The 57,671-nt window shown below is 41.4% G+C and carries 55 protein-coding genes and 1 pseudogene (1 of these 56 running past the window's edge); 18 read left to right on the forward strand and 38 right to left on the reverse strand.

Annotation, left to right across the window (positions count from 1 at the left end):
* The 7 genes from IRQ78_RS00005 to IRQ78_RS00035 form a co-directional block, all read right to left on the reverse strand.
* Positions 1–388, reverse strand: a 388-nt coding sequence (locus IRQ78_RS00005; RefSeq protein WP_194441019.1) for a transposase, incomplete at its 3' end; no start/stop codon positions are given.
* A gap of 242 nt (positions 389–630) precedes the next feature.
* Complete coding sequence (locus IRQ78_RS00010; protein WP_054552001.1) at positions 631–1,638, reverse strand: isocitrate dehydrogenase; 1,008 nt, start codon at positions 1,636–1,638, stop codon at positions 631–633.
* Between the two features lie 215 nt (positions 1,639–1,853).
* Positions 1,854–3,551, reverse strand: coding sequence for a hypothetical protein (locus IRQ78_RS00015; RefSeq protein ID WP_187490061.1), 1,698 nt, complete (start codon positions 3,549–3,551; stop codon positions 1,854–1,856).
* 6 nt (positions 3,552–3,557) lie between these two features.
* The gene (locus IRQ78_RS00020; protein WP_054552003.1) at positions 3,558–3,941 is read right to left on the reverse strand and encodes a DUF3192 domain-containing protein; all 384 of its coding nucleotides are present in this window, start codon (positions 3,939–3,941) and stop codon (positions 3,558–3,560) included.
* Positions 3,942–4,012: 71 nt separating this feature from the next.
* Positions 4,013–4,786 (reverse strand): flap endonuclease Xni, encoded by a 774-nt coding sequence (gene xni, locus IRQ78_RS00025; RefSeq protein ID WP_194441020.1) that lies wholly within the window; start codon positions 4,784–4,786, stop codon positions 4,013–4,015.
* A gap of 11 nt (positions 4,787–4,797) precedes the next feature.
* Positions 4,798–6,141, reverse strand: coding sequence for a nucleotide 5'-monophosphate nucleosidase PpnN (ppnN, locus tag IRQ78_RS00030; RefSeq protein WP_194441021.1), 1,344 nt, complete (start codon positions 6,139–6,141; stop codon positions 4,798–4,800).
* Between the two features lie 71 nt (positions 6,142–6,212).
* Positions 6,213–7,748: a diguanylate cyclase gene (locus IRQ78_RS00035; RefSeq protein ID WP_194441022.1), complete on the reverse strand. Its 1,536-nt coding sequence runs from the start codon at positions 7,746–7,748 to the stop codon at positions 6,213–6,215.
* 201 nt (positions 7,749–7,949) lie between these two features.
* Here IRQ78_RS00035 and IRQ78_RS00040 point away from each other — a divergent pair, with 201 nt between their 5' ends.
* The gene (locus tag IRQ78_RS00040; RefSeq protein ID WP_194441023.1) at positions 7,950–9,731 is read left to right on the forward strand and encodes a M61 family metallopeptidase; all 1,782 of its coding nucleotides are present in this window, start codon (positions 7,950–7,952) and stop codon (positions 9,729–9,731) included.
* A 20-nt stretch (positions 9,732–9,751) separates the two neighbouring features.
* Here the strand turns inward: IRQ78_RS00040 and IRQ78_RS00045 are convergent, their stop codons facing one another.
* The 13 genes from IRQ78_RS00045 to hisG all read right to left on the reverse strand — a co-directional run bounded on the left by IRQ78_RS00045 (position 9,752) and on the right by hisG (position 20,481).
* Entirely contained in the window at positions 9,752–10,546 is a 795-nt protein-coding gene (locus IRQ78_RS00045) for a glycosyltransferase family 25 protein (RefSeq protein ID WP_194441024.1), read from the reverse strand.
* Positions 10,547–10,610: 64 nt separating this feature from the next.
* Complete coding sequence (locus IRQ78_RS00050) at positions 10,611–10,796, reverse strand: DUF1289 domain-containing protein (protein WP_194441025.1); 186 nt, start codon at positions 10,794–10,796, stop codon at positions 10,611–10,613.
* Positions 10,797–10,832: 36 nt separating this feature from the next.
* The gene (locus IRQ78_RS00055; protein ID WP_055021702.1) at positions 10,833–11,345 is read right to left on the reverse strand and encodes a hypothetical protein; all 513 of its coding nucleotides are present in this window, start codon (positions 11,343–11,345) and stop codon (positions 10,833–10,835) included.
* A 151-nt stretch (positions 11,346–11,496) separates the two neighbouring features.
* Entirely contained in the window at positions 11,497–12,234 is a 738-nt protein-coding gene (locus IRQ78_RS00060) for a DUF4097 family beta strand repeat-containing protein (protein WP_194441026.1), read from the reverse strand.
* 280 nt (positions 12,235–12,514) lie between these two features.
* Positions 12,515–13,102, reverse strand: a complete 588-nt coding sequence (locus IRQ78_RS00065) for a hypothetical protein (RefSeq protein WP_194441027.1) — start codon at positions 13,100–13,102, stop codon at positions 12,515–12,517.
* Positions 13,103–13,413: 311 nt separating this feature from the next.
* The gene (gene hisIE / locus IRQ78_RS00070; RefSeq protein WP_054552013.1) at positions 13,414–14,028 is read right to left on the reverse strand and encodes a bifunctional phosphoribosyl-AMP cyclohydrolase/phosphoribosyl-ATP diphosphatase HisIE; all 615 of its coding nucleotides are present in this window, start codon (positions 14,026–14,028) and stop codon (positions 13,414–13,416) included.
* On the reverse strand, positions 14,019–14,798 hold the full coding sequence (hisF, locus tag IRQ78_RS00075; RefSeq protein ID WP_054563887.1) for an imidazole glycerol phosphate synthase subunit HisF: 780 nt from the start codon (positions 14,796–14,798) through the stop codon (positions 14,019–14,021). Before hisF ends, hisIE begins: the two co-directional genes overlap by 10 nt.
* Positions 14,780–15,514 carry a 1-(5-phosphoribosyl)-5-[(5-phosphoribosylamino)methylideneamino] imidazole-4-carboxamide isomerase gene (locus IRQ78_RS00080; RefSeq protein WP_166340835.1) on the reverse strand — a complete coding sequence of 245 codons (735 nt, stop codon included), beginning with the start codon at positions 15,512–15,514 and terminating at the stop codon, positions 14,780–14,782. The genes hisF and IRQ78_RS00080 overlap by 19 nt, the downstream gene beginning before the upstream one ends.
* A gap of 27 nt (positions 15,515–15,541) precedes the next feature.
* On the reverse strand, positions 15,542–16,132 hold the full coding sequence (gene hisH, locus IRQ78_RS00085) for an imidazole glycerol phosphate synthase subunit HisH (protein WP_063707478.1): 591 nt from the start codon (positions 16,130–16,132) through the stop codon (positions 15,542–15,544).
* Positions 16,129–17,190 (reverse strand): bifunctional histidinol-phosphatase/imidazoleglycerol-phosphate dehydratase HisB, encoded by a 1,062-nt coding sequence (gene hisB, locus IRQ78_RS00090; protein WP_138616622.1) that lies wholly within the window; start codon positions 17,188–17,190, stop codon positions 16,129–16,131. The genes hisH and hisB overlap by 4 nt, the downstream gene beginning before the upstream one ends.
* A complete protein-coding gene (gene hisC, locus IRQ78_RS00095; RefSeq protein ID WP_187490069.1) occupies positions 17,187–18,284 on the reverse strand; it encodes a histidinol-phosphate transaminase in 1,098 nt (365 codons plus the stop codon). Before hisC ends, hisB begins: the two co-directional genes overlap by 4 nt.
* On the reverse strand, positions 18,274–19,575 hold the full coding sequence (gene hisD / locus IRQ78_RS00100) for a histidinol dehydrogenase (RefSeq protein WP_194441028.1): 1,302 nt from the start codon (positions 19,573–19,575) through the stop codon (positions 18,274–18,276). Before hisD ends, hisC begins: the two co-directional genes overlap by 11 nt.
* 6 nt (positions 19,576–19,581) lie before the next feature.
* Complete coding sequence (gene hisG, locus IRQ78_RS00105) at positions 19,582–20,481, reverse strand: ATP phosphoribosyltransferase (RefSeq protein WP_138616628.1); 900 nt, start codon at positions 20,479–20,481, stop codon at positions 19,582–19,584.
* A 344-nt stretch (positions 20,482–20,825) separates the two neighbouring features.
* Between hisG and IRQ78_RS00110 the strand changes: the two genes are divergently transcribed.
* Positions 20,826–21,059: a hypothetical protein gene (locus IRQ78_RS00110; protein ID WP_054552021.1), complete on the forward strand. Its 234-nt coding sequence runs from the start codon at positions 20,826–20,828 to the stop codon at positions 21,057–21,059.
* Positions 21,060–21,149: 90 nt separating this feature from the next.
* Positions 21,150–22,115: a sensor domain-containing diguanylate cyclase gene (locus tag IRQ78_RS00115; RefSeq protein WP_194441029.1), complete on the forward strand. Its 966-nt coding sequence runs from the start codon at positions 21,150–21,152 to the stop codon at positions 22,113–22,115.
* A 27-nt stretch (positions 22,116–22,142) separates the two neighbouring features.
* Here the strand turns inward: IRQ78_RS00115 and IRQ78_RS00120 are convergent, their stop codons facing one another.
* Positions 22,143–23,426: a cation:proton antiporter gene (locus IRQ78_RS00120; RefSeq protein WP_054552023.1), complete on the reverse strand. Its 1,284-nt coding sequence runs from the start codon at positions 23,424–23,426 to the stop codon at positions 22,143–22,145.
* A 225-nt stretch (positions 23,427–23,651) separates the two neighbouring features.
* A complete protein-coding gene (locus tag IRQ78_RS00125; protein WP_194441030.1) occupies positions 23,652–24,731 on the reverse strand; it encodes a mechanosensitive ion channel family protein in 1,080 nt (359 codons plus the stop codon).
* A 386-nt stretch (positions 24,732–25,117) separates the two neighbouring features.
* Between IRQ78_RS00125 and IRQ78_RS00130 the strand changes: the two genes are divergently transcribed.
* The 5 genes from IRQ78_RS00130 to IRQ78_RS00150 all read left to right on the forward strand — a co-directional run bounded on the left by IRQ78_RS00130 (position 25,118) and on the right by IRQ78_RS00150 (position 32,369).
* Entirely contained in the window at positions 25,118–27,313 is a 2,196-nt protein-coding gene (locus IRQ78_RS00130; RefSeq protein ID WP_194441031.1) for a M4 family metallopeptidase, read from the forward strand.
* A gap of 69 nt (positions 27,314–27,382) precedes the next feature.
* Positions 27,383–29,245: a M28 family metallopeptidase gene (locus IRQ78_RS00135; RefSeq protein ID WP_194441032.1), complete on the forward strand. Its 1,863-nt coding sequence runs from the start codon at positions 27,383–27,385 to the stop codon at positions 29,243–29,245.
* 104 nt (positions 29,246–29,349) lie between these two features.
* On the forward strand, positions 29,350–31,266 hold the full coding sequence (locus tag IRQ78_RS00140) for an ATP-dependent DNA helicase (RefSeq protein WP_054552025.1): 1,917 nt from the start codon (positions 29,350–29,352) through the stop codon (positions 31,264–31,266).
* Between the two features lie 10 nt (positions 31,267–31,276).
* Positions 31,277–31,969: a tRNA (adenosine(37)-N6)-threonylcarbamoyltransferase complex dimerization subunit type 1 TsaB gene (tsaB, locus tag IRQ78_RS00145; protein ID WP_194441033.1), complete on the forward strand. Its 693-nt coding sequence runs from the start codon at positions 31,277–31,279 to the stop codon at positions 31,967–31,969.
* Positions 31,970–32,045: 76 nt separating this feature from the next.
* Entirely contained in the window at positions 32,046–32,369 is a 324-nt protein-coding gene (locus IRQ78_RS00150; RefSeq protein WP_054552027.1) for a hypothetical protein, read from the forward strand.
* A gap of 102 nt (positions 32,370–32,471) precedes the next feature.
* Here IRQ78_RS00150 and IRQ78_RS00155 read toward each other — a convergent pair whose 3' ends face one another.
* Complete coding sequence (locus IRQ78_RS00155; protein ID WP_194441034.1) at positions 32,472–33,761, reverse strand: alkaline phosphatase; 1,290 nt, start codon at positions 33,759–33,761, stop codon at positions 32,472–32,474.
* Between the two features lie 110 nt (positions 33,762–33,871).
* On the opposite strand from IRQ78_RS00155, the gene IRQ78_RS00160 reads away from it, so the two are divergent.
* The 3 genes from IRQ78_RS00160 (at position 33,872) to rnd (ending at position 37,681) form a co-directional block, all read left to right on the forward strand.
* Positions 33,872–34,723: an alpha/beta fold hydrolase gene (locus IRQ78_RS00160; protein WP_194441035.1), complete on the forward strand. Its 852-nt coding sequence runs from the start codon at positions 33,872–33,874 to the stop codon at positions 34,721–34,723.
* A gap of 117 nt (positions 34,724–34,840) precedes the next feature.
* Positions 34,841–36,502: a long-chain-fatty-acid--CoA ligase FadD gene (gene fadD / locus IRQ78_RS00165; protein WP_138616640.1), complete on the forward strand. Its 1,662-nt coding sequence runs from the start codon at positions 34,841–34,843 to the stop codon at positions 36,500–36,502.
* 48 nt (positions 36,503–36,550) lie between these two features.
* Positions 36,551–37,681, forward strand: a complete 1,131-nt coding sequence (gene rnd, locus IRQ78_RS00170; protein WP_187491026.1) for a ribonuclease D — start codon at positions 36,551–36,553, stop codon at positions 37,679–37,681.
* A 29-nt stretch (positions 37,682–37,710) separates the two neighbouring features.
* On the opposite strand, the gene IRQ78_RS00175 is transcribed toward rnd, so the two are convergent.
* On the reverse strand, positions 37,711–38,157 hold the full coding sequence (locus IRQ78_RS00175) for a hypothetical protein (protein ID WP_054552032.1): 447 nt from the start codon (positions 38,155–38,157) through the stop codon (positions 37,711–37,713).
* A gap of 412 nt (positions 38,158–38,569) precedes the next feature.
* Between IRQ78_RS00175 and IRQ78_RS00180 the strand changes: the two genes are divergently transcribed.
* Positions 38,570–38,887: a hypothetical protein gene (locus IRQ78_RS00180; protein ID WP_194441036.1), complete on the forward strand. Its 318-nt coding sequence runs from the start codon at positions 38,570–38,572 to the stop codon at positions 38,885–38,887.
* A 132-nt stretch (positions 38,888–39,019) separates the two neighbouring features.
* Here IRQ78_RS00180 and IRQ78_RS00185 read toward each other — a convergent pair whose 3' ends face one another.
* From IRQ78_RS00185 to IRQ78_RS00215, 7 genes are all read right to left on the reverse strand, one after another.
* The gene (locus tag IRQ78_RS00185) at positions 39,020–39,850 is read right to left on the reverse strand and encodes a sugar phosphate isomerase/epimerase family protein (protein WP_194441037.1); all 831 of its coding nucleotides are present in this window, start codon (positions 39,848–39,850) and stop codon (positions 39,020–39,022) included.
* A gap of 68 nt (positions 39,851–39,918) precedes the next feature.
* A complete protein-coding gene (locus IRQ78_RS00190) occupies positions 39,919–40,674 on the reverse strand; it encodes a gluconate 2-dehydrogenase subunit 3 family protein (protein WP_194441038.1) in 756 nt (251 codons plus the stop codon).
* 2 nt (positions 40,675–40,676) lie between these two features.
* Positions 40,677–42,356 carry a GMC family oxidoreductase gene (locus IRQ78_RS00195; RefSeq protein ID WP_194441039.1) on the reverse strand — a complete coding sequence of 560 codons (1,680 nt, stop codon included), beginning with the start codon at positions 42,354–42,356 and terminating at the stop codon, positions 40,677–40,679.
* A 1-nt stretch (position 42,357) separates the two neighbouring features.
* Positions 42,358–43,050 carry a 3-keto-disaccharide hydrolase gene (locus tag IRQ78_RS00200; protein ID WP_054552038.1) on the reverse strand — a complete coding sequence of 231 codons (693 nt, stop codon included), beginning with the start codon at positions 43,048–43,050 and terminating at the stop codon, positions 42,358–42,360.
* 26 nt (positions 43,051–43,076) lie between these two features.
* Complete coding sequence (locus tag IRQ78_RS00205; protein WP_054552039.1) at positions 43,077–44,297, reverse strand: MFS transporter; 1,221 nt, start codon at positions 44,295–44,297, stop codon at positions 43,077–43,079.
* Positions 44,298–44,330: 33 nt separating this feature from the next.
* Positions 44,331–45,383, reverse strand: a complete 1,053-nt coding sequence (locus IRQ78_RS00210; protein WP_194441040.1) for a sugar phosphate isomerase/epimerase family protein — start codon at positions 45,381–45,383, stop codon at positions 44,331–44,333.
* A gap of 6 nt (positions 45,384–45,389) precedes the next feature.
* Positions 45,390–46,550 (reverse strand): Gfo/Idh/MocA family protein, encoded by a 1,161-nt coding sequence (locus IRQ78_RS00215; protein ID WP_194441041.1) that lies wholly within the window; start codon positions 46,548–46,550, stop codon positions 45,390–45,392.
* 163 nt (positions 46,551–46,713) lie between these two features.
* Here IRQ78_RS00215 and IRQ78_RS00220 point away from each other — a divergent pair, with 163 nt between their 5' ends.
* Positions 46,714–47,439: an AraC family transcriptional regulator gene (locus IRQ78_RS00220; RefSeq protein WP_054552042.1), complete on the forward strand. Its 726-nt coding sequence runs from the start codon at positions 46,714–46,716 to the stop codon at positions 47,437–47,439.
* Here IRQ78_RS00220 and IRQ78_RS00225 read toward each other — a convergent pair.
* Together IRQ78_RS00225 and IRQ78_RS00230 are read right to left on the reverse strand one after the other, a co-directional pair.
* Positions 47,436–48,296 carry a BadF/BadG/BcrA/BcrD ATPase family protein gene (locus tag IRQ78_RS00225; RefSeq protein ID WP_138616657.1) on the reverse strand — a complete coding sequence of 287 codons (861 nt, stop codon included), beginning with the start codon at positions 48,294–48,296 and terminating at the stop codon, positions 47,436–47,438. The two genes, IRQ78_RS00220 and IRQ78_RS00225, sit on opposite strands and share 4 nt — an antisense overlap.
* A gap of 2 nt (positions 48,297–48,298) precedes the next feature.
* The gene (locus tag IRQ78_RS00230; RefSeq protein ID WP_171043814.1) at positions 48,299–49,027 is read right to left on the reverse strand and encodes a copper homeostasis protein CutC; all 729 of its coding nucleotides are present in this window, start codon (positions 49,025–49,027) and stop codon (positions 48,299–48,301) included.
* Between the two features lie 390 nt (positions 49,028–49,417).
* On the opposite strand from IRQ78_RS00230, the gene IRQ78_RS00235 reads away from it, so the two are divergent.
* Together IRQ78_RS00235 and IRQ78_RS00240 are read left to right on the forward strand one after the other, a co-directional pair.
* Positions 49,418–52,207 (forward strand): TonB-dependent receptor, encoded by a 2,790-nt coding sequence (locus IRQ78_RS00235; RefSeq protein WP_194441042.1) that lies wholly within the window; start codon positions 49,418–49,420, stop codon positions 52,205–52,207.
* A gap of 146 nt (positions 52,208–52,353) precedes the next feature.
* Positions 52,354–52,593 (forward strand): annotated as a pseudogene (locus IRQ78_RS00240) (GNAT family N-acetyltransferase); the annotation flags it as partial.
* Between the two features lie 38 nt (positions 52,594–52,631).
* Here the strand turns inward: IRQ78_RS00240 and minE are convergent.
* Genes minE through minC form a run of 3 tightly spaced genes read right to left on the reverse strand, consistent with a single transcriptional unit; the run spans position 52,632 to position 54,416 of the window.
* A complete protein-coding gene (gene minE / locus IRQ78_RS00245) occupies positions 52,632–52,895 on the reverse strand; it encodes a cell division topological specificity factor MinE (RefSeq protein ID WP_054552047.1) in 264 nt (87 codons plus the stop codon).
* 1 nt (position 52,896) lies between these two features.
* Positions 52,897–53,706 carry a septum site-determining protein MinD gene (gene minD, locus IRQ78_RS00250; RefSeq protein WP_054552048.1) on the reverse strand — a complete coding sequence of 270 codons (810 nt, stop codon included), beginning with the start codon at positions 53,704–53,706 and terminating at the stop codon, positions 52,897–52,899.
* 5 nt (positions 53,707–53,711) lie between these two features.
* Positions 53,712–54,416, reverse strand: a complete 705-nt coding sequence (gene minC / locus IRQ78_RS00255; protein ID WP_054552049.1) for a septum site-determining protein MinC — start codon at positions 54,414–54,416, stop codon at positions 53,712–53,714.
* A 156-nt stretch (positions 54,417–54,572) separates the two neighbouring features.
* On the opposite strand from minC, the gene IRQ78_RS00260 reads away from it, so the two are divergent.
* Together IRQ78_RS00260 and IRQ78_RS00265 are read left to right on the forward strand one after the other, a co-directional pair.
* On the forward strand, positions 54,573–54,854 hold the full coding sequence (locus IRQ78_RS00260) for a YcgL domain-containing protein (RefSeq protein ID WP_054552050.1): 282 nt from the start codon (positions 54,573–54,575) through the stop codon (positions 54,852–54,854).
* Positions 54,847–55,872 carry a lytic murein transglycosylase gene (locus tag IRQ78_RS00265; protein WP_194441043.1) on the forward strand — a complete coding sequence of 342 codons (1,026 nt, stop codon included), beginning with the start codon at positions 54,847–54,849 and terminating at the stop codon, positions 55,870–55,872. The genes IRQ78_RS00260 and IRQ78_RS00265 overlap by 8 nt, the downstream gene beginning before the upstream one ends.
* A gap of 250 nt (positions 55,873–56,122) precedes the next feature.
* Here IRQ78_RS00265 and IRQ78_RS00270 read toward each other — a convergent pair whose 3' ends face one another.
* The gene (locus IRQ78_RS00270; RefSeq protein ID WP_194441044.1) at positions 56,123–56,536 is read right to left on the reverse strand and encodes a hypothetical protein; all 414 of its coding nucleotides are present in this window, start codon (positions 56,534–56,536) and stop codon (positions 56,123–56,125) included.
* 224 nt (positions 56,537–56,760) lie between these two features.
* Positions 56,761–57,318, reverse strand: a complete 558-nt coding sequence (locus IRQ78_RS00275; RefSeq protein ID WP_138616669.1) for a GbsR/MarR family transcriptional regulator — start codon at positions 57,316–57,318, stop codon at positions 56,761–56,763.
* 250 nt (positions 57,319–57,568) lie between these two features.
* On the opposite strand from IRQ78_RS00275, the gene adhP reads away from it, so the two are divergent.
* Positions 57,569–57,671: the 5' portion of an alcohol dehydrogenase AdhP gene (adhP, locus tag IRQ78_RS00280; protein WP_054563854.1), read on the forward strand. 908 nt of this gene lie beyond the right edge of the window; the window shows 103 of its 1,011 coding nt (coding positions 1–103); it begins with the start codon at positions 57,569–57,571; its stop codon lies off the right edge, out of view.

Raw genomic sequence — 57,671 nt, forward strand, 5'->3', positions numbered from 1 at the left:
GATATAAATTTACTCTGGTATTAACCGCAGAAAGCTCTGCTTTTGTTAGCAATTCGCCATTTAAGAATTGTTGGCAAAGGAATGTACTTTTAAATAACTTGTGCCATCTAATCAGAATCGCTTTATTATTCAAACGCTTTGCTTTTGCTATATCAATATGAAGTACTAGATGAGTATGGTTACTCATAACTGCGTAAGCACAAACATCAATACAAAATATACGACCAAGTTGAAGTAATTTCTTTTCAACCCAATCGCGTCTGTGTTCATATGAACGACCAGTTAGTGGGTCTTGCCCGCATAAATAAGCGCGACGAACGCAGCGTGAAATGCAGTGATAATAAGGCGTGTTTGAAACGCTAATTAAGTTTCTACGAGGGGTTGCCATGCTCTTCTCCTCCATGAGTTGAACAGTGTAAGTTTAGTCATAATTTTGAGAAGTGAGAAATATTAAATTGGATGTCTGGTTAGTATATTGAAAGAATAAATGTGGGTGTCTAGTTTTATGTGTTTAAATCTTGTTAGATAAAGTGGGTGTCTGGTTAAGTGGGGTAATAAAAAAGCCAGTCGTAGACTGGCTTTTACTAGGTGGTTAATGGCTAAGTTTATTAGCCCCAAACAAGTGTTCTATTATAGACGCTCAATTACAGCTTGAGTGAAGTCTGTAGTACCGTGGCTGCCGCCTAGGTCGCGAGTTGTACGGTCGCCTGACTTGATAACATCAGCAACTGCGCTGCGGATGCGCTCTGCAGTGTCGCCCATACCTAAGTGCTCTAACATTTGGATAGATGCTAAGATCACCGACGTTGGGTTTGCAAGGTTTTTACCTGCGATGTCTGGTGCGCTACCGTGTACAGCTTCGAAGATAGCAGCATCTTCACTGATGTTTGCGCCAGGAGCCATACCTAAACCACCAACAAGACCAGCACATAGGTCAGATAGGATGTCACCGAATAAGTTTGTAGTAACGATTACATCAAACTCATCAGGAGTCATAACTAGTTTCATACAAGTTGCATCAACAATCATTTCGGTTGATTCGATTTGTGGGTAACGCTCAGCTACTTCACGTGCCACTTTTAAGAATAAACCAGATGTAGATTTAAGGATATTCGCTTTGTGTACAGCAGTTACTTTTTTACGGCCTTCACGTACCGCTAGTTCGTATGCAAAAGTAACGATTTTTTCTGCACCTTCACGGGTGATTTTTGACATTGCTTCAGCTTCGTTACCATCTTCAGAAACAACTTGGCCAAGACCTGAGTACATACCTTGCGTGTTTTCACGAATAGTGATGATGTCGATGTCATCGTAACGAGCTTTTGTACCTGCAAATGACTTAACAGGACGAACGTTAGCGTAAAGGCCAAACTTTTTACGTAAAGTTACGTTGATCGAAGTGAAACCTTCACCAACTGGTGTTGTTAATGGACCTTTTAAAGTGATCTTGTTACGCGCGATTGTGTCAATTGTTTCTTGCGGAAGTAACTCACCAGTTTTTTCTAGGGCAGCAAGGCCAGCATCAACGAATTCATAATCAAAATCGCAACCTGCAGCTTTAAGGATCTCAAGTGCTGAATCAATAATGCTAGGACCAATGCCGTCGCCTTTGATCACTGTGATGGTTTGTTTAGCCATTTACTTTTCCTATTTATGAGTAGATAAACACGTAAACTTATCGCGAAATAGCATGCGATTTACTTGTTAGAGGGTTTACGTGGATGTGTTTGAAAATTTAAGCGGCTTTTATAGCAATTTATTCAGCTTTTTGCCAGTTTATCCTGTGAATACTGACTATAAATAGACTAAAGTTCATATTTATTTAACGTTTTCGCACTTTTTAACAACACAATCTAAAAATTGTCTGCAAATTCACAGTTTTTGAGATATGCATAAAAATCTGCTTTTGATTGCCATCCAGCGGCCGATAAACTATCGAAAATAATTTGTTCCTGCCAACTACTAAAAAGTGCTTTTGGCTGAAAAACATAATAAGTAAATAGCTTAATCGCGACCCAATGCTTTTCATTGATATCAAGTGTTTGTTTATCATGTTGCTCACTACCAAGTAAATGTTGTGTCCAACTGTTATCGCCAATCAGTTGATTTAAATACGCCGTTAGTGGTTCTTGGTTTAATTGACTAACCCCAAACAAACAGCCAAGAGGAGGGCTAATCACTTGTTTTTCAGCTTGCTCAAATACCGTTTTACGGGAAATACTGGTTGCTTGATGTTCACAAAGATAAAGAACATAGGCATACAATGGCAAAGCAACCTGCTCAAATTGAATTGAATCGGTGTGTTTAAATAACGCTTGGATAATACGTACCATGTTTTCAAGCCGCTTAGATATATGCTGAAAAAGTGGGTGAGAGGTGGTTGCGACTAAGCGTTGAAACAATACTTTTTGAATAATCGCAGGGGCGTTATCGTATCCGACCATAGATAAACAATGGCGCAAGTCTTTAGCTCTTTGCTGCTCTTTATTATAGGGTTTAGCGGCAACAGTGAGCTGTGTTATTAATTCAGGGTAGGGGCTTAAAAGCTTATTTAAACCTTGATAGCTATATTCTTTTGATACTTTTAATGCACTAATTAACGTTAAATATTGTTGCCTACGTTGCTCATTTATTGGTTGTGGCTCAGCAAAACTTATGTTCTCACTAAACCATACTGTGTAGAGCAAGCGAGTATCTTTACAAGGCCTTTGCTTAGCGCAAGTCGTTAAGCTTGCCTTGATGCGATGCCAACGAATTTTTTCAGGACGACTCACATCGACTAAAATATGACGACCATGTTCATCTGTCGCTAAATAGATAAGTACTTGTTCGGCATATTTTACTTCACTGGCCGGAATGTAAGGGCCAATATGCGCAATCAGAGCTTTTATGGCATTTTGTGCAAATTCGTTCGGTGTACGCAAATATATATCAGCTAAGGCTTTGTACACGCTTATATGCCCACCTGACTCGCGATAAGTCGTATTCATCGCAATAATATTAGCCAAAGCAACTAAGGTTGTTGCACCATCGTAAATCATAATTTTTGGTGCACTGAGTAGTGCTTGTTTATACTTATTTAAACGCGCTAATAAGTGCTGAATAGGTAGCGTATGCGAGCCTGACTCTTTTAGAAGCTTTGCTGCTAATTGATGACGGCATTGCCAAAGTTTTTTATCTTGCGGGGTGAGTGCTTTACTTGCTGCTAATTTATTACTTTGCGATTGCACGCACAGGTAATTAGCTAAGCAGCAACTAATAATTTGCTCACTAATAGCTTGGTTGTAATTAAGACTACGGCATAAAATGCAGGCTACAACACATTGGTTTACGACTAAATTTGTGGTGTAGCCGTGGTTCGCTACATACAAGCTTAATTGCGCTTGCATCCCTTTTGGGTAGGCTTGGTATAATAGGTAGTACCGCTCAGCAAGGTTACTTAATAAAGGGAAGATTTGAGACCATTTTTGCTTTTGATGGTAAAGTTTAAGTAATTGGTGCGTACTATCAAATAAGCGCGCTAGCTCCCGAGGGGTTACATTTTCCATCATAAGCGTTTAGGTTTCTTGTTGATAGCTTTCATAGGCACTTGGCCCCCATAACACCAACTGACCATTCTTAAAAAGTAGGCCCGTGCACTCGTCTATTGTCGTTATTCCATCGGATTTAACGTGCTGAGTGCGGTAAAAAATTATTTGCCAAACATTGTCTTCGGTGCGTTTTGCATAGGTTAGATCGGGGCTGCCTAAATAATCAAGCACCGCATTTAGATTTTCAGGTTTATCAACAGACAGCTTTGCAATATATCGCTTATTGAAGGCTTCACGGTCTTGCCAGATCATGGCTTGCGGATCATCTTTATAAAAAGTGATCACGAGGGTTGCTATGAGTGCATAAACACCTAACCCAAGTACCAGATATTGGAAAACCTTTTTAAACATGTGTAACTCTATAAAATTAACGCGAATTTTCAGTATACGCTCAGTTGGCCAACTGTGCTACGAGATTGCGACTAATTGAGCCTTAACTGCTTTAAACTAAAGCCTAAGTTAATATCAGTACGCAGCATGACGAGGTTTTTTGATATCACAAACATCTCCATTTCTGAGCTTAGCTTGCGTTTAAGAGTAGGGTTTAGCTCATCGTCGTTTATGGCCGCTTCTATCGACTCATAATCATTAATTAATTGCTGTGCCGACTTATTACCGATCCCTTTAACACCAGGAATATCATTGGTTTTATCGCCTGCCAAAGCCCAAAAATCAGCAAGTCGATGCTTTGGTACATTAAAGCGCTGTTTAATATCTTCAACTTCAATGTATTGCTTTTTAAAGTAGTCATAGATAGCTATTTGTTCAGATAAAAACGGCAAAAACCCTTTATCGGTAGACACGATAGTCGAAGCTACATTATTAGATGCGGCCTTGTAAGCAAGGGTGGCAATGATATCGTCGGCTTCATCATTATCAGGTGAAAACACCACAATGCCAGTGTCTTCAATTGCTTGTTTAAAGCGTGATAAGTTTTGCTTGAGGGTGTCAGGCATTGGTGAACGAGTGCTTTTGTAGGCCTCAAAGTAGTGATAACGCCAGCTTCTTTCACCATCAAACACGGCAATCGCGTGAGTTGCATTACATTGCTGGCGTAACTTTTTGCAAGCATGTGCCACTCGGGCACAGCTTGCTTTTATCATATGCTCTTCACTGTGATGACTCTGATTACTATCAACAGCATAGATGCGCCTAATAAGATTTAGCGCATCTATTAAAAGTAATTGGGTTGTCACATAGTCTCCTGTTAAGCTTTGATCTCATAGCAAGGGATATACTTACTGCCAGGCAACTTCATACGACCTTGATCTACAAATGCTGCCAGCAGCTTATCCATATCAGCCATTAACGAAGGCTCACCACTGAGTACAAAGCGGCCATGTTGTTTGATGGCTTGTAGACCTTCGTCTTTAACATTACCTGCAACAATGCCTGAGAATGCTCGGCGTAAGTTAGCTGCGAGTTGCTGAGTTGGTTGATCTAAATGTAAATCTAAGCCCGACATATTAGCATGAGTTGGTGCAAACGGCTGTTGGAAATCATGGTCGATTTTTAGCGTCCAGTTAAAGTAGTAAGCGTCACCTTGACTCTTTCTGTATTCACGCACATCAGCCATTTTCGCTTTGAGTGTTTTACCCACACGTTCAGGGTCATCAATAATTACTTCAAATTTCTCAAGCGCCGCTTTACCGAGTGTTTTCTCAACGAATTTACACAGCTCAATAAAGTAGTTTTCACTTTCTTTAGGTCCAGTTAAGATCACTGGTAAACATTGTTTTTCGTTATCAGGATGCAACAAAATACCTAAAAGGTATAACAACTCTTCTGCAGTGCCTGCACCACCTGGGAAAATGATAATGCCATGTGCGCTACGAATAAATGCCTCTAAGCGCTTTTCGATATCGGGTAAAATCACCAATTCATTTACAATCGGGTTAGGTGGCTCAGCGGCAATAATACTTGGCTCGGTTAAACCTAAGTAACGATTATCTGTAATACGCTGTTTAGCATGGCCGATGGTGGCACCTTTCATTGGGCCTTTCATTGCACCTGGGCCACAACCAGTACAAATGTTTAAGCCACGAAGGCCGAGTTCGTAGCCAACCTGTTTAGTATATTTGTATTCAACTTCGTTAATTGAGTGGCCGCCCCAGCAAACTATCATGCTCGGATCACTATTCACTCTCAGTGCGCCTGCATTTCGCAGCATGTCGAAGACCATATGAGTAATGGTTTTTTGCTCTGTTAAGTCTTTTTCGTATTTTTGACAAATAAACAGAATATCGCGAATAACCGAGAAGATATGTTCATGTATACCAGTGATAATTTCGCCATCAACAAAAGCGGATTCGGGTGGGTTTTCAAGTTCAATTTTAATACCACGCTCGCGGCTTAATAAGCGAATATCAAAGTCTTCGTATTTATTGTAAATTTCAGAGCTTGAATCGGTGTGGCTGCCCACATTGAGAACCGCGAGCACACAGTTCCTAAATAATTTATAGCGCTCGCTGGTGGATGACTGTTCGAGTAGATCAACTTCTAGTTGCGATAGTAAATCCAGTACACCTGTAGGATTCAGTTGTTTTAACATAAGCACTCTCCTGGCTCATCTATGAGCCTTTATCATTGTGTGTCAAAGACCTCACCATTGAGATAAGGGCTTTATTTGCTAATGCAAACTTTATTTCGTCCTTCATTTTTTGCTTTGTACAGAGCATCGTCGGCACGATCAAAAGCAATCAGCGGGGTATCACCTTTTTTAAGTTGGGTAGCACCAAGAGAAATAGTGATTTCTACTTGCTTATCTTTAAATTTAAACGGTATTGCCTGAATATTTTTGCGCAGTTTTTCAAGAGAGCTAACTGCATTTTCAATAGACATGCCTGTCATTAATAACACAAATTCCTCACCACCGTAACGGGCAATAAAGTCTGATTTACGAATTGATTTTTGTAGTGCTTTAGCAATAACTTGCAATGTTTTATCGCCAGCACTGTGGCCATACCTATCATTAATAGATTTAAAGTGATCGACATCAAGCACTACAAATGTCACATCAGACTCTTGGATGTTAAATAAATGAAATTCATGATTAAAACGTTCATCGAACGCGGCTCTGTTTGGTAGCTTTGTTAAACCATCAAGTAAGCTTTTATAGCGTTGTTCATTTAACCGTTTTTTGTAAGTTGAGAGTTTGCTTTCTAAATGACTTATTCTTTTATTAATGTCGTTAAAGCTATTTAATAAATGCTCTCTTTCACTCTGTTCTAACTTTTCTTTTGCAATTAAATCATCACTTAATGATTTTAACTCTTCTTCGACTAGCTCTTTGAGGGACGATATTGACGTTGCTTGTTGCGTCTGAGTATTAAGGTTTTTAATTTTTGCTTCTATTTGCTTATTTAGCGACTCGTACTCAGCGCTAAGTGACTCAGAATGTTTACTGGTTGAAACAATTGAATGATGTAAATCTTCAATTGTTTGATTTAAAGAGATCAAAAAACTCTGTGCTGATTGACGCTCTTTACTCATATTACGAGTAATAATCGTGATAATTTTTAGAGCAGAATCAAGTAAATCATCAATACAGTCGTTATGTGTAATGTTATTCTTTACTGCTTTGATTTGTTCAGCGCTCTCATCCTCTAAAACGAGATCATTTGCTAGGTTAAGTAGTTCGGCTGCAAGCTCGGGTTTAATTTGTGATTCAGTTTCACTTTTTGTCGAAAGCTTTGCCTGTAAAGCTTGATGATAAATTATTACCAGTTTAGATAATAAAGGGATAAAGTCATGGTTAGATTGGATGTTATTTAACTCATGATCAAGCAAATGGCGTAAAGAACGACGGGCATCATCCGGTAAACCTTTTACTTTTTGTAGCTGCTTTCCTGCATCATTGACACTGTTGTTAAGTTCGCGTTGTAAAGCAATTTGCTTTGCTTCTTGGTGTTTTAATAGCCCTAGAACATCATCAATAAAAGGTGAAAGAAGGTTAAAGTCAACCCCTTTTTTCAGAGCACTTCTAAACTTAGCGAGGCGATTATCTAACTCAATATCTAAGCCCTTACAACTTAGAGATAACTTTGCAGCAAACTGAGAAAGAACCTCAACTTGGTGTTTGCGTGCATCCTCAACAACCGTCCGGGCATCGATTGCTTGTTTTAACTTTTTATTAAGAAGATCATGCTGTTGCTGCACCGAGTAATACCGCCGTTATTAATCAACTGTCTATAAGCTAAGTTTACAACAAAATAGTACGAAATGTAGGTTCCAAGTCAAAAACTTAGCCATTTTGTCTATCAAACTTGTTGCAATGGCTGTTTATCGGTTTTTAATTCACATTTTTTATCGCAATTGTTAGTCTATTTCGTAATTTTGATAGTAATAAAAAGAGTTGTTATGAAAAAGTTTTTGGCCATGTCTATTTTGGCGGCCTGTTCTAGCAGTGCGTTTGCAGATGTAAACTACTCACTGTCTATTACTCAGCCTGAACACCACCTAGGTAATGTAAGTGTTGAGTTTCCGCAAACAGCACAAGCACATTTAGATATTAAACTTCCTGCTTGGCGTACTGGTCGCTACGAAATTTTAAATCTTGCCAATGGCGTGCGCTTTTTCGAAGCAAAAGATGATGATGGTAAGGCGTTAGAGTGGGAAAAAATTGACCACAGCACTTGGCGTGTTCACCTAAACGAACCTACTCAAGTCAATGTAGATTACCAAGTTTACGCTAACGAGCTAGGTAAACGTGCTCGTCATATTGATGATAGCCATGCCTTCATTGATGCTTCTGGCTTTTTCATGTTCAGCGAATCATTCCGCCAAGACCCAGTTAAAGTTGAGCTAAATGTACCAAAAGAATGGCGCTCAGTATCGGGTATGGAAAATGCGGGTTCTAAACACAGCTTTAAGGCCGCTGATTACGATATTTTAGTTGATTCACCAATCGAAACGGGTATCAACGAGCTACACAAGTTCACCGTTGATGGCCGTGAATATGAGCTCGTTATTTGGGGTGAAGGCAACTACGACGTAGATCAAATGCTAACTGACCTTAAAAAGCTAGTGACAACCGGTAATGTAATTTGGGATAGCTACCCGTATGAGCGTTATGTATTTATGGTGCATGCTACGTCAGGAGCAGGCGGTGCAACAGAGCATTTAAACTCAACAATTATCCAGCGCCCACGTGACCGTTTTGGTTCTCGTAAAGATTACCTTGCGTTTATCAGCACCGCAGCACACGAATTTATTCATACTTGGAACGTAAAAGCATACCGCCCTAAAGGTATCGCACCGTACGACTACACCAATATTAACTACGCGAAAACATTATGGATTGCAGAGGGCTCAACCAGCTACTTTGAAGATCACTTAATGGTGCGCGCTGGTATTGAAACAACCGATGAGTTCTTCGGTACGTTAACAAAAACCGTTAATCGCCACCTACAAACACCGGGTCGTGAAGTACAAAGCGCAACTGAAACCAGTTTTGATAAGTGGATTAATCAAGGCGGCGACCACGCTCGCAACTACAGCACTAATATCTATTTAGAAGGTGCGTTGATTTCAATGGCACTCGATATTGATTTGCTAGAAAAAAGCGATGGCAAAATCAGTTACCGCGATGTTCACCGCGCGCTTTACAACAAGCATCGTTTACCAGATGGTTTTACGCCAGATGATGTTAAAGCAATTTTAAAAGAGCTTACAGGTCGTGATTACAGCGCTTGGTGGCAAGCGAATGTGGATGAGCCAGCTGCTATCGACTTTGATGAGCTACTTGCAAAAGTAGGCTTAGGTTTAATTCGCCCTGAAGGCGCAAAATCAGTACCTAGTATTGATTCGTTTGCAAAAAACAGCGGTGAGTTATTAACCCTAACTCATGTTCGCCGTGGTGGCGCTGCATGGCAAGCGGGCTTAACGACTGATGACAAAATCGTGGCGTTTAACAAAAAGCATGTTGGTAAAGATTTAACAGCCAGCCTCGAAACGTTTAAAGCAGGCGACACAGTGACTGTTGATTTCATTAGACGCGATGCATTACAAAGCACAACGCTAACACTTAGCGAAGACTTTGATAAAGAGAAAAAGGTCAAAGCATTAAAAGATGCAACACCAGCTCAAATGGCATTGTTTAAAGCATGGATGGGTGTTGACCACCCAAATCAAGCTAAATAACAGCCAAGCAAAATAAATCGTTAATGATTTTTGATTGGTAAGAGAGGAGCTGCGGCTCCTTTCTTTTTGTTTGGTACTAGCTGCGTTTTTACAAACTGCTTAGTGTATTTTGCGTTTAGTAGTGCACTTTGTAGCTGCTGTTTTTTACGTCGCCAAAACGACTTTTTAACTTTTACTGATCTATCACGAATATCACTTTGTGAATTATCAGGTTGTGATACCGGGTAGGGCAGCAAAGAGTATCCATAAACACCGGTTTCCCACACATGCTGTAAATCGCAGTCAACGGGGCGGCCAAATATGGCTGTGGCTTTTAATAGCGCTTTTGCACCTTCAAAACTAACAGCCGTAGCACAGCAGCCAGACATAAGCTTTTTATGAATAACTAAGTGTTGCTCATAAGCAAGGGGCTTTGTAAAGGCAATTTCCCGATTTCGGTCTTTATAAGCGGCCAATTTTATTAGCTGCCAAGGCTGTTTTAATGTACTAATGTTTTCAATTGCACTGTGAATAGAGCGGTCGAGAACAAAGTCATCTTCTAAAATAATGGCGTAATCTAATTGCCTATCGACAATGGTTTGCCATGCTTTTCTGTGACTCAGGTAACAGCCAATTTCACCTTTACTCAATGGCTTATGGTATTTTTTTATATTTAAATCAGCACTATAGTGCTTAGCTATCTCTGTATCAGACAGCTCTCTTCCATCAATTGCATCAAGGCGTTCAAATGCCAAATTTTGTGCATTTAGCTCATGGCTAACACGGTTTAATCGTTCAGTAGAGCTTGCTAAGTTAATTACAAAAATAGCGGTCATTATCGTTACCTGATGGTCAGTTTGAATCAGGCTAACAAGCTTTAATGACGCTTGGGTGTCAGAACTATTTCGCTTTTATGTCAGGGCGAGGAGTATTTAAAATCGCTTGCTTTTCTTGCTCTGATAAAATGATCCAATCAAAAATTTCATCATTACTGCGACCACAGCCAGTGCAATAGCCATTTAGGCGATGACATTGACCGATGCAATCTGTTTTAAATTGGCTGGTTGGTTTTTTTGAATGTGTCATAGTGATGTGAAGGCTAATGTAGCCTTCATGATTGTATTACTTGCCTTCAATTGGCTTACCAATTTCAAGAGTGGTAGACCAAGGCTGTTTGCGTGATAGGGTTTTACCCGAATGAATTGAGATAACAGGGTTGTTTTCGTCAAGCACAAACGTGGTGCGTAACGATTCAGCTGACTCTTTTTGTGTTTGATGCCAATTATTACCCGCTAAACAAGCTTGGGTAAAATTAACCGCACGGGTGTGATCGGCAACAGCTTGTTGCTGTTGCTCGTAGTTGCCTACACAGCGGTAGGTAACATTGTCTTTATCAAGCGCCGTGATTTGACAGTTATCGGCAATAAGGTTGTATTTCGCTGTCCATGTTTCCATGTATTTTGTATTTACACGGCTACGTTTTAAGCCTTCAAAGCGGTTATCGTAAGCACCTAATAGGGCGTTAATTTTCTCGCAAGGGGTTAAGTTATCAATGGCTGTTTGTTGTTCAGTTGTTAGTCCTGTACAACCTGTTAAAACAAGGCCAGTTAGTAAGGCGGCGAGTGGCTTTTTCATATCAGGCTATCCTTTTAAATAGCAGTTCCTTAAACGTTTCCTAAAGGATACCTAAGCCCTTGTAAAAATGCTAATAAAGATTGGTGATTACAAAGCAAAATGCCCTCGTAAAGGAGGGCATTTTAGTTGCGTATATGGTAAAAGCGCAGGCTTATATCTTAGTTTTACCAGCTATGTTGGTTACTTTTACTGAACCAGAGCCATCACTTAGTAACTCAAAGTTTGCTGCGGTGTCAACGCGAATGCTGCCTGAGCCATCTGAAACGACAACATCACCAGAAATATCATTTAAATCGATACCGCCTGAACCATCATGTACTTCAATATTGCCCTGTGCGTTGGCAACATCAATGTTACCTGAGCCGTCATGAATTTTAATATCACGGCTGATATTACGTGCCTCTATGCTACCCGAACCATCATTGATTTCTAATGTGCCTGTAATGTCATTTGCGGTAATTGAACCTGAACCATCGTTAATCACTGTATCAGCGACTTTGCTGATAATAATTTCGCCAGAGCCATCGTGTACATCAACATTAAATGAACGAGGGATCGCAACAGTTAAATCAATGCGAGTTTGCTTATTGGTGTGGTAATCGCACTGGCCTGCACTAAGCGCAGCACGCTTACCTTTAGCTTCAAGCGTTAAGCAATACTCATCATGTGGCTTTTCTTGATAAATCTCGGCTTTAACGGTCACTTGATCACTGTCACTACCGGTAATGTGTAAAAAACCTGAGCCTGCTTCTACTTTTAAAGCGCTTAATGATGCTGCATCTAGCGTTAGGTTTTTAGTTGCTTGTAGTGGCATATCACCCCAAGCAAAGGTCTGTGCTGATAATAAGCCTGCGGCAATGAGTGAGAGTGTTTTTACTGTACTTAACATGGTTCTTCCCTTTCATATCTGTGGTGTTATTAGCTTAGTCGCAGGTGCTGATAAAAAAGGTTTAAAGGGTTTAAAAATTTTTTATAAAAATAATAGGCTGAACTTATGAATTCTAAGGTTAAGGCTAATAATTACAAAGTACTGCGATAAGTGGGATTAATAAATGTACCTGTATTTTCTATGTACGAAATAGAACATTTAATAAGACTAACATTCTGATATACACGATTAAGTAGAGCTTGAATCATCAAGCCCTACTAAAAAGGACAAATTTTTTAGTTTAATAATTTATTTCTATTTGACCAACTGAAACAGTTCCTTGCTGCCAAGTTGTTCTACATGTCAATGAAAGAATAGAATTGTCTTGATAATTATTATCTAAACTTGTTGTGAAATTAACACTTTGTTTAGATGAGTTATTTAGATCAGATATGCTAATCCAATCAAAACCCTGTCCAGTCCCATATTTAAGCCATACTTCACTGTTGCCATCATTTACTTTTTTAATCTGTGAAATTGAGCAACCACCAAAAGAGTTATTTAAACCTTGAGTAGTACCGTGAACTGTTAGTTGGTATTGACCAATGTTATCGCTCAATGGAATTGCACAATTGAAGTAACGTGAAGTTCTTGAAAATGTTGGGTTGAAAGTAAAGTATCCGTTAGCGGTTGCGCCAACATTTTCTAAAGAGAGTTCTTTTAGTGCTGATAAATCGCCATTTGTAGCAATTAGCTCGTTTAAAGCTGAAGTTTTTTTCACAGTATCTTCACTACAATGCGCAGAGCCAGTAAAAGTAATTGTTTGTGAAAATGCTGATGTTGATGCAATCGCTAAAAGGGTAGCAATTGATAATGAAATTTTATTCATGATAAGAATCCTTCTTCTTTGTCCTTTTCAATTGAATTAGACCATAATTAGACTTACTAATCAAATAATGAAATTATATATATTGTTGAATTTATTGCATTTATTTTAAATTTACCATCAATTCACGTTTTTACTGTTGTTGCAATGGATTCTAAAATCACACTATATGTGAGGAGGTGACCTTGCAGGACTTAAAGGCTTTAGTGAACATGACTTTACCCGTGATGTTTTAAAGCACAGGGTAGATAAGAGTGGATTTAAGAAACACTAAAAAAGATGCACCTAAAAAGGTGCATCTAACTGAACTTAATTTACTTATGGCGACCTTGTAAACAGCTCACCACATCAGCCAGCGATAAGCCTTGGCGCTGTAATAACACGGTTAAGTGATACAATAAGTCTGCCGATTCATTGGTTAATTCATCGTTATCATGTTTCATGGCTGCAAGGGCAACTTCAACACCTTCTTCACCCACTTTTTGGCAACTACGGCTTAAGTCTTTTGCAAACAAAGACGCTGTGTAGCTTTTACTTGGATCATCGTCTTTACGCGAGACAATCACTTGTTCAAGCTCAGCTAAAAACGATAAGCTAGGTTTAGCATCATCGCCGAAGCAGCTTTGTGTACCAAGGTGGCATGTTGGCCCAAGTGGGTTTGCCAGTACTAATAGTGAGTCGTAATCGCAGTCGGTGTGTACAGAGACGACTTCAAGGTAGTTTTCTGATGTTTCGCCTTTGGTCCATAAGCGCTCTTTAGAACGCGAGTAAAAGGTTACTTTTTGCTTGTCGAAAGTGGCAGCTAATGCATCTTGATTCATAAAGCCCTGCATTAAAATGACACCAGAGCGTGCGTCTTGCACGATAGCTGGGATCAATTCGCTTTTGGCAAAGTCGACTTGAGAAAGAGTGTCTTTGGTTAATTGCATAGTCTTGCCGCTACATTATTATCAGTTAAAAATTGTTTTAGTTCGCCAATATCAATGACGTTCTTGTGAAATACGCTGGCAGCGAGTGCGCCATCAACTTGGCTTTGCTGAAACACATCAACAAAGTCTTGCATCGTACCTGCGCCGCCCGATGCAATTAGTGGAATATCGCACAGTGCACGCATTTTTGATAGCTGAACATTGTCGTAGCCTTTACGCACGCCGTCTTGGTTCATGCAGTTGAGTACAATTTCACCAGCGCCTAGGTCTTGCACGCGCTTAACCCATTCTTCGGTTTTATAGCGAGTACGGCTTGATGCATTAGGATCGCCAGTCAGCTGGTACACTAAATATTCGCCAGTGGTTTCATCATAAAAGCTATCAATACCCACAACCACGCATTGTTTACCAAACTCATCGTGTAATTCTTTGATAAGCTCTGGGCGAGCAATTGCAGGGCTATTAATACTGATTTTATCTGCACCACGTTCTAAAACACGTGCTGCATCAGCAACAGATTTAATGCCGCCTGCCACACAAAATGGAATATCAATGTGGCGTGCAATATTCTCAACCCAATTGACATCAAGTAGGCGTTTTTCGACGCTGGCACTGATTTCATAAAACACCAGTTCATCCGCACCGGCATCGCTGTAAGCTTTAGCAAGCGTTAAGATATCACCAACTACTTCATGGCCTTTAAATTTAACACCTTTAACGACTTGGCCGTCTTTTACATCTAAACAAGGGATTATGCGTTTTGATAACATGCTAACGCCTCCTCAACATTAAAGGCACTATCGAGCAATGATTTACCTAAGATAACTCCGCCAACGCCCAGTTTTTTCAGCTTTGCAATATCATCAAGTGAGCTTACACCACCTGAAGCTTGAACTTTAATCTCGCTGTTGTGGTTGGTTAAATCTTCATAAAGTGCAAACGAAGGACCGGTCATGGTGCCGTCTTTACTGATGTCAGTACACAGAAAATCAACTACACCCAGTGCCACGTAAAAATCAACAAGTTCGAACAAACCAAACTCAGATTCACTTAACCAACCGTGTGTTGCGGGTGCCCAGCCGTTGTCAGTTTTATTTACATCTAGTGCGATAACAAAGTGAGAGCTGCCAAATTTTTCAATCCACGCCTTTACTTGTTCGCGCTTTTCAACGGCCATTGAGCCAATCACGACTTGATTAGCACCGGCTTCAAGCCAGTCAGCAACATCTTGCTCTGAGCGAATACCACCGCCCACTTGATAAGGCACATTAAGCGCTTTGGTTGCAGCTTGAATATGCTGCCACTGTTTTTTATTTGGATCGCGCGCGCCTTCTAAATCAACTAGGTGCAGTTTGCCTGCGCCGCTGTTTGCGTACTCTTGTAAGCGTGCGCCAAGTTCGTAAGGGTAAAATTGTGCTGTATCATACTTACCTTGGTATAAGCGCACAATTTGGTTTTGTAATACATCGAGTGCTGGAATAATCACGTTTATTTCTCTTATTTTTTGCTGCGCTTACAGCTGCCAATCTAAAAAGTTTTGTAAAAGTCGCGTGCCTACTTTGGCGCTTCGCTCAGGGTGGAACTGCATGCCTGCGTAGTTATCTTTGGCAACAATCGCAGAAAAAGCTTGCCCGTATTCACCGCTAACTAGGGTGGCATCGTTTACTGTGTGCGCAAAGCTATGCACAAAGTACACTTGATCTTGCGCAGATAACCCTTTGGTAAGGGCATGCTCTTTTAACACACTTAAGTCATTCCACCCCATGTGTGGTGAGGTTAATGTGCCCACTTCTAAGTGCTTAACAACACCCGGAATTTTGCCAAGGCAATCAACATTACCTTCTTCTGTGCTGTCGCAAAGTAATTGCATGCCTAAACAAATGCCCATTAGCGGGCGCTGATATTCATCAATTGCTTGCTGCCAACCACCGTCTTTTAAGCGTTTCATGGCAACAGAAGCATGACCTACGCCTGGTAAAATCGCACGTTCAAAGCCTTTCAGTTGTTCAGGGGAGGTGATCACCTCTGGCGTCTTCCCTAAGCGCTCAAAGGCAAAACGAACTGAGTTAATGTTGGCACAACCGGTATTAATTATGGCAATCATAAACACCCCTTAGAGCTGGCAGTTTGTTGTGTGGCATCTTTTGCAATCGCAGCGCGAAGTGCTCTTGCAAACGCTTTAAATAAGCCTTCAACTTGGTGATGACAGTTACCATCGCTAACCGACAGAATTAGGCTCATGGCGGCATTATCACTTAAGCTTTTAAAGAAGTGTTCAACCATTTGCACGTCTAAGTCGCCCACTTTTTCACGGCTAAAATCGGCATTTAATACAAACGAGGCGCGACCCGATAAGTCAATTTGCGCTTCTGCTTTACATTCATCCATAGGGAGTGCAAAGCCATAGCGACCAATTTGCGTTTTTGTACCTAGCGCTTGTTTAAGGGCAAGGCCAAGTGCAATGCCGATATCTTCAACTAGGTGGTGCTCATCAATGTGTAAGTCGCCAGTGGCTTGAATATTAAGTCCGATGTTGGCGTGTGTACGAATTTGGTCAAGCATGTGATCGAAAAAGCCAAGGCCAGTGCTAATTTCGCCATTTTTTGTTTGGTCTAAATTAACTTGTACATCGATTTGCGTTTCTTTGGTGTTGCGAGTGACACGGCCTTCACGGTTCGCGGTTGTCAACTTAGTGACAATGGCATCCCAGCTGCCGTCATACAAAATGCCTTCACAGCATAAGTTATTAGCAAGTCCGATATCTGTTTGGCGGTCGCCAATCACAAATGAGCGTGCTAAATCGACTTTACCTGAGCGCATCAGCTCAGTAAGTAAACCAGTTTTTGGTTTACGGCAGTCACAATTTTGTTCATCAAAGTGAGGGCAGATCAGAACTTCATCAAATTTAATCCCTTGGCTGTTTAAGATATCCATCATCTTGTCTTGGGCAATATCAAAATCAGCGGTCGGGAAGCTATCAGTGCCTAAACCATCTTGGTTTGAAACCATCACAAGGCGGTAACCTGCCGCTTGAAGTTGTAATAGAGCAGGGATCACATTCGGCAAGAACACTAATTTTTCTAGGCTATCAACCTGTTTGTCGGTGATAGGCTCTTCGATAATCGTGCCATCGCGGTCAATAAATAAATACGGGTTGCTCATGATAATTCCTGTTCTACTGTATTGCTGGTCAGTGATAAGCCATCTAACCAAATTTTTACTTGTTCTAGTTCTTGCTCGTTACCGATAGAAATTCGTAACCAATCATTTTCGCCATATAAAGTGAAGGCACGCATCACGAGTCCTTGCTCAAGTGCGATATTAAATGATTGTTTGTCTTTTAGTTTTAAGGTGACGAAGTTACCTTCACCGCTCAGTACTTTGATAACAGCAGGTGATTGCTCAAGCCAATTTTTTAGTTTGGTTTTTAAGCTATTTAAAATCGTTACCTGACGGCGCATTGAAGCGATATTGTCGCTACTTAATGCATCTGCGGCAATGCTCGCAACCACCGTTGATACAGGGTAAGGCGCAATCACTTTACGAATAGGCGCAAGTAGCTCGCTGTTGGCTAGCGTAAAGCCTGTTCTTAAACCCGCAAGTGCAAATGCTTTTGATAAGGTTCTTAGTACCACAAGGTTACTAAACTCGTTGATCAGGCTTGCCGCTGTTTGTTCTGGGCAAAATTCTATATAAGCTTCATCCACCACTACAATCGCTTTACCCGCAAGTTGCTGGGTGATTTTTCTGATTTTGTCTAGGCTTGTCATGCTGCCGGTAGGGTTATTTGGATTACAAATAAACACCAACTTTGAATCAGCAACTGCAGTGACAATCTCATCAACCGTGCCTTTTAATAACAGCTCTTGAGTTAAACCGTTAATCGCAATGTTGTGGGTATCAGCAGTGACTTTGTACATGCCGTAAGTTGGCAAAAAGAGTGCAATGCTATCTTTAGTAGGGCTACAAAAAGTACGTACTAATAGTTCAATACCTTCGTCAGCGCCACGAGTCATCAGTACTTGCTCTGGCTCTAAATTAGCATAGCAAGCGTAACGAGTGATCACTTGCTGAGGCTGCGGATCTGGGTAGCGATTTAAATCAGTTAAATTGATATTTGGCGTACGTGAATATGGGCTTTCATTGGCATTTAACCACGTTGTGCCTGTTAGTTTTTCACTTTTCGCTGAACTATAGGCTGTAAGCGCTGCAATGTTATCTGGCAACAGCGTTGTTATTTTTGAATTATCGCTCATTGTTCATAGCCTCAAGACGAATTGAAACAGCATTAGCGTGAGCATCAAGCCCCTCTGCTGCAGCCAAAGGTAAAATTGCTTTAGATAATTCACGTAAGCCATTTTTACTGATGGTTTGCACTGTGTAAGTTCTAAAGAAGTCCAGTAAGTTTAAGCTCGAATAAGTCGCACTGTAACCATACGTTGGTAGTACGTGGTTAGTACCCGATGCATAGTCACCGGCAGACTCCGGAGTGTAATCACCCACAAATACTGAGCCGGCATTTTTCACTAAGCTTAAATAAGGCTGCGCATCAGCAAGCTGTAGAATAAGGTGCTCAGGACCATATTGAGCAGACACCGCAAAGGCTTGCTCAACCGAGTCGACTAATATCAAGCTTGAGTTAGCAAGGGCTTGCTCGGCAGTGCCTTTACGACTTAACTTTGCTAGCTGCTCTGTTAATGCTTGCTGTGTTTTTTCAATAATGCGTGCGCTGTTACACAGTAAAATAACTTGCGAATCAGCGCCGTGCTCTGCTTGCGATAATAAATCTGCCGCAATAAACCCTGGGTTTGCACGCTCATCAGCAATCACTAACACTTCAGAAGGACCAGCTGGCATATCAATCGCCATACCCGGAATAGTTTGCGCAACAAGTTGTTTTGCCATGGTGACAAAGCTATTTCCCGGGCCAAAAATCTTGTTCACTTTAGGCACTGATTCTGTACCGTAAGCCATCGCTGCAATCGCACCCGCGCCGCCACTTTCTACAATGGTTTTAATACCACATAGTTTTGCCGCATATAAAATGGCAGGGTTGATAGTTTCATCGGCTTTCACAGGTGTAGTAAGCACAACGGTTTGTGCACCACTCAACTGTGCAAGCACCCCTTGCATAATTACTGACGATGGCAGTGGCGCACTACCACCTGGCACGTAAATACCTACCGCTTCAATGGCTTGATATTTAAGTTCACACAATACGCCAGGTTGCGTTGTTAACTTAATATCTTTAGGTAATTGTGCTTGGTGAAAGCGTTTTACATTGGCGTAGGCCGTTTCGATAGCGGCTTTTAACTCGTTTGATAATAACTGCTCAGCTTGGTTTATTTCTTCAACTGGCACTAATAAGCGCGGTGTTTCGCGCTTATCAAACTCTTTTGCCATCTTTAATAACGCTGCGTCACCTTGTGCTTTAACTGCATTTAAGATGTCGATGCAAATTGCTTCAACCTCTTTACTTGCAGTAACAGCAGGGCGGGTAAGTACCGCCTGCTGTGCTTGTTGATTTTCCTCATTCCAGCGAAACATGGATAATTACTCCATCATTTTTTCAATTGGCATAACAAGAATTGAGTTAGCGCCTAGTGCTTTTAACTGTTCCATTGTTTCCCAGAAAAGGGTTTCGCTGCTAACCATATGTAGCGCAACATAATCGTCGCTACCAGCAAGCGATAGTAAAGTTGGTTGACCTGTGCCAGGTAGTAAGTCGCATACTTCATCAAGCTTTGCTTTTGGTGCGTGTAGCATGATGTATTTACTTTCTTTTGCTTGGCGTACACCACGTAAACGCGGCATTAGCGTATTGATTAAATCAAGTTTGCTTTGATCAGTTAGATTCTTGTTTTGAATTAAACATGCGTTTGATTCTAAGATGGTATCGCCTTGCATTAAGCCGTTTGCTTCTAACGTTGCACCTGTAGATACTAAGTCACAAATTGCATCAGCTAAACCAGCACGGGGCGCAACTTCAACAGAGCCCGTTAACATAACTGTGCTTGCGTTAATACCTTCGCGTTTTAGGTATTGGCTTAAGATTTCTGGGTAGGTAGTGGCAATGCGTTTACCTTCGAACCAGCTTTTATTTTGTGGACCAAGTTCTTGCGGCCATGCAAGTGCAAGGCGACAGTAACCAAAATCAAGCTTAGAAAGTTTGTTTACTTCGAATTCCACACCTTGGCGTTCGCGTTCGGCTTGTACTTCAACAAGTACGTTTTCACCTACGATACCCAGATCACACACACCGTCCATTACTAGGCCCGGAATATCGTCATCGCGTACACGAAGTACATCAATTGGCATATTGGTAGAGTGTGCGATTAAACGTTGTTCACGAAGATTTAATTTCACACCAAGTTGCTTTAGCAACTCTTGGCAGTCTTTTGATAAGCGGCCGCCTTTTTGGATGGCGATTCGTAAACGGTTGGTATTGCTCATTATTCATTTTCCTTTAATTCAAAAACTAAAAACCCCGAGGGAACCTCAGGGCGAAAATAAATAATTGGGTTGATTGCTCGCCAGAGGTTCCTTTTAGGAATAACCTCTCAGCGAAAAACCTGACAGGCTATTCCGGTGAATGATGGTGATGATGGATAGTTGTCAGATTGAAGCGCATAATTTTTCCTGTATTGCACTCGTTTGTATAAACCAGTGCGTAAATCTGTTTAAATAAGTTACGTATATAGATAAACATGCTTTGCTAATATTTGGCAAGCATTTTTTTGCGAAATTAAAGTATATGCTATAACCGCCGATAATAAATGGATAGATAGGAGGTACAAATGGATATCATGATCCCCTTTTTAGGTCGAATTACACGGCTACAGTTAGAAAGTAAAGGCGCATTTCACATTGCGGGCGTAAAAGATGCGAACGTGCAGCGAATTGAACTTGAAAAACGCCAAAAACGAGAAATAGAGCGACGAAAAAAAGCTGCTAAAAAAGATGATAAAAGCGGTAAAAATGCCATAGAAGAAGATGAAGAGGGTAATAAACACCTAGATACATGGGCATAGCAGAAATTTAAGAAATTGTTTGTATGCAATAGACCATTTTTTTCTGCTAGGGTTAAGAAATACATGTGATTTTGATCAAAAGGCAATCTAATGGAACGACCAGCAGTGCCGTTAAATGAGCAAGCAAGGCTTGAAGAGCTTCGCTCTTTGGATGTATTAGACTCTCAGAGCGACCCCGCCTTTGACCGAATCACTCGCCTTGCCCAACAGTTTTTCTCTGTGCCAATTTGTGTCATTAGCTTAATTGACGAGCATAGACAGTGGTTTAAGTCATGTGTGGGGTTAGATGTGACAGAGACTGCAAGAGACATTTCTTTTTGCGCCCATGCAATTTTATATAAAGACCCCCTAGTGGTTGAAAATGCCTTAAACGATAAACGTTTTGAAGATAACCCGCTGGTAATGGGTGACCCAAATATTCGTTTTTATGCAGGTTGCCCAATCACACTTAAATCAGGAAATAGAATTGGCACTTTGTGCCTTATTGATCACCAACCTCGCAGTTTTAACAATAAAGATACTAAAGTTTTAAAAGACTTTGCAGCAATTGTCGAGCGTGAGTTTGCGGTTATGCAATTAGCAACCACAGATGAGCTTACCTTATTACCCAATCGTCGGGGTTTTATTAGCACAGCTGAACATTACCTTGATTTATGCATTCGCCAGCATTTAAAAGCAAAATTGGTATTTATAGATTTAGATAACTTTAAAGCAATTAACGACCAGTTCGGTCATGCTGCAGGCGATCGGTTGCTAAAAGATTTTGCAAGGTTGCTGGAAAGCTGCTGTCGCAAAGCGGATTTATATGCGCGGTTGAGCGGTGATGAGTTTGTAATTTTGTTTACAGATTTAAATACCAGTGATTGCGAGGCTATTATGCAGCGTTTATTTTTGTCATTCAGTCACTTACCTAATAGTTTTAATAATCAAGTTGAACTTAGCTTTTCCTATGGCATTGCCGATTTTTCAGATCAGCAGCCTTGCTCGCTGACTAAATTACTTGCTGTTGCAGACGCACGAATGTATTCCGATAAAGCACAAAAAAAGGCTCGATAATCGAGCCTTTAAAGTAAAAATCAGTGCTTAATTTTTCGCTTCTGCTGATTGAATACTGCTTTGGATCAACGGCGATATTGTCAAACCTTGTACGATAATCGAAAAGATCACCACCACATAAGTGACAATAACAATCAAGTCATGTAAATCAGAGCCTGCGATCATTACTTGATCGCGTGGGATGGCAGCTGCCATTGCAAGCGCTAAACCACCCCGTAAGCCACCCCAAGTGAGTATTTTCACTGAGTGCTTATCGTACTGGCGGTACTTTTTAAAAAATACAAATGGCGTGCCTACACTTAAAAAACGAGCCAGCAACACCACAGGCACCATGAGTAAACCTAAGCCAATTTCTTCAAGAGTAATAGGCATAGTGACAATTAGCATTCCGATGATCAAAAACAGCAAGGCATTTAAAAAGCTATCTGTGGCATGCCAAAAGTCTTTCACGTAGCGAGTATCTTCAGGCCCGGTACGCTCTGTTGCTTTTGAACGAGTAATATTGCCAAGTAAGATACCACTGGTGACCATAGCAAGGGCACCTGAGATTTCCCAAATATTTGCTGCTGCAAAGCCGGCTGTTGGAATGGTCAGGGTTAGTAGCAAACGAATGTTCACATCGCGGCTATTAATAATTAAAAAATGCCCGACTAACGCAATCACCAGACCAAACACGATACCGCCAATTGCATCAACTAAAAACAATTCTGCAACGTCAGTAAAGGTAGCTTCGGTGCCATAAAAGGCCACTGAAAATATCGTTGTGAAAATCACTAAACCAATACCATCATTAAACAAAGACTCACCTTCAACTTGCACAGAAATACCTTCTGGGGCTCGCATTTGTTTAATAATGGCTAACACTGCAATCGGGTCGGTTGGGCTGATTAAAGCACCAAACAATAAACAGTAAATAAACGGCACGGGCCAGCCAACAAAAGCAAACAAATAATAGCTCAAGTAACCAACAATGACCGTTGAGGTTATTGTTGAAAATAACACTAATGCGGTAATTTCCCACCGTTGCTTTCGAAGGGCTGCTAAGTTGATTTCTAGCGCACCCGCGAACAGCAAAAAGCCGAGCATCCCTTTTAATAGCAACTGATTAAAGTTGATACTGGAGACAACTTGAGTCATTTCGAGGGCGGTGGTATCACCAAGCATTTTAACGGCAAGTATAAGAAGTAGAGAAATAACAACAGAACCTGTTGTTATAGCAATTGTAGTTTGCATTTTGAGGATGAATTGGTTAGCAAAAGCAATAAAAATAGCTAATGCTGAAAGAAAACAAATGAGGTACCAAGCATTCATTGTTTGACCTTAAATATTTTTATAACAAGACGCAGAAAGCAGTCACTTTCTGGCCGCATATAGTACGCCTCTAAAATAGGTATGTCACAGTGTTTATGCGATTTTTATGACATTTTAGAGTAAAAATTCAAGGTGCTGATTGCATATGTATAATCGCTGTTAATAATGTCTCAAAAGAGACAAAAAAAACCTGATGAATGTGCAATTATGATAACTTCAGTTAGGTCAATCAGCCTGTTTAAAGTGAGCCGATTCTTGGCTGGTATTTATAGCTCTGATTGGGTAAGGGATCACAATTCCTTCTTTTGCGTAACGTTGATGTAATGCTTTGATAAACGCAGATTTTACCCAAAAGCGGTTAAAGTACTCTTTTGCTCTTAACATCACCGTAAAATTGATGCTTGATTGGTCAAAAGTATGAAAGACCACAAAGGTCTCGTAATCATCGATGCCCCATTTATGGCTTTTTAAGATCTGTCTTGCTACATCCAAAGTTACTTGCTCAACTTTTTCAAGGTCGGAGCCATAATGAACACCCACCTCAACGGGGACGCTGAGCTCTTTTTCGGGATAAAAGTAGTTAATGATGCGTGATTTAGACAGCTGACTATTGGGGATGACTATCATGTTGTTCGGCAACATTTTCACCCAGGTTGAGCGCCAACCAATTTTCTCAACAAACCCTTGGTCGCCACTTTCAAGCTCTATAAAGTCGCCGACCCGAATTGGTTTATCAATCACCAACTGCACGCCAGAAAAAAAGTTTTCGAGTGTCGGTTGCAAAGCCAAAGCGACGGCAAGAGAGGTAATGCCTAATGAGGCAATAACTGGGGTGATTGATATGCCTAACGTGCCTAATAACACCAATAAGCCAACACACACAATTGCACAGCGGATCAAGCCTTTAATGATGCTATGACTATTCGAAACCACCACCGAGCGGGCACTGTAATAATCAACGGTACCAAATAAGAAATGATCTAAAAATAACACTAAGGCAAAAATACAAATGGATTTAGCGGTGGCCGCAATAGGTAAGGGGTGCTCAGCCATAAAGCCGGTGGTGTTCAATAACTGACCAAAAATGATCACAAGCACCATCATTGTGCACAAGGTCAATGGTGTAGAGAGTGAGTCAACCAATAAAGAGTCGAACACAAAGTCAGTGCGTTGAGTCCATTTTTTTAAACAATAGATAATTACAAACCTCAATAAGAACAAAGCGATAGCGGCTAGTGCAGTGCCTCCAATGACAACCAGCCAAGGCTCATTTAGCCATTCATTTTGTATCAACTCAGTATTCATGCTTAGTCCTTAAATTCTAGGTACTTGGTATTGCTGCAAATTATGTACCCAGGCTTTTTGTGGATATTTAAGCCTTCAGCTTTGAACCACAAATAATGAAATGAGCAAAATAAAAACAAATAAAAGGTACAAATGTTTAATAAATGTTATTATTTTGTATCAATAATTTTACACTTTCATTTTATTTGTTAACAATTAATAAACTTTAATTTTCTTATCCTACTGTTAATTATAAGGTTTTAGTTTAGAGCTAATACTTTATTTGTAAATTTTTTGTTTCATTTTCAATTTCGTTCCAATCAATCTAGGCTGGTCACTAATCGGGAACAGTGCAGTCCGGTTACTAGGAAAATATTAAATACATAACAATCTAACGGAGCGTAAACGTGAATTTATCTAAAATCACACTAGCAACTCTTGCTGCTTTTGCTTTGACTCAAGCAACAAGTGCAGTAGCTGCGAACAAGAAATACCTAAACGAACAAACAGGGATTAACCAAGCTTTGCAAACCAATGCATCATCTGTATTGAGTGCAAATCCAAATCAGTTAGTTGGTTTAGGTGCAGGGAATGATTTAGTTGTATTAAAAGAAATCAAAACCAGTAACGGCAACACCACGCGCCGTTATCAGCAGATGTATCAAGGTCTACCTGTCATCGGCGATACGGTTAGCCTTACATTTGATGGTAATGGCCAATTAAAACGCGCACATGGTGCAGCAGTGTATGACATTGCCGCCGACATCGATTCAGTGTCTCCGGCACTTAACAAGAAAAAAGCAATGGCGAAGGGCCTTGCTAACTCACCCGCAGCAATTAAATCAGTTGGGTTAAAAAAGCATAATGAACAATCACGCTTAGCTATTTGGCTAGATGAAGACAGCGTTGCACACCTAGTGTATGAAGTATCTTATGTGACGTATGGTGATAACCCATCTCGTCCGTATCAAATTATTGATGCAAACAGCGGTGAAGTTTTATTTAGCTTCGATAATTTACAACATGCCAGTGCAACGGGCCCAGGCGGTAACTTAAAAACCGGTAAATACATTTACGGTACTGATTTTGATAGCCTAGATGTTACTCAGTCAGGCAGTACTTGTACGATGAATAACGCTAACGTAAGAACCATTAATTTAAATGGTGGTACAAGTGGTTCGTCAGCGTATTCGTTTACATGCCCAGAAAATACCTTTAAAGAAATAAACGGGGCATACTCGCCATTAAATGATGCACATTATTTTGGTAACGTTATTTTCAATATGTATAGCGACTGGTTAGGTACCGCGCCTTTAACCTTCCAGCTAAAAATGCGTGTTCACTATGGTAATAATTACGAAAATGCATTTTGGGATGGCAGTGCCATGACATTTGGTGATGGTCAAAATACGTTTTATCCACTGGTTAGCCTTGATGTATCGGCCCATGAAGTGAGCCATGGTTTTACCGAACAAAATTCAGGGCTTATTTATTCTGGTAAATCAGGTGGTTTGAACGAAGCTTTCTCTGATATGGCAGGTGAAGCAGCTGAGTTTTACATGAAAGGCTCAAATGACTGGTTAGTGGGTCAGGAAATCTTTAAAGGTAACGGTGCATTACGTTACATGAATAACCCCACCCAAGATGGCAGCTCGATTGACCATCAAAACAATTATTACTCTGGTATGGATGTGCACTACAGCTCAGGTGTATTCAACAAGGCATTTTATAACCTTGCAACAACACCAGGTTGGGATACGCAAAAGGCGTTCGTAGTGATGGCACGAGCTAACCAACTTTACTGGACAGCCAGCACAAACTGGGATTTAGCAGGTAACGGCGTGATGGATGCAGCGTGTGATTTAAATTACGAACCAGCAGATGTTCAAGCTGCGCTTGCGGCGGTTGGTGTGACTTCGAGCTTGAGTGCGGGTAGTAGCTGTGGAACAACTGAGCCACCTCCGGGCGGTGATGAAGAACTAACCAATGGTGTGCCACGTACAGGGATCAGTGGTGCTGCTAAAGATCAAATGTTCTTTACTCTTGAAGTGCCAGCAGGTGCAACGAATTTACAATTCAATACAACTGGTGGAAGTGGTGATGCAGACCTTTACGTTATGTACGGCGCAAAACCAACACTGAGCAACTTTGATTGTAAAAGTACTTCATCTACTAGCACAGAAAGCTGCGCTATCAGTAATGTGCAAGCGGGTACTTACTACGTAATGGTAGAAGCGTGGAATCAAATTTCAGGTGTATCACTTACTGGTAGCTTTGATTCGGGCAGCGGTGGTGGTGTAACGCCGATTAACCGCACTGAGTCTAACTTGAGTGTAGCAAGAAATGGCTGGACTCGTTTTACACAAGATCTAGATGCGGGTTATTCGTCACTGGATGTGACTATTTCTGGTGGCTCTGGTGATGCTGACTTGTATGTGAATTTTGGTTCGCAATCGACAACATCTAACTATGACTGCCGTCCATATAAAAACGGCAATAGCGAAACCTGTACATTTACAAACCCACAAGCGGGTACTTGGTATATCGACCTTCGCGGCTACAGCGCTGCAAGTGGTGTAACTCTCACCATTTCGGCTAACTAGCCACCCTTTTAGGGAGCTTCGGCTCCCTTTTTTATTTTCATTAAAATACACATCATAAAAGGATTGATTATGACAACCCGCCTAACACAGTGCTTAGTAGGCTTTGCAACACTGTCACTGAGCCAACTAAGTTATGCAGCGCAAGACGAAACAATTTGGGTCACTATTGATGCCCTTGCTGCAGAGCACTTTCAACAAGATACCGTGAGTAAACGTAAACCAAACAGCAACTTTGCGATGCAAAAATCGGTTTTGAATCAAGTTAATTTTATGCGCGTTAACAAGCAGGATATCGCTGGTTTAAGTGAGTTTATGCACGATAACTATCATCGCTGCGGTGGTTTTGTAGCCCATGACTCATTAGCAGATGCAGAGCTCTATACTCAGCAATTAAATGCGGTTTCACAGACTGCGATGAATGCGAGCCTAGTAAACTACAGTATTGATAATGCCGCGACAGTTAACGCGCTAATATCATCGATTGATAGTAGTGAACTGAACGATACGGTTAATAGCATGATGAACTTTCATAACCGATATTATGCCGTGCAAAGTGGTGTTGATGCAGCTGATTGGTTAAAGAGCCATTGGCAGCAAATAGCTAGTAGCCGCAGTGATATCAGTGTTGAGTATTTTAACCATAGTTTTTCGCAATCATCAGTTATTGTGACCATTCCTGGTGCAGAAAAAGCAGATGAAATTGTCGTTATTGGTGGCCATTTAGACTCAATCAATCAGTCTAATCCAAGTAATGGCCGAGCTCCTGGTGCAGATGATAATGCCTCGGGTATTGCAGTGCTCACACAAACCTTAAAAGCAATAGTGGAAAATAGCTACCAACCTCAGCGGACCATACAAATTATGGGGTTTGCTGCTGAAGAAGTAGGCCTAAGGGGCTCAAAAGATATTGCTCAAAGTTATAAAACACAGGGTAAGAATGTTGTAGGCATGGTACAGTTTGATATGACTGGCAATAACGGCAGTAGCACAGATATTGTGATGATGACAGATTACACAAACTCATCGCAAAATCAGTATTTATCGCAGTTGCTCGATGCTTACCAGCCCGCAGTGAGCTATGGCTTTGATCAATGTGGTTATGGCTGCTCAGATCATGCCTCTTGGTATCAACAAGGGTTTGCCGCCTCAATGCCATTTGAATCAACAATGAGTGACATTAACCCTTTGATCCACACATCAAATGATGCTCAATTTGATGCGGCTCACGCGAGTAAATTTGCAAAACTAGCAGTGAGCTATGTTGCTGAAATGGCAAAAAATGCCGGTGATGTAGTAACTGAGCCCACTAATCAGCTTGAAAATGGCGTAGCTAAAACAGGTTTGTCGGGCGCAGCAAAAGAGCAGCTATTCTTTACACTTGAAGTACCTGCAATGAGCAGTAACCTTGAGTTTGTAACTGAGGGGGGCTCCGGTGATGCCGATTTATACGTTAAATTTGGCAGTAAGCCGACCTTACAGGACTTTGATTGTAAAAGCACAACCTCTACAAGTAATGAAAGCTGTGTGATGTCGTCAGTTCAAACTGGCACGTATCATGTCATGGTTGAAGCGTGGAATGAGATTTCGAATGTGTCACTCACGGGAAGTTATAGCACCTCAAGTGGCGGCGAAAACGTTGACCGAACTGAGACAAACGTGAGTGTCGCTACCGGTAGTTGGCAGCGCTTTACTCAACAAATACCGGCAGGCCTTAGTAATTTAACGGTGACTATATCTGGCGGTAGTGGCGATGCAGATTTGTATGTTAACTATGGCTCAGCGTCAACAAGTTCAAATTATCTATGTCGGCCCTACAAAAATGGTAACGAAGAAAGTTGTCAATTTGATAACCCACAAAGTGGAACTTGGTACATAGATTTACAGGGTTACCGAGCTGCATCGGGCGTGACATTAACGATTCAAGGACAATGATTTAAACGCAATCATACTTTTAACCATGAGGAAGCCTTGCTTCCTCATTTAGTCTTGCCCTTGGCAAGTCAGTTACGTAAAATCTGCCCATCACTTTTAATCTATTGGCGAAGTTTATCAAACAACTTTTCAGTGCCACTGGCCCCCTTGCACTTTCTCTTGATGGATATACTCCTCGGCAGCCACAAATTGACATGGCTGTTGCAGTTGACGATGCCTTAAAAAAACGTCACCAATTAGTGGTTGAGGCGGGCACAGGCACGGGTAAAACCTATGCTTACTTAGCGCCTGCGTTAAAATCAAAAGGCAAAACCATTATCTCAACGGGTTCAAAAGCACTACAAGAGCAGTTGTTTCATCGTGATTTACCCAATTTAGTCAAAGCACTGAGCGCCACTAAAAAAGTCGCTCTTTTAAAAGGCCGCGCGAATTATTTGTGTACCTATCGCTTAAGCCAGCACGTTGCGCATGTGCCAACTGATGATCCAGATGTAATGCATCAACTTGCGATGGTGGCAAAGTTTGCAAGTGAAACCCGTTCGGGCGATTTAGCAGATTGTATAGGCATAGAAGAAGACGCCAAGGTACTGCCTTATGTTAGCTCAACGGCTGATAACTGTTTGGGTAAAGAGTGCCCCGATTTTCAAGATTGCTATATTCGTAAAGCCCGCTTAAATGCCATGGAAGCTGACGTGGTGGTGATCAACCATCATTTATTCTTTGCAGATATGGCTGTAAAAGACACAGGCTTTGCTGAATTAATGCCTACGGCAGACGCCTATATTTTTGATGAGGCTCATCAGCTCAGTGAAATTGCCAGTGACTATTTTGGTGAAAGTGTTAGTACCAAAAAGCTGGTGGATTTAATTAATGACTTACGAGCAATTTACCGTGCCGATATCCCTGATATGCTGCAATTAGGCAAAACCCTCAACAAGTTAGAAACTAGCGTGGCAGATTTACGCTTGCAGTTTGGGCTTGATGGTAGCCGTGGTGATTGGCGTGAAAAGCTGGCTGATAAAGAGATTTGTGCAGCACTGCACCGGGTCATTAGCGACCTCGACTTTTTATACCAAGTATTAAAGTTATGCTTAGACCGTAGCGAAAAAATAGAGCATCCGTTTGAGCGCACACTGGCCTTTAAAGGTCAGTTAGAGCGGGTATTTGATACCGCACAAACGGGCTATAGTTATTGGTACGAAACCACTCGCCGATACCTAACGGTAAACATTACACCGCTTAATGTATCGGCTAAATTCGCTCAGATGATGAAAGACACAGGAGCAGGTTTTGTATTTACATCGGCGACTTTATCGGTCGATAACGACTTAGCGCACTTTAACGCTAGCCTTGGCTTAAAGCCAACGCAAAGCATGATTGTTGAAAGTCCGTTTGATTATCAACAACAAGCACTACTTTGTTTGCCGCGCTACTTACCTGAGTCTCATGCGAATAATATGCCCCACGCAATTATCAAGCTGACCCTTGAGTTGATTAAATCAGCTAAAGGTCGCTGCTTTGTGCTGTTTACTAGCTATCGTATGATGCACTTAGTAGCTGAAGGTTTAACCACACAAATGGATTATCCGGTTTATATGCAAGGGCAAATGTCTAAACGCATTATCCTTGAGAAGTTTACCCGTCACGGTAATGCCGTTTTACTCGGCACAGCCTCATTTTGGGAAGGCGTAGATGTTAGAGGCAGCACATTAAGTTGTGTTATCATTGATAAATTGCCGTTTGCCGCACCTGATGACCCATTATTGCAAGCAAAAATGCAAGATTGCCAGTTACAAGGCAAAGACCCATTTGCGCATATTCAATTACCTCAAGCGGTCATTGCATTAAAGCAGGGGGTAGGGCGACTTATTCGCGATAGTAAAGATAAAGGTGTGCTGGTTATTTGCGATAACCGCCTAGTAACACGCCATTACGGCCAAGTATTTTTAAAAAGTTTGCCACCCATGCGCCGTACGCGCGACTTAGCAATGGCAAACGCGTTTTTAGAACAGATCAATTAGAGTAACTTAGATGATTAAACACAATATTCTTGCCTTAGATGCATCAACTGAAGCTTTATCGCTGGTGCTACATTATCAAGGGCAAACATTTCATCATTTTGAAGAGTGCCCACAGCAGCACAGCCAAAAGATTTTGCCTTTAATTGATGAGTTACTCGCAAAGGCGCAATGTAAACTAACCGATTTAGATGTAATTGGTTTTGGTCAAGGACCGGGTAGCTTTACTGGCGTGCGTATTAGTGTTGCGATTGCTCAAGGTTTAGCTTATGCCGCACGCTTACCTTTGGTTGGCGTATCAACACTGCAGATGATGGCACAACAAGCGTTTGAGCAAGACCAAGCCAGCGATGTGTTTTCTGCGATTGATGCACGTATGGGCGAGATTTATTACGCTCACTATAAAGCTGATGATAATGGTCTAATGCTGCTTGTTGATGAAGAGCAAGTCATTAAACCTGAGTTGCTAACGCTACCTGAAATGGCTGCAACAGCGGTGGGTACAGGTTGGCAGACCTATCCTGCACTTGTTACAGAACTTGCAAATGTAAGCTTAAATGAAAACATTTTACTGCCTGATGCGAAGTACATGCTGGCCTCGGTTGCCACTGCTTATGCTCACGGTGATACAGTCACTGCAGCCAATGCGCAGCCTAAATATGTTCGTGATACAGTGACTTGGAAAAAGCTACCAGGCCGAGAGTAACTGAAAGAATAACGGGACTTGCGTGCCCGTCAGTTATGGCACATAATTTAGTCATGTTTGATGTGGAATTACGAGTTTGACTTTACCTATTGGCTCAGGCTTTTATACCGGTGACATTCCCGGTCAATATAGCCGTAAAAATACCATTACTGATAAGCCTAAAGCGATATCAGACCAAACGGCTGAGCAAAAATCGTCAACAGAGTATGTTAAATCAAGTCCTCAAGCTGTTGCTATTGCCGATGAATTTAAAGCTGAGTCGCAAAGCTATCAGCAAACAATTTATGACAAACCAAGCAACCCAAAAACCAGTCGCGCGATTTCAACCTATACGGAATTTGCTAACTTAGAGCGCCGCGCCGAAGTGCAAAGCCTTATTGGCGTTGATGTATATGCATAGCTAATTGGTATGATTAATAAAAGCTAAAACTGAATTCACAAAAAAGCCTAAACAATATGTTTAGGCTTTTTTATGATTGAACAGTATTTCTAAGCAATAAAATTACTGCTTAATAAAACCTATCAGCTTGTCGGCAATCGCAGTATTGTTTTGCGAACCGTAGAAATCTTCTGCACGTTTACCATAGGCAAATACTTGTACATCAATAGCGGTGTGGCCACCAGTAGTCCACCCCGTGAAGCTGGCATGATTGATGATATCTTTTACAGCAAGTAGCAGTGCTTTATCGCCCATTTTCTTAGCTTCGTTTAGCTTGATGCTGTTTGCATCAGTAAATTCGATATCAGAATACTTTTGCCATACTGCTTTTAAGTCATCGTTTTCAAGTAGATCTTTTGTGATAGTGCCGGCAGTTGCTTTAACACCTTTAACAACGTCAGTTTCCCACTTATATTGACCATGCGCACCCAGTGTTAAGCCACCTGTTGAGTGATCGGCAGTGATAACAAGTAGGGTATCTGGGTTTTTATCTACATACGCTTTTGCTTGTTCAATCGATTTAGCAAAGTCGTCCATTTCGCCCATTGCACATGCAATGTCGTTTGCATGACCACACCAGTCAATTTGGCTACCTTCGATCATTACAAAGAAACCTTTGTCGTTTTGACCATCAAGTAAATCAAGCGCTTTAGTCGTCATTTGCGTAAGGCGTGTTGGATTTTCGTCAAGCGCAAACGGTAAACCTACTTCAGCGAATAAACCAAGTGCAGGAACCTGTTTTAAGTCATTCATTGCAGCAAAGTCATCGCTGTACTGATAGCCAGCTGCTTTGAATTCTTCCACTAGATTACGGTCTTCTCGAACGTAATATTTCGTGCCGCCACCTAACATTAAATCAACCGGTAATTTACCCGCGATTTTGTTATCGATATAGTCGTTAGCAATCTCGTCGTAGTTACGGCGTGATTCGTTATGTGAAGCAAAGCTTGCTGGTGTAGCGTGGTTGATTTGCGAAGTAGCTACGAGTGCTGTTGTCATACCGCGCTCTTTGGCAACTTCAAGCATAGTTTTTACAGGTTTTTTATCAGTATCAACGGCAATTGCGCCATTATAACTTTTATGACCACTGCTTAGCGCTGTTGCACCTGCAGCGCTATCTGTTACATAGGTATGATCATCAGGGTAGGTATGTGCCATACCACGCAAAATAGTATCGAAAACAGTTGGGTCAACAACTTTAGTATTTGGATCATCTTTAAAGTAACGATATGCAGTTGTGTACGCCGGGCCCATACCATCACCAATCATATAAATGATGTTTTTTGGTGCTGATTCAGCCATTACTGAGCCTGCTGAGCATAATAATGCTAAAAGACTTAATTTTAATTTCATTGATGTAACCTTATTATTGTGCCCTTATTTATACTGCGAAGATTATTGTATACTAGCCAGACGATAAATAAACGCCTTTAAGTTGAAACGCTTAATAAATAGGAGCAATTGTGCAACCTTTTTCTTTTCAAACTGGCACTCAGGCAATGCATGGCCTAACCTTTGGTCATGGCGAAGAGGTTGTGATTGCCTTACATGGTTGGCTTGATAACGCACATAGTTACATACCTATGTTACAAAATGCGCAGCTAAATCAGCGTTGGTATTGCCTTGATTTTCCTGGCCATGGTTTATCTGATTGGCGAAGTAGTGACGCCCATTATTACTTTATTGACTACATTGATGACGTCTATAAGTTTATTGAGTCGCTTGATGTAACGAAAGTGCATTTAGTTGGCCATTCTATGGGCGCCATGGTGGCTGGCGTTTTTGCGAGCTGCTTCCCTGAAAAGGTAGCATCGGTAAACTTTATTGAGGGAATTGGCTGCGTTACAACCAACAGCAATGAAGTGAGCGGCCAACTTCGTAAAGCAATATTAAATAGAGCGCGGGTAAACAGCAAAGGCCCTCGCGCATTTGACTCAAAAGCGCACATTATTAGTGCAAGGCTTGCAAGTGGTGACCTTGAATACCGACAAGCAGAGTTATTAATGACACGAAATAGCTACGAAAAAGCAGGCAAGTGGTACTTAACAACCGATCCAAAGCTTAAAAATCACTCAGGATTTCGCTTTGATGAAGCACAATGTATTGCAACCATTAAACAAATTAACGCGCCATGTCAGCTTATTTTAGGCGATGAGGGGTTTCCTTTCGTAAAGCAAAACTTAGAAGCATATGGTAAATATTACAAAGAGTTAAAAATTCATAAGATACCTGGTGGTCACCATTGCCATATGCAATTTCCTGCATTAACCTTAGAACACGTTCATGCATTTATTGGGCAGTATAAAGCAAGTTAATTGTATAATTGCACCAAATGTGGGATTATCTGCACCATTAGAGTATTTACTCCATTGAGAAACGGCCTTAGTTAGCTTAAGGTTATTAAAAAATATAATTATAAACAGGAGCTAAGAGTGGAAAAAATCTGGCTTAAACGCTACCCAGAAGGTATGCCTGAAACAATCGACCCTGAGCATTATCACTCGCTACTCGACTTGTTTGAAAAAAGTTTTGCTGACTTTAGTGACCTTCCAGCTTTTACCAACATGGGTAAAGAGTTGACCTATCGTGAGTTAGACAGTGCTACAAAACGTGTTGCGTCGTACATTCAAAATGATCTTGGTCTTAAAAAAGGCGATAAAGTAGCGGTTATGATGCCGAACTTACTACAAACGCCTGTGACTATCTTAGGTATTCTTCGTGCAGGCTGTGTAGTGGTGAATGTAAACCCACTTTATACCGTGCGTGAATTAGAGCATCAGTTAAATGACTCAGAGTCTTCAGCAATTTTTATTCTTGCAAACTTTGCCGATACTCTAGAGAAAGCATTACCAAAAACTAACGTCAAGCACATCGTGGTTACTCAAGTGGGTGACATGGTCGGCGGCCTTAAAAAGTACATCGTTAATTTTGTGGTGAAGCACGTTAAGAAAATGGTGCCTAGCTACTCATTGCCAAATGTGATCAAATTTGCAGATGCGCTTGCTGGTGATGAAGCTGGTTACAAAAAACCTGAAGTTGATTTAAACGACTTAGCATTTTTGCAATACACAGGCGGTACAACGGGTGTATCTAAAGGTGCAATGCTATCGCATGGCAACATGGTTGGTAACCTTGAGCAAGTATCAGGTTGTCTAGACAAAGTATTAGAGCGCGGAAAAGAAGTGGTTATCACAGCACTGCCGCTTTATCACATCTTTGCACTGACAGCGAACTGCCTAACATTTATGAAATACGGTGGTTTAAACGTACTTATCACAAACCCTCGTGATATGCCGGGCTTTGTTAAAGAGCTAGCACAGCACAAATTTACGGCGGTAACGGGTGTAAATACGCTATTTAACGGTTTACTAAATACCCCAGGTTTTGCTGAACTTGATTTCTCAAGCTTAAAAATGTCACTTGGTGGTGGTATGGCGGTACAGCGTCCAGTTGCTGAAAAATGGCAAGCTGTAACGAAGACAAAATTAATGGAAGGTTATGGCTTAACTGAATGTGCGCCACTTGTAACTGTTAGCCCTTACGACCTTGAAGGTTATAACGGTTCAATCGGTTTACCTGCTCCTAGCACTGATATTAAGCTTATGCTTGAAAATGGTGAAGAAGCAGCGAAAGGTGAGCCGGGCGAGCTTTGGGTTAAAGGCCCACAAGTTATGCAAGGTTATTATAACCGCCCAGATGCAACAGCTGAATGCTTAAAAGATGGCTGGTTTGCAACAGGTGACATTGCTACTTACGATGATGAAGGCTTCTTCTACATTGTTGATCGTAAGAAAGACATGATTATCGTATCTGGTTTCAACGTGTTCCCAAATGAGATCGAAGAAGTCGTCGCTATGCACGATGGCGTGCTTGAAGTAGCAGCTATCGGTATTCCTCACGAGGTCAGTGGCGAACAAGTTAAAGTTTTTGTTGTGAAAAAAGATCAATCTTTAACTGAAAAAGATATAATAAAGCACTGTCGTGATAATTTAACGAACTATAAGGTGCCTAAACTCGTTGAGTTTAGAGATGAACTACCAAAAACAAACGTTGGTAAGATTCTAAGAAGAGCCTTAAAGGACGAAGAAAAATAATTAAAGCCGGCATTAGCCGGCTTTTTTATGGTAAAGAAAGGGGTATAAGTGCAATATCAACTGATCGAAACGCAAAATCAATTAAATGATTTTGTAGAAAAAATTACAGGTAAACCGGTTCTGGCAATTGATACCGAGTTTATGCGTCGTCGTACGCTTTACCCTGAAGTTGCACTTATTCAAGTATACGATGGTGAGCACTTAGCGTTAATCGACCCTCTGGCTGAGCTGTCGCTTTTTGATTTTTGGCAAGTACTTAAAAACCCTGAGGTGTTAAAGGTACTACATTCACCGTCAGAAGATATTGAAGTGTTTCAAAAATACGCTGGCTTTGTACCAACACCACTGTTTGATACCCAGTTTGCACTACAAATACTAGGCCATGGTAACTGCATGGGCTTTGCGCACATGGTTAAAGAGTTACTTGATATCGAAATTGATAAAAGTGAATCGCGTACTAATTGGTTACAGCGCCCGCTCACTGAAAAGCAGCTAGATTATGCCGCTGCCGATACGTATCACTTATTGCCTTGTTTTGAAATTATTAAAAAACAAATTGATGAAGCTGGCTTTTTTGACATTGTTATCAGCGAAAGCGAGTTAGTCGCGCAAAAACGTGCTTACCAAACGCCCGCAGAGCAGCTCTACAAAGACATTAAAAATGCATGGCAATTACGACCGCACGACTTAGCGGTATTACGCGAGCTTGCTGCATGGCGCCGTGAAAAGGCTGAGCGCAAAAACCTCGCGCTTAACTTTGTGGTTAAAGAGCACAACATGGTTGAAATTGCTAAGCGCAAGCCTGCAAGTTTAAATGCGTTACGCAGAGTGCCAGGTGTTGAGCCAATGGAAGTTAACCGTTCGGGCGTTGAAATTTTAAAATGTATTGAACGTGGTAAAGCCGTTCCTGCAAGCGAACAACCTGCACAATTAAAACGATTAATTGATTTTCCGGCATATAAAAAAGCCGCGAAAGATATTAAACAAAAAATCACTAAAGCTGCAAAAGAGCGGGGCATTCCTGAAGATGTATTGGCCTCTAAAAAACAGATTAACCAGCTGATCAGCTGGAATTGGAAGCTCGATGCCGATGAACGTAAAGCAGCATCAAAGCCAGATCTATTCAACTCATGGCGCTATGAGTATGTGAAAGACGTACTTAAAGAGTGGCAAAACTAATAAAGCCCTTTATTGCTATTTACTTATCATTATAGGCCCTGAAACTTGCTGCGTTTATGAGTTACCTGTAACCAATGCAGCAAGTTATAATCATACCGTTTTAATCTTTGTAGTTGTCTAGACGTTAAACTATAAAAAGGGGCAAAAATAAAAAACTTTTCACCTATAATAATTACACAATTAAACCCAAACTTAGAATATTGTTTAATCAACTTCGTTTTAGTTGCTTCTATATGCGCATTGCCAAAAGGCGAGCTATAAAATACTCCGTGGCGACAGATTGTGAGTTCACTTTTACTACTAAGTATTAATAATGTTAGAACTAACGAAATTAACATGAATAGTATAAGAAGCGGCTCATATAAAAAGTGCTTCTGTGAAAGGGTTTTTAAAAGGTATACAAAAACAGCCTCAAGGGTAGCTAACATCAGCCATATGCTTTTTTCAGAAGTCTTTCTTAAATTCAATACTTTCATTCTCAGTCCTTGAGAGGCTTTTTTAATATAATACTTCGCAACTTAGATAAAACAATCTGCCGAAAAAATGAAAGTAAACGCTGTACTTAATATTTTATTATTAATTTTGTATTGTAATGCTTGTTTATCTTTTTGAATTGAAATGACTATTTAAAATAGAAAAACTGCTTGGGTGTCTATTTTTGGTTAGCAAAAATAGAACGTTATCTATCTAATTTTAATCAAAGTATACTGCTTATTTTTTATGTTATTTATCAAATTTTTCGTAATTATCTGAATTTTAGATATTCGCTTGGTAAACTTCTTTTGGCTAGAAATTAGTTAATGACTCTGCTACAAATAATATATTCAGTAATCGCGCCAAGCTAACAATCATTCAAACTTCAGTGTTAAAAAATAAAAAGGTTAGGTTATGGAAAACGATAATAAAATAGAGCAATTCGCTCAGGATTTAATTGGAATCAAGCGTCAAATCAAGGCTCTACTTTATGAAGAGAAATTACTTAAAGATCAAATTAAACCCCTTTTACAAGAACATGGTGCAGTAAATTTTGATTATGGAAAGGTGTACTATGGTGAGTCAAAAGGTTCTTCAACATTTAGTCGATCAGAAGTATTGTCATATATTCGTGATAACTACGGTGATGTTTTAGCTGATCAAATTGATGAAGATTGCACTAAGGTTGGAGAACCTAGGCAAGTTGTGTACATAAAGCTTATTGATCCATAACAAACTAGCGTTCTATAGGCAATAGCTCCTGGCAAGATGAACCCTGATATAGAGCTGTGAGTGAACGACTATTTAAATTAAATCCGAGCCATGAGCTCATGTGGTTAAAGCGAGCTCATTCCTAAAATAACCCTACAAACCAAGTAAGATCTTATCTAAGTTTTGTTTTGATTTAGCAACGCTTTGTAGTGGGGTTAACCCGTTTGGGTATTCTTCTTGCTCAAGCACTAACCACTTGGTGTTGCCGTGCGACTCTAAAGTATCGATGATGGCAGGCCAATCAATGTCGTTTTCGCCGATAATAGGGCTCAAGTTGCTCTCCTCAACCGTACGTACTTTAATGTGCGTAGCAAGCGTGCGGTTAGGGTACTTTTTAATAAAGTAGATTGGATCTTTAGCAGCGTAATTGACCCAGCCAATATCTAACTGCAATGGCATGGTCTTGGGGGTATTAGTGGCAATGTAATCCCAAAACGTTGCATTATTAAAAGCATTAAACTCTTTATTATGATTGTGAAAACCGATCTTCATATCAAAGCGGGTTGCATAATCACTGACTTTAGTAAGCTCTTTAACCAGAGATTTAACTCCCTCAGGGTGCCATGCTCTTTCATCCCAAGGTACATAAAGTGTAGTAACGCCAAGGGTCTTGTAAAACAGCAGGGTGCTATCAATAGTGTTTTCACTGAGTGCATCAAAGCCGATATGGGCACTACTGGCAACTAAGCCTAATTCACTGAGCTTTGCTTTTAAGGCTGCTGGGTTATGTGAGTATGGGCCAAAGTCTCCGGCAAACTCCACGCCGTCAAACCCCATTTCGGCAAGAGACTTAAGTGTACCAGGAAAGTCATTTTTTAAGGTGTCTTTGACTGACCATAGCTGCACACTCACTGGCAGTTTTGCGAATAATTGACCACTAAATACAAGGCTAATAATGAGCAATAAAATGCGGGTTTTAAACATACTTCAATCCTAAAAAAAGCAGGGGGCTGACCCCCTGCACAGTGTTACAAATAACACAAGGGGGAAAGTTAATCGATATAGGCGTACTCGCTTAAACCAAGCTCAGCTAAAACCTGATCTAAATGGGCTTTTGCTTCATCAGAAGGGCCAGGGTAATCGCCTGCAATAGGCACATTACCAAGGTAACCTATGTCTTTACAGCCTTCAGGTGTACAGAAAAAGGCAGCAAGCACTAACTCTTTAAAGCGTAAAAAAGCTTTACCAATACGCTGAAATTGTAGAGGTGTTTGCTCGTTTAAAAACGCAATATCATCTAAAATCGCGCGATGTTGCTTTTCGTTAAGTGCAACAAATTGCTTTTTAAAACGAAGCTGTGCTTCATCGTTAAGCCACGCTAATGAATTTAAAATTTTAATTCTATCGCGTTGTTGACCTTCATAAGGCGCGCTCACCCACTCATTAATAACAGCCGGTACTTGTAGCTCACTGGCTGAAGGAATAGCACCTTCGCGCGGCACAATGTAATCAGCTAAAACCGCTACTAACGTGAGTTCGTCTGCTGTTAAGGTCAGTGGCCAAGGTGATTCTGGTGGCATAACCAAATTTGGATCTTGACCATAGCCTTTAGCGGTTACAGGCTTGATATCTAAATCAGGCCAATGCTCTTTTGCAGAGACAGCAACGTCATCTTCAAGTGCTTTTGTGCAACCTGCAGTTAAACTAACCGCCGAGCCCGCAGCTAATAGACCAAGCCATTTTAAAGACTCACGGCGGCTCATGTTAGAAACATAGTTATATGAGTCGTGTTCGTTACGATGATGCATAATTAAAGTACCCCGTTATCAATTTGTTGAGCAAGCCAAGTTGAATTACGCATTGCCAGTGTCATGATGGTGAGCGTACAGTTTTTATGAGGGTTTGAAGCAAATACACCCGCATCCATTACAAATAGGTTATTACAATCCCATGTTTGGCCCCATTGATTGGTGACTGAGTCTTTCTTTGAGCTGCCCATTCGTGTGGTGCCCACTTCGTGAATGATTTCGCCACCTTTTGAAATTGCTTTTTCAGCAGGTGGGAGTTCGCCAACGGTCGCACCCATGTTTTCGAGGATTTGCTTCGCGGTTTTTAAACCATGTTCGATTTGCTTTAATTCTCTGTCAGACCACTTAAAGTGGAACTTTGATACCGGAATACCCCATTTGTCTTTAACGTTTTCGTCAATTTCCATGTAGGTATCTTTGTTCGGTAACATCTCGCCACGCAGAGCAAAACCAACGTAAGAGCCATATGCATCACGAATTTGCTGTTTAAGAGCTGGGCCATAGCCTTGTTTATCACCTGACACACCCGAACCCGGCTGGCCAAAGCCACTGCCAATTTCAAAGTGATAACCACGTGGGAAATCTAATTCATTGTTAGCTTGTGCTTGATGACCCCACCAAGGAATAAATAAGTGATTTGCGGTATGTCCATCTTCGTTATAACGTGGGCGACCTTTAAGTGCTGGAATTTGCGCACCTAACCATGCACCCGTCGAATCCATCAAGTTTCGACCTACTTGACCACTTGAATTGGCAAGGCCTTTAGGGTGCTTCTTATTCTTTGAATTTAATAAAATACGCGCTGATTCACAGGCGCTGGCGGCTAAGATAACCACATCGGCATCAACAGCGTGTTCGGTTACCGTGTGTTTATCAACATAAGTTACGCCAGTGACTTTACCTTGCTCATCAACTTTGACTGATTTAACCATGGCATCAGTAATAACTTTTAAGTTACCTGTGGCTTTTGCCATAGGTAATAGCGATGTAGTAGTTTGAAAAGCAGCACCAATTGAACAACCAGAGCCACAAGGTGTCGCATAAAAACAGGCCATGCGATCATCTTTAGGGCGAGTTAATACCGCGCGATGCATAGGCACTGCTTGAATGCCCATTTTCTTTGCAGAGGCGGCAATTAAAAGCTCAGGAACACGCGGCTTTGGTGGTGGCTGTAAAATACCCGGTGACGAATCAGGCATATCTTCATGGCCAGTATTGGTGCCACATACACCCACAAGTTCTTCAGTTTTATCGTACCAAGGTGCTAAGTCAGCGTATTCAAATGGCCAGTCGGCACCGTGACCATCTCGGCTTTTGCCTTTAAAATCGTGCTCACTAAAGCGTAATGAATAGCGGCCCCAGTGATTTGTTCGACCACCTAACATACGTGCGCGCCACCAATAAAAGTCGCTTCCTTTGGCGCTGGTGTATGGCTCATCAGGCACTTGCCAGCCGCCATCAACGGTTGCATCGTAAAAGCCAAAGTTTTTGTCTTTGTTACCAGCCCCCATAAGTGGAGCCTCACTGTTACGACGAAACATCGGGCTTTCTGTTTTCGGGTCATAATTACGGCCCGCTTCAAGTAATAATACTTTGTGGCCAAGTTTGGTTAGCGTATATGCGGCCATTGCACCGCCAGCACCCGAGCCAACAACTAATACCTTATGTTTAAAATCAGACATCTTATAGCTCCTTGATTTTTATATTTTTAAACCACACTTTGTCACCATGGTCTTGAAGCCCGATATGACCTTGTTCAGCCGTTGCAAAGTTTTTCCAAGTTGCAAACTTACTGCCTTTAACAAGGGTGTTCCATGTTGTGCTACCAATTACAATGCTGGTGGTGCTAATACCGTTTTGCCAAACTTGTAAGTGGTTGTCTTGCATTTTAATGCGTACATGGTTCCAGCTATTTGCTGGTTTGTGAGCCGCAACTGGGGCTGCAAATAAATCGTAAATTGACCCCGCTAAGTGCGAGTCAATTTCGGTATCTGGGTGTTCTTCGTTATCGATAATTTGAATTTCAGGTGCATGAGAGTAAATCATCTGTCCGGTTTCATCTGCTAATACAAAAATACCGCTATTGCCTTTAGTAGAGATTTTCCAATCAATCTGTAATTCAAAGTTTTGGTACTGCTTTTTAGTAAGCAGGTCGCCACCACCTTTGGTTAATGTCATAGCGCCATCTTCAACGACCCATGCAGGATTTAAAGATTCGCTTTTAAAATTACGCCATTGCGACATATCTTTGCCGTCAAACAACAACTGCCAGCCAGCTTGCTTTTCTTGTTGTGTTAGCTGATTGTCAGCCGCATTAGCGAGTGCACAGCTACTAACGGTGAGCATTAAAGTCAGTGCTTTAAGAGATTTAAACATTGTGTGTTCCTCGACGATTTACTTGCTTAAGACGCACATTTTTCGGTGCGTTTGTTGTTATTAATTACCAAATGCAACCCAATGAATGCGACGATTAAAATAATTGGGAAGATCAGTAGGTTTTGTAATACAGCCTGTCCGGCTAAAATTTCAATTTGTTCAGCGCTTGCGCCACTTGCTTCTGCCGATGAGCGTGCCGTATCTATCCAGCTACCAATTACAGGGTTCCAGATGCTCATAGCAAACATGCCTGCACCGCCCATTAACGACATACCCAGCGCCCCTGACTTTGGAATGTATTCAGCAACGCAGCCAAGCATGGTCGGCCAAAAGTAGGTAACCCCAAGAGCAAATAATATCGCTGCTAAATAAATCATGCTGCCCTCGGCTTGGCTCATCATAAAGATACCTAAGCTTGCACAAATGGCAGAGCCAAGTAATACACCGGTAGGGTTGAGCTTATGCACAATAGGGCCTGCAAAGAAGCGACCAACCGCCATTAGGCCAGTGATCAAGGCTAATACCACCATAGGAGAGGCACCCGATGAACCTAAAATACGCTCAATCCATTGTTGTGTGCCAAATTCAGTAGTTGCGGTAAACGTCATACAAGCAATTAAAAAGATGTATAACGGCGTAAATAAGTGGCGAATATTGCTGCTGGTAGAGTGAGTACGCGTATCAAAGCGTGGAAATTGTGCTTTGATCAGCATAGCGCCATAGATAACAGTAGGAATTAAAATTAACGCTACTTGCCATTGCCAGTTTAAACCTGCTCCCGACATAAAGTTCGACGCAAGTGCGCCAATCACAATGCCACCTGGGAACCAAACATGAAAACGGTTTAGCATAGTGGTGGTGTTTTTAGGGTACATTTCTGCAATTAGTGGGTTACAGCCAGCTTCAACAGCGCCGTTGGCAAAACCAATTAAAAAGGTAGAAACCAGTAAGCCCCAAAAACCATCAGCAGTGATGGTTAAAACAAGGCCAAGAAAATGACAGATAAACGCTAACGCCACTAATTTCTTCGCGCCAATGGCATTATAAATAATACCGCCGACCATAGTCGCAACCGGAAAGCCTAAAAATGCCATGGCATTAACCCAACCTAATTCGGTGTCGGTTAAGCCAAACTCACTGCCAAGTTGACCCAAAATACCAGCACGAATGGCAAAGGTCATAGAGGTCACAATCAGTGCTATACAGCAAAGCCGAAAGACAATGCGGTTATAATTATTGTTGTCCATATTGTGTGTCCTGTGTGTTCTATTGTTGTCGGTTTATAAACCTAAAATTCGATTATTCCGCTCAGTGTTTGTTGCGCCACTGGCAAAATCGTCAAAGGCTTTGTCTGTTGGGTTTATTAAGTGTGCTTTAATAAACTCAGCGCCTTCTCTTGCCCCATCTTCTGGGTGCTTTAAGCAGCATTCCCATTCAAGTACAGCCCAACCATCAAAACCATATTGAGTTAACTTGCTGAAGATTTGCTTAAAATCTACTTGGCCATCACCTAAAGAACGAAAACGCCCCGGGCGGTCTTGCCAGTTTTGAAATCCGCCATAAACACCTGAACGGCCATTTGCGATAAATTCGGCATCTTTGACATGAAACGCCTTAATGCGCGAATGATAAATATCGATAAACGCTAAATAGTCGAGCTGTTGCAATACAAAATGGCTAGGATCATATAGAATATTAACGCGTGGGTGATTATTGGTTGCTGCTAAAAAGCGCTCAAATGTCACACCATCATGCAGGTCTTCACCCGGATGTAATTCATAACACACGTCCACGCTATGCTCGTCAAAGCAATCTAAAATAGGTAACCAACGCTTAGCAAGTTCACTAAAGCCTTGTTCGACAAGTCCTTGTGGACGCTGTGGCCACGGGTAAAAGGTATGCCATAAAAAAGACCCCGAGAATGTCGCATGGGTTGTTAAGCCAAGCTTGTTACTCGCTTTCGCTGCTAGCATCAGTTGCTCTGTTGCCCACTTTGTTCGCGCTGCAGGGTTACCTTTTACATGCTCTGCTGCAAAGTTATCGAACATTTCATCGTAGGCAGGGTGAACAGCAATTAACTGGCCTTGCAAATGTGTTGATAACTCTGAAATTGTAAGTCCATACTCTGTGGCAATACCAGTGACTTCATCGCAGTAATGCTGGCTTTGAGCTGCTTTTTCTAAATCAAAAATAGTCGGGTTTGAGGTTGGCACTTGAATCGCTTTGTAACCTAAACCACTTACCCACTCACATAAACCACGAAAGCTATTGAAAGGGGCTTGATCTGAAATAAACTGCGCCAAAAATATTGCTGGCCCTTTGATTTTATTCATTCTTTTTTATCCAATCTGTAATTTGTGCCATTTAGTATCTTGCTTCGATGAAGCAACAACATGCTCAATAAACGCCATGCCACGCACAGCCTCATTGATGCCTGGTACATCAAATGCTGAATTTGTTGCGTTATCGCCTTGCTTAAATGCGTGGATCTGCGCTGCAAAATTGCGGTAAATATTGGCAAATGCTTCAAGGTAGCCTTCTGGGTGACCGGCAGGGGCGCGCAGGGCATTTTGCGTGTCAGGGTGTAATTCACCTACGCCCGCTCTAAGTAATGTTGCGGCTTGATTGTGGCCTCGTAGCCATAAGCTATTTGGCTCAAGTTGCGACCATTCAAGACTGGCTTTATCGCCATAAACACGCAGGTGTAAGTTGTTCTCATCGCCAATAGCAATTTGGCTTGCCAGTAAAACGCCTTTACAACCATTATTGAATCTAAGAAGCACAGTGCCATCATCATCAAGGGCTCGGCCTTCAACCACATGATTTAAATCGGCGCAAAGCTCGGTGATTTCGAGATCAGAAACATACTCGGCTAAGTTAGCTGCATGCACGCCAATGTCGCCCATACAACAACTAATGCCAGATTTACTGGTGTCTAAACGCCAGCTTGCTTGCTTTGAACCTTCGTCTTCGCTGTGCGCTAACCAGCCTTGAGTGTACTCTACAATGACTTTACGTATGCTGCCGAGCTCGCCAGCTTTTACGCGATGCTTGGCTTCTTTGACCATAGGGTAACCGGTGTAAGTGTGGGTTAAGCCATATAAAACCTGCTGCTTTGCAATAATGCTTTGTAATTGCTCTGCTTCTGCAAGAGTCAGCGTTGCAGGTTTATCTGAGAGCACATGAAAGCCATGCTCAAGCGCCATTTGCGCGACCGGAAAATGCAAATGGTTTGGCGTAACAATAGCCACAAAATCAATACGCTCATCAGCGGGTAATTTTGCTTCTTCGGTAAATAACGTATGGTAACTGTCGTAGCAGCGGTTGCTATCAAGCCCAAGTAATTCGCCAGTTGCTTTACATTTGTTTGCGTCTGAACTGAATGCGCCTGCAACAAGCTCTATCATTCCGTCTAATCGCGCTGCAATTCGATGAATAGCGCCAATGAAGGCACCATCGCCACCGCCTACCATTGCCATGCGGATCTTAGCTTTGCTCATCTTAAGCGCTCCTAAATTTAAATAGCGTCTGCTACTGTTAATGTCATGTTATTGATAATAGGAAAGCTTTGCCAATAAGCGCTAATAAAAATTCGGTTGACAATGCAACAAAATCGGCGTTTAAAATATATAGGCTTGTTCTTTATTGAGACAAAATTAAGCGATGGATATTCAAGAAATAATAAAAAAAGCTGGTGTAAATCAGCTAATTGCTGCATTTGATTTACTGCCAGATATCCTCTTTTGGGTAAAAGACACAGATAGTAGAATCTTGCATTGTAATCAGCATTTTATTGAGCATCAGGGTTATAAAACACTGGAGCAAATATTGCTAAAAACAGACTTCGATTTCTCGCCAAAGCACCTCGCGTTTCAATACGTCAATGACGATAAACGAGTGATGGAAGGCTATATAGTGACTGACCGTTTAGAGCTGAACCAAACCCAACAAGGTGAGCTTGGTTGGTTTTCTACATCAAAGCATGCTTTAAAAGATCACGATGGCAATGTGATTGGCACTTATGGAGTGACCCGACATCTACAAAAAACCTCAAAAGCGCTTTCTCATGTAAGGGCTATTGAAGAGCCAGTAAAATTTATTCGCGAGCATTATCATCGTCAGATCAGCATTGATGAATTAGCAGAGCTTGCGCATTTGTCGGTAAGTGCTTTAGAGCGTCGTTTTAAAAAGCACTTAGCAAAAACACCCAATCAATTTATAAACGAAGTACGCCTCGAAAATGCCCGCAAGCTACTGATTGAAACGCAACTGCCAATTTCACAAGTAGCCTACCAGTGCGGGTTTTCGGAGCCGAGTTACTTCAGCAAACAATTTCGGCGTTTGTTTGGTGAAATTCCCTCACAAATGCGCTCGCAATTAGGCGATTAAATTGCAGCTCTTGCCATTAAAATAGCCCCTTGCTCTGCACTGGCAAGGGCGGGGGTTAAATGCGCTTTACTGGCATCAGTTAAGTAAGGTGTGATGGCAGTGGCAATGCCGCCCATCAAGGTGACGTTTTCAATGCCTTGCTTTTCAAAGTAAGCGATATAGCGGCTAATGTATGCGCACGCTTCATTGATTAGTTGCTGACAAAAAGCATCGTCAGAATGGCTAAAAACTAGGGGCGCAAATTTGGCAAGCTCAGCAGGGCGCGCTGATATTAAACGCTGACTTAACGCTTGGCTTGAGTCGCAGTTAAGTTGGGTGAGTAGGGTATCTATTGCTGCTGAACTTTGCGAAACACCATCAAGTACTGCAAATGCTTTACGGCAAAGTTGTAAGCCTAACCAACCCCCACTGGCACCATCGCTCAGTAATAACCCGTAACCACCTAATTCGCTAAATTGGTTTTGCTGCTGGTAACCCGCACAAAAGCCCGTGCCCAGAATAATCACTGCGCCATCATGGTGTTGATGTGCGCCTTTACAGGCAATCAGCATATCTGTTGACAGGGTAAACTTGGCAAAAGGGTGCTGCCATTTGGTCATGGCTTGATAGGAAGAGTCGATATTAGCTCCGGCAAGCCCTGCATGCACATAGGTATTTTTCAGCTCGCTTAAGGCAAGCTCAGCGTCATGAAATGCAAGTTCAGTGGCGTGCAGTATTGACTCTTGGCTTTGTTGGCAGCTGGTGGCCACATTTGCTGAACCACTTATGGCTTCACTCAGCAATGAGCCGTTTTCGTTTTCTAAACGAACTTTACACTTACTGCCACCGCCATCAATACCTAAAAAATACGTTGCCATGTTTAATCCTTTGAAAGTAGCTTATTGATAGCCTCAGCATTAATTGCACCATTTTCGTTGTGAACGCATGAGTGTACATGCACAGCCGCTTTTGCTGAATGGTTTTTTATTAATTGCCAAAGTGTTGCCGCGTTTTCTAAAGTAACGCCACCACCCATAACAATTTCTATCTGATTAGCGCTGTGCACTAAGTATGTGTTGAGCTGATTTAGACCATCAACAGCACTTTGACCGCTTTGCCACGGCATGCCTGCTGTTAATACGCGGTCAACGCCTAAACTAATCAGTTTATCAAGTGCGCTTAACGGGTTTGTAAGGGTATCGAATGCACGGTGATAGGTCACCATTAGGCCATGCTGTTTGGCTGTGGCAACTAAAGAGCGGGTCACTTTTAAATCAAGTTCGCCGTTTTTAACTGCACCAAATACCACGCCATGCGCTCCCGCGTTCGCTGCCATTGTTATTTGTTTTTGCATAACTTGGTGACACTCAGCACTAACGAAAAAGTTGTTTGCTTCGGGTCGTATCATCACCACTAACTTTGCACTATTAGTCAGGTTTTTAACAGCACAGTCAATCGCATTAACACTTGGTGTTAAGCCTCCTAGGTGTAAATTACTGCATAATTCAAAGCGTTTTGCGCCTAAGTTACTAGCCAGCGAAATGTTGTTAGCAAGCAGCTTTAAGCACCCTTCGTTTAGGCATACTTCAAGAAATTTACCATTGTTCATGGACGTGTTTTTACCATATCTATTACACCTACTCATTAGTTAATTAATTTAACGTAAACTTAAAATTGTAATGAAAAATAATTTGGTGTTTACTATCAATTGGTTACTATTTTAACTAAGTCTGTGTTGATGAGTGAACTAGCTCTGCAACGACAGGCCTAACTATAAAGCAGAAATTATAAAAATGAATATAAAATATTCCAAACGCCGATTTTGTCATATCTCTCACCGAATTTTTATTATCACTTTTTGACCGCTCACCCTATTCTGAGTTTGAGTTTAACAAGCTGTTAACTACCGATAATCAGTTTAAAAACCGACAACAATAAATCGTTTTTGCAGAGGCTAAAGCCTCTTAAACAAAAACAGAACACACAACTGGAGATAGGCATGGGCAAGCAAACTGTAATAAAAACAAAAGGGCAAGGAAGGCATTTTAAGCGAAATGCAATTTTGATTTCGCTACTGGCGGCAATCAATACAAGTTACGCAGCAGAGCAAGTAAATGAAGATGTAGAAGTGATTGAAGTACGAGGTATTCGTTCTTCAACTGCAGAAAACTTAGCAATAAAACGACTTTCAACGGCTACCGTTGATGCAATCACCGCAGAGGATATTGGTAAGTTTCCTGATAAAAATGTCGCTGATTCTTTGCAACGTGTATCGGGCGTTTTGATTGACCGCGACGGTGGCGAAGGTAGCCGCGTGAGTATTCGTGGTACGTCACCAGATTGGACACTTACCCAATTAAACGGTAACTATATTGCTTCATCAGGTTCTGGTACTCCTACCCGTAGTTTTAATTACACGTTATTGCCTTCAAGCATGATCAAAAGTGTAGAAGTGTACAAAAGTGCAGAAGCACGCATCGATGAAGGCGGTATTGGTGGTACGGTTATTTTACACACCCGTAAACCGCTTGAGATGGAAGCAAATTCAGGGGCGTTAAGTGCCGAGGTGACTTATGATGATGTGTCTGAAGACACTAAGCCGCAAGTTAATGTGCTGTATTCATGGAAAAATGACGACGAAAACTTTGGTGTATTGGCCGGTTTTACTCGTCAAGATCGCACTGTAACAACCATCACTAACAACGCATCACACTGGCGTTTTCACTCAGATACCGTTGAAGGTGCAGAGCGTCCTGCGCTGGTAGACCAAGCCACTGGCGAAGTGTACAACAATGTATGGGCGCCTCGTGCGATGAGTGTTAATAACTCAAACCAAGACCGTACACGCGATGGGTATCAAGTCGCTGTGCAGTGGGCACCGAGTGACAGACTTGATTTAAACTTTAACTATTTTGGTGCCAAGTTAGGCTACGACCAAACAGGGCAAAGCATTACTTTTGCCGAGTGGAATGATAACCACAACCCGTATTACGGCATTGTGCTTGATGGCGATACTGTGGTTGCCTACGGTAATGGCGATAATGGGTTACTTAATGATAATAACTGGGGTGATGCCGATGTAAATGGTGGTGTGGCTGTTCGCCGTGGTTTGTTATCGCCGCAGTTAACAGGGCGTGAGCGTTTTGGCGAGTCAAAATCAAACACCTATGATTTTGAAGGTACTTATTTTGGCGATACGTACAGCATTACATTAAAGCTGGGTCATACTGAAGCTGAAGGCGGCACCTCAAAAGAAACCTACGCCAATATTGATGCGCGTTTAGGCTCAGTAAACAGCTGGTTATGGTCAATTGAAAACGGTAAACCAAGCTACGAAGTGTCGACTGATTTAGCCACCGATAAAGAAGCATACCAGTATTATGATTGGTTTGACTCTTACTCATCTGAAAATGAAGACTCAGAAGATTACATTCAAACAGATGTAAAATTTGACCTCGATGGCAACTTTTTTACCCGTGTCTATGTAGGTGCTAAATACCGCGACCACGAAATTAAAGGTATTCGTAACGACTTTCGTTGGGATGACGGCATCTCTGATAACGGCGGTTACCGCGGTTACTTGCCAGGCACTGAGTGGTTCCATAATCCAGATTTTCACCCAGATGCGCCAACATTGGTAAGCGACCATGTGGTTGATAACAGTGCAGGTGATACTGGCGCATTTAACTTTTTAGCGTTCGATTTCAGAGCACTGGATGATTACTTAAAAGAAAACTTTAGCCAAACAGTGGTGCCAACACTTTCGGGTACCTATGCCCTTGAAGAAAAAATTTGGTCTGTTTACACACAAGCTGATTTTGAATGGCAAGATTTCCGCGGTAATGTCGGTGTGCGTTATGTTAATACAGAGCTGAGCACCTTGACCTACGATGATGTTATAGGTCAAGACGATGACGACACGGATCCAAACGAGCGCAGTAGCGATGGCAGTGAAGTATTACCAAGCTTTAACCTTGCATGGGATGCAACCGAAGATCTAGTGGTGCGCTTTGCAGCAGCACGTACCATGGCAAGAGTGAGTTATTCAGACTTAAGCCAAGCAGAGTCATACGGTCCTCCAGTTAACATTAACTCGCCTGATTCATGGACAGGCCGTGGTAATGGTACCTCGGTAAACACAGGGCTTGAACCTATGTTATCTGACCAATTTGATTTAGGCATTGAATGGTATTACGGCGATGGTTCTGCACTGGGTGCCACGTTATTCTCTAAAGATATTTCTAACCTACCAATCTCGACGGTAGAAATTGTAGAGCGTGAACATGATTGTTGTAACGGCCCAATTGAGGTCGAAATGAACACCAAAGTGGGTGGGGGTGATGCAAAATCAGAAGGTTTAGAGCTGTTCTTCCAGCACTCGTTTGATAATGGTTTTGGTATTTTAACTAACTATACCTACACAGATACCAGCACCAGCGAAGTCTCGACAGACGGACAAAAAACAGAGGTCGAAATACCAGGCACCGCTAAGCACCAATATAATGTGTCGGTGTACTTTGAGAATGACGATTTTAGTGTTCGTGCGTCATATAACTGGAAAGATGACCGTGCCAACGGTATTCACCAAGGCTACAACTTGTATACCAAAGACTATGGTCAGCTAGATGTGAATGCCTCGTATAACCTAACAGAGGATCTTTCGTTTACCGCGTCAGTGGTGAACCTAACTGAAGAAATAGAAGAAGGCTATTGGAAGCAAAGTAATCGCTTTACCTATAACCAATACTCGGGTCGTCGTTTTTACTTAGGCGCAAATTATAACTTTTAACCATAGACATGTTGTTTGTTGCAACCTAAAAAGGTACTTTTATTAAAGTACCTTTTTCTTTTTTTAGACAATAATGATTGAATTTGTAACGGTTACAGAGCAAGACAAAGCCTATTTACTCGACTTAAGATAATGATGGGCAAAGTGTAGACGCTGCCAAGTTCATTGTAAGTGACCAAGCAATCAGTTTATTACAGCTACAAATTGCACCTAAAGAGCAGGGCAAAGGATTAGGCACTAAGGTGTTAGATGCACTTAAAGCGCAAACAGCAGAGATAAATTTAACGGTGCTAAAAGCGAATCCAGCGTATGGATTATATCAACGGTCAGGGTTTAAAACTCTAGGCGAAGACGACTATGAGTTTCATATGCAGTGGCAGAAATAAAAAAGGGCGCTGTTAAAAAACTAAGCGCCCAATTTTGACTATTTCTTTTCTTCGTCAGGTAAGGTGACGTTTAGCTCAAGTACTGCTAAGTCATCTTCGTTTTGGTCAAACTGCACCTGAACTGCATCAGTGTTTACATTCACATATTTACGAATAACATCAAGGATGTCTTGTTTTAGCTGTGGTAGGTAATCTGGTGTACCACGCTGTGAACGTTCGTGCGCGACAATGATCTGCAATCGCTCTTTTGCTAATGACGCACTGCTTTTCTTTTCTGAGCGGAAGTAGTCAAGTAAAGACACATTAACCTCCAAAAATCCGTTTAAATAAGCCTTTTTTCTCTACGTCTAAGAAACGAAAATCAACAGTTTCGCCTAATAAACGATTGATTGCATCTGTGTATGCTTGGCCTGCATCCGATTCACCATCAAGGATAACCGGTTGACCAGAGTTCGATGCACTAAGTACAGCTTGTGATTCAGGAATAACGCCCAGTAGTTTAATCGCTAAGATTTCTTGTACGTCTTCTACCGAAAGCATTTCGCCTTTTTCAACACGCTCAGGATTATAGCGAGTTAATAGTAGATGTTCTTTTACGCTTTCAAGGCCTTCTTCAGCACGTTTTGATTTGCTGTGTAAAATGCCAAGAATACGGTCAGAGTCACGTACTGATGATACTTCTGGGTTCGTTGTTACAATCGCTTCATCAGCGAAGTACATTGCCATCATTGCACCAGCTTCGATACCCGCTGGAGAATCACACACAATGTAATCAAAATCTTTTTTCAGCTCGTTTAGTACGCGCTCAACACCGTCACGGGTTAGGGCGTCTTTATCACGGGTTTGTGAGGCAGGTAAAATATGTAGCTTATCAACGCGCTTATCTTTAATAAGTGCTTGATTTAGGTTAGCTTCGCCATTGATTACGTTTACGAAATCATAAACAACACGGCGTTCACAACCCATGATAAGGTCAAGATTACGTAGACCAATATCAAAGTCGATAATAACGGTTTTAAAGCCTTTAAGCGCTAAACCTGTGCCAATCGCAGCACTCGATGTGGTTTTACCAACACCACCTTTACCAGAAGTAACGACAATCACTTTTGCCATGAGATTTATCCTTTAACCAAAGCTGAAATTTCTAATGAATCATTTTTTTGTTGGATTTGTACTGCGCTGCCCCAGTGTTCACCTTGTAGAGAGTCGCTGATCCAATAACTACCATTAATCGAAACAAGTTCTGCTTCTAATTTTTGGCAAAATATATTTGCTTCGTTGTAACCTTTAGCCCCTGCAATTGCACGGCCGCGAAGGGTGCCATAAATGTGCACGTTACCGTCGCTAATCACTTCGGCGCCATGACTTACAGCACCAATTACGATTAGGTCGCGGTCTTTTGCATACACTTGCTGGCCCGAACGTACAGTGCCATGAATAACTTGCGCAGGCAGGTGAACGGTTTTTTCAACGATAGATGTATTTGTTTGTTGTTTAGCGGTTGCACCCTTAACGTCTTGTGAATAATTTAACACCGACAGGCCCGCAGCTTTTGCGCTTTCGTTTTGCTCTTGAGAGCCATTACAAACCCCAACAGGGTTTAACGAAAGGCCGCTTAACATTGATTTTAAGAAAGAGAAATCAAGCGCTTCATCTTGTACGTCGCTTAAGTTGATTACGATAGGCGCACCGGCAAAGAACTTAGGTGCTTGGGCGATTTTCTCATCTAACTGCTTACTTAAAAGGGCTGTATCTGCTGAAAATAAATGTAAAACAGATAACGTAAAAAGGTTCCCTTTTAATTCAAAAATTTGTTCCGACATACACGCTCAATTGAATTGTCTGGATTAGCATTATTTAAGTATAAACACAGGCTGAACAAGGCATATACATTAAAAATCTAATCTATTTTTTCTAACTTATTATATCACTCATGTTATAGTGTGCGCCTTCGTTAAGCAAGATATTATAGGGCCATAATGCTAACTGCGGTGTATAAAAGTATTAAAAAAGCGGATACATACCTTTTTGTAGAAAAAAGAGATGATTTCTCACGCGTACCTGAACCATTACTAGAAACGTTTGGTCAACCTAAGTACGTGATGATGATTAATCTAGCAAGCCGTGAAAAGTTAGGTGTGGCAGACTTAGACGCGGTTAAGCAAGCGTTAATTGACCAAGGGTTCTACTTGCAATTACCTCCGCCGGAAGAAAATCTGTTAACCCAATTTAAAAAAGACAAGGGAGTTGAGAGTGATTAAAAAACTTGCCGTCATTTTACTCAGTGCTTCACTAAGTACTTCAGTATTGGCAGAACAAAAGACACAAGCTGATTTTGACGTTTACGTTGCAGCATTAAAAAAAGAAGCACTTGAAAAAGGCTATGATGAAGCCTTAGTTGATCAAGCACTTGCAACAGCTAAATTCAAAAAGAAAGTGATCTCAGCTGATAAAAACCAGCCAGAAGTAAAAGAAACCCTCGAAACTTATTTACCAAAACGTGTGCCGCAATGGAAAATTGACCGCGCGCGTAAGCTATACAAAGAAAGTCAAGAGGTTCTTGAAAAAGTAGCCAAAGAATACGGCGTACAAGCACGCTTTATTGTTGCACTTTGGGGCCTTGAAAGTAACTTTGGTAAAATCCAAGGTGGTCACAGTGTCATTGCATCATTAGTTACACTTGCTTTTGATGGTCGCCGCGAAACCATGTATAAAAACCAGCTTTGGGCAGCGCTTGATATCTTAAAAGAGGGTCACATTACCCTAGATAAGTTCAAAGGCTCATGGGCTGGTGCAATGGGGCAAACTCAGTTTATGCCAACCTCATTTAACGCCTACGCTGTTGATTACAATGGTGATGGCCGCAAAGACATTTGGACTACAGAAGAAGACGCCTTTGCTTCAATTGCTAACTACCTTAAGCAAGCAGGTTGGAACGATGATTTAACCTGGGGCCGCCAAGTTAAACTACCTGAAGGCTTTGATAACGCAAATATTCTTAAGCGTGGCACTAAAACACGCAGCCAATGGTTAGAGTATTGGAAAGAGTCAGAGCGCAGCCTTGCTGATTGGCAAGCAATCGGTGTTCGTAAAATGGATGGTAGCGATCTACCAAACGTTGATGTTACCGCCGCAATGGTAATGCCAGATGACGTAAACGGCCGTATGTACCTAGCCTACGATAACTACAAAGCACTTATGCACTGGAATCGCTCGTATTACTTTGCAACCAGTGTTGGTTACTTATCTGACCGCATCGGTTACCCAGCGATTAAGTAATTAGATACTAGAGCCTAGGTAACTAGGTAACTAGGTACTAGGTACTAGGTACTAGGTACTAGGTACTAGGGGATTTGCATAAAGCGCGAGTTTATCTCGCGCTTTTTATGTTAAATATTACTACTGCAAAAGATCTCTAAGTGAATTACTCACAAAGAGGCCAAGAGGCGCTGCGCTTAAGAGGAAAAATACAAAATTATTAAACTTTACTTGCTAACTTTGCTCTTGTAACTTTCCCCTCGATACAATTTTAAACCTTTACTTTGAGTGCTTGTTGCAGTGCCTCTACGTCTTTACAGCCGAGGTATATGTTTTTTCCGTCAGTTAAAGTTATTTTAACGGCTTGTCCAACTGATGCATTGTATAACCAGCCATCATTTAGCATACGAATGCCAATTCCTTGATACCACTTTGTTTTGTAAGCTGAGGCCTGTGCAATCTGAGATAATTCAACATCTTTGCTAATAATCCCAAACCCAAAATACCAACGTAGCTTTTGCTCATCTATTACGATTGTGAGCGAAAAGAACAGCAAAGTAACAAGCAGGTTTATCGATAATATAATTATTTTGAGGTCAGCCAGTTCAGGCGAGAAAATTATAAAGACACTAATTACTAATAAAATAATAATTAACGAGTAATTTATTTCTGTCTCTTTATACATAGCTTAATATCCATTTAAGTCAGAACGTAAATAAACGCTTAATTATTAGTATAGCAAAGGCAAGAGTAGTTATGACTATCCATTCAAAACGCGCTAAAGCACGGCCTACAAGAGAGCGCGCGAAACAAGTTTCACGCCTACGGTGAGTCCCGTAGGAACGGCTTCAGCCGTGAACCTCAAACATTCGGCGTTGAAACGCCTCCTACAAACTTTCCCCTAGCAATTTACTCACTTTTCCCCGGTTTTTTCAAAATCTTGTCTTTAAAATCAAGAACCTTACCAATGCCAGAACCTAGTTTCATTAGGCTTTGAAGTTGTTCAGGGCTTAAGCGTTGTAGCTCTGCAGACCATTTAGTTACAGTTTCAAGTAGGTCGTGAATTTCTTGCATTTGCTGCTGAGCAAAGCGTTCATCATCATTGTGGGCTTCTTCTAAAATGTTATCGCGAAGCAGGCTAAGGGTTGGGTCTATCTCGCGTTTTTTACGTTCTTCGAATACGCGGTTGGCCATATCCCAAATACTGCCAGCAGGGCCGTAGTATTCTTTACGGTCGCCCGGAATATGATGCACTTTAATTAAGCGCCAAGACTGTAGCTCTTTAATGCCCATACTTACGTTTCCGCGCGAGATACTTAAGGTATCGGCAATTTCATTGGCGGTCATTGGCTCTTTCGTAATGGTTAATAATCCACACATTTGACCAATGGTGCGGTTAAAGCCCCAACGGCTACCCATTTCACCGCAGTGCATAACAAAAGCTAAGTTTTTTTCAGATAGGCTCATAATTTTTAGTATTCAAAAATTTCAGAAATTAAATGCTAGCACGCTCGGGGTATAACTAAAAGAAATAGCCACTATGCAATCTGCTACTACTAAAGTGTAGATACGCCATTATTTAAATTTAAGTTATTGAATTTAAAGTGTAGTTTAATTAAATGCCGCAGTGATTAGCTATTTGATGTGGATCAATAATAGTGACAGTTAATAAGTTTATCGTATAGGCTGAAATCTAATAATACCATGGAGGAAGGTTATGAAAGCTGCAGTAAATAAAGAGTACAAAGGTAAATTAACAATCGAAGATATCCCATGCCCAGAGGTGGGAATTAACGATGTGCTAGTTAAAATTGCCGCGT

Source organism: Pseudoalteromonas simplex (assembly GCF_015278155.1).
Taxonomy (GTDB): Bacteria; Pseudomonadota; Gammaproteobacteria; order Enterobacterales; family Alteromonadaceae; genus Pseudoalteromonas; species Pseudoalteromonas simplex.

What these genes read in the sequence shown, in the direction of transcription:
- IRQ78_RS00215 (WP_194441041.1), bottom strand. Translation starts at nt 46,550, where the DNA reads ATGAGCAAAGCTAAGATCCGCATGGCAATGGTAGGCGGTGGCGATGGT.
- IRQ78_RS00270 (WP_194441044.1), bottom strand. Translation starts at nt 56,536, where the DNA reads ATGTATAAAGAGACAGAAATAAATTACTCGTTAATTATTATTTTATTA.
- IRQ78_RS00200 (WP_054552038.1), bottom strand. Translation starts at nt 43,050, where the DNA reads ATGTTTAAATCTCTTAAAGCACTGACTTTAATGCTCACCGTTAGTAGC.
- IRQ78_RS00135 (WP_194441032.1), top strand. Translation starts at nt 27,383, where the DNA reads ATGACAACCCGCCTAACACAGTGCTTAGTAGGCTTTGCAACACTGTCA.
- hisC (WP_187490069.1), bottom strand. Translation starts at nt 18,284, where the DNA reads ATGAGCGATAATTCAAAAATAACAACGCTGTTGCCAGATAACATTGCA.
- IRQ78_RS00055 (WP_055021702.1), bottom strand. Translation starts at nt 11,345, where the DNA reads ATGAAAAAGCCACTCGCCGCCTTACTAACTGGCCTTGTTTTAACAGGT.
- IRQ78_RS00230 (WP_171043814.1), bottom strand. Translation starts at nt 49,027, where the DNA reads ATGAACAATGGTAAATTTCTTGAAGTATGCCTAAACGAAGGGTGCTTA.
- IRQ78_RS00175 (WP_054552032.1), bottom strand. Translation starts at nt 38,157, where the DNA reads ATGAAAGTATTGAATTTAAGAAAGACTTCTGAAAAAAGCATATGGCTG.
- IRQ78_RS00275 (WP_138616669.1), bottom strand. Translation starts at nt 57,318, where the DNA reads ATGAGCCTATCTGAAAAAAACTTAGCTTTTGTTATGCACTGCGGTGAA.
- IRQ78_RS00060 (WP_194441026.1), bottom strand. Translation starts at nt 12,234, where the DNA reads ATGTTAAGTACAGTAAAAACACTCTCACTCATTGCCGCAGGCTTATTA.
- IRQ78_RS00120 (WP_054552023.1), bottom strand. Translation starts at nt 23,426, where the DNA reads ATGAATGCTTGGTACCTCATTTGTTTTCTTTCAGCATTAGCTATTTTT.
- IRQ78_RS00190 (WP_194441038.1), bottom strand. Translation starts at nt 40,674, where the DNA reads ATGCATCATCGTAACGAACACGACTCATATAACTATGTTTCTAACATG.
- IRQ78_RS00065 (WP_194441027.1), bottom strand. Translation starts at nt 13,102, where the DNA reads ATGAATAAAATTTCATTATCAATTGCTACCCTTTTAGCGATTGCATCA.
- IRQ78_RS00180 (WP_194441036.1), top strand. Translation starts at nt 38,570, where the DNA reads ATGGAAAACGATAATAAAATAGAGCAATTCGCTCAGGATTTAATTGGA.
- hisF (WP_054563887.1), bottom strand. Translation starts at nt 14,798, where the DNA reads ATGTTATCAAAACGCATAATCCCTTGTTTAGATGTAAAAGACGGCCAA.
- tsaB (WP_194441033.1), top strand. Translation starts at nt 31,277, where the DNA reads ATGATTAAACACAATATTCTTGCCTTAGATGCATCAACTGAAGCTTTA.
- IRQ78_RS00045 (WP_194441024.1), bottom strand. Translation starts at nt 10,546, where the DNA reads ATGACCGCTATTTTTGTAATTAACTTAGCAAGCTCTACTGAACGATTA.
- hisD (WP_194441028.1), bottom strand. Translation starts at nt 19,575, where the DNA reads ATGTTTCGCTGGAATGAGGAAAATCAACAAGCACAGCAGGCGGTACTT.
- IRQ78_RS00260 (WP_054552050.1), top strand. Translation starts at nt 54,573, where the DNA reads ATGCTAACTGCGGTGTATAAAAGTATTAAAAAAGCGGATACATACCTT.
- minD (WP_054552048.1), bottom strand. Translation starts at nt 53,706, where the DNA reads ATGGCAAAAGTGATTGTCGTTACTTCTGGTAAAGGTGGTGTTGGTAAA.
- hisH (WP_063707478.1), bottom strand. Translation starts at nt 16,132, where the DNA reads ATGATTGCCATAATTAATACCGGTTGTGCCAACATTAACTCAGTTCGT.
- IRQ78_RS00110 (WP_054552021.1), top strand. Translation starts at nt 20,826, where the DNA reads ATGGATATCATGATCCCCTTTTTAGGTCGAATTACACGGCTACAGTTA.
- IRQ78_RS00020 (WP_054552003.1), bottom strand. Translation starts at nt 3,941, where the DNA reads ATGTTTAAAAAGGTTTTCCAATATCTGGTACTTGGGTTAGGTGTTTAT.
- hisIE (WP_054552013.1), bottom strand. Translation starts at nt 14,028, where the DNA reads ATGCAATTAACCAAAGACACTCTTTCTCAAGTCGACTTTGCCAAAAGC.
- IRQ78_RS00155 (WP_194441034.1), bottom strand. Translation starts at nt 33,761, where the DNA reads ATGAAATTAAAATTAAGTCTTTTAGCATTATTATGCTCAGCAGGCTCA.
- IRQ78_RS00220 (WP_054552042.1), top strand. Translation starts at nt 46,714, where the DNA reads ATGGATATTCAAGAAATAATAAAAAAAGCTGGTGTAAATCAGCTAATT.
- IRQ78_RS00115 (WP_194441029.1), top strand. Translation starts at nt 21,150, where the DNA reads ATGGAACGACCAGCAGTGCCGTTAAATGAGCAAGCAAGGCTTGAAGAG.
- IRQ78_RS00205 (WP_054552039.1), bottom strand. Translation starts at nt 44,297, where the DNA reads ATGGACAACAATAATTATAACCGCATTGTCTTTCGGCTTTGCTGTATA.
- IRQ78_RS00125 (WP_194441030.1), bottom strand. Translation starts at nt 24,731, where the DNA reads ATGAATACTGAGTTGATACAAAATGAATGGCTAAATGAGCCTTGGCTG.
- IRQ78_RS00210 (WP_194441040.1), bottom strand. Translation starts at nt 45,383, where the DNA reads ATGAATAAAATCAAAGGGCCAGCAATATTTTTGGCGCAGTTTATTTCA.
- IRQ78_RS00040 (WP_194441023.1), top strand. Translation starts at nt 7,950, where the DNA reads ATGAAAAAGTTTTTGGCCATGTCTATTTTGGCGGCCTGTTCTAGCAGT.
- ppnN (WP_194441021.1), bottom strand. Translation starts at nt 6,141, where the DNA reads ATGTTAAAACAACTGAATCCTACAGGTGTACTGGATTTACTATCGCAA.
- IRQ78_RS00010 (WP_054552001.1), bottom strand. Translation starts at nt 1,638, where the DNA reads ATGGCTAAACAAACCATCACAGTGATCAAAGGCGACGGCATTGGTCCT.
- IRQ78_RS00195 (WP_194441039.1), bottom strand. Translation starts at nt 42,356, where the DNA reads ATGTCTGATTTTAAACATAAGGTATTAGTTGTTGGCTCGGGTGCTGGC.
- IRQ78_RS00050 (WP_194441025.1), bottom strand. Translation starts at nt 10,796, where the DNA reads ATGACACATTCAAAAAAACCAACCAGCCAATTTAAAACAGATTGCATC.
- IRQ78_RS00225 (WP_138616657.1), bottom strand. Translation starts at nt 48,296, where the DNA reads ATGGCAACGTATTTTTTAGGTATTGATGGCGGTGGCAGTAAGTGTAAA.
- IRQ78_RS00185 (WP_194441037.1), bottom strand. Translation starts at nt 39,850, where the DNA reads ATGTTTAAAACCCGCATTTTATTGCTCATTATTAGCCTTGTATTTAGT.
- IRQ78_RS00015 (WP_187490061.1), bottom strand. Translation starts at nt 3,551, where the DNA reads ATGATGGAAAATGTAACCCCTCGGGAGCTAGCGCGCTTATTTGATAGT.
- hisG (WP_138616628.1), bottom strand. Translation starts at nt 20,481, where the DNA reads ATGAGCAATACCAACCGTTTACGAATCGCCATCCAAAAAGGCGGCCGC.
- hisB (WP_138616622.1), bottom strand. Translation starts at nt 17,190, where the DNA reads ATGAGCAACCCGTATTTATTTATTGACCGCGATGGCACGATTATCGAA.
- minC (WP_054552049.1), bottom strand. Translation starts at nt 54,416, where the DNA reads ATGTCGGAACAAATTTTTGAATTAAAAGGGAACCTTTTTACGTTATCT.
- IRQ78_RS00235 (WP_194441042.1), top strand. Translation starts at nt 49,418, where the DNA reads ATGGGCAAGCAAACTGTAATAAAAACAAAAGGGCAAGGAAGGCATTTT.